The 49,405-nt window shown below is 37.7% G+C and carries 52 protein-coding genes and 2 tRNA genes; 51 read left to right on the forward strand and 3 right to left on the reverse strand.

Annotated elements, in window-relative coordinates; all coding sequences use genetic code 11:
* Nucleotides 1-177: 177 nt before the first annotated feature.
* The 10 genes from ACFX4N_RS29405 (at nucleotide 178) to rsmI (ending at nucleotide 7,166) form a co-directional block, all read left to right on the forward strand.
* Nucleotides 178-360 (forward strand): sigma factor G inhibitor Gin, encoded by a 183-nt coding sequence (locus tag ACFX4N_RS29405; protein WP_013054842.1) that lies wholly within the window; start codon nucleotides 178-180, stop codon nucleotides 358-360.
* Between the two features lie 158 nt (nucleotides 361-518).
* Complete coding sequence (locus ACFX4N_RS29410) at nucleotides 519-1,943, forward strand: aminotransferase class I/II-fold pyridoxal phosphate-dependent enzyme (RefSeq protein ID WP_025601520.1); 1,425 nt, start codon at nucleotides 519-521, stop codon at nucleotides 1,941-1,943.
* A 16-nt stretch (nucleotides 1,944-1,959) separates the two neighbouring features.
* Entirely contained in the window at nucleotides 1,960-2,586 is a 627-nt protein-coding gene (tmk, locus tag ACFX4N_RS29415; protein ID WP_013054844.1) for a dTMP kinase, read from the forward strand.
* A gap of 63 nt (nucleotides 2,587-2,649) precedes the next feature.
* Nucleotides 2,650-2,979: a cyclic-di-AMP receptor gene (locus ACFX4N_RS29420; protein ID WP_013054845.1), complete on the forward strand. Its 330-nt coding sequence runs from the start codon at nucleotides 2,650-2,652 to the stop codon at nucleotides 2,977-2,979.
* 33 nt (nucleotides 2,980-3,012) lie between these two features.
* Complete coding sequence (gene holB, locus ACFX4N_RS29425; RefSeq protein WP_013054846.1) at nucleotides 3,013-4,005, forward strand: DNA polymerase III subunit delta'; 993 nt, start codon at nucleotides 3,013-3,015, stop codon at nucleotides 4,003-4,005.
* A gap of 4 nt (nucleotides 4,006-4,009) precedes the next feature.
* The gene (locus tag ACFX4N_RS29430) at nucleotides 4,010-4,837 is read left to right on the forward strand and encodes a PSP1 domain-containing protein (protein WP_013054847.1); all 828 of its coding nucleotides are present in this window, start codon (nucleotides 4,010-4,012) and stop codon (nucleotides 4,835-4,837) included.
* A 14-nt stretch (nucleotides 4,838-4,851) separates the two neighbouring features.
* Nucleotides 4,852-5,217, forward strand: coding sequence for a DNA replication initiation control protein YabA (gene yabA, locus ACFX4N_RS29435; RefSeq protein WP_013054848.1), 366 nt, complete (start codon nucleotides 4,852-4,854; stop codon nucleotides 5,215-5,217).
* A gap of 78 nt (nucleotides 5,218-5,295) precedes the next feature.
* A complete protein-coding gene (locus tag ACFX4N_RS29440) occupies nucleotides 5,296-6,042 on the forward strand; it encodes a tRNA1(Val) (adenine(37)-N6)-methyltransferase (protein ID WP_013054849.1) in 747 nt (248 codons plus the stop codon).
* Entirely contained in the window at nucleotides 6,029-6,316 is a 288-nt protein-coding gene (locus ACFX4N_RS29445) for a GIY-YIG nuclease family protein (RefSeq protein ID WP_013054850.1), read from the forward strand. The genes ACFX4N_RS29440 and ACFX4N_RS29445 overlap by 14 nt, the downstream gene beginning before the upstream one ends.
* Nucleotides 6,294-7,166 (forward strand): 16S rRNA (cytidine(1402)-2'-O)-methyltransferase, encoded by an 873-nt coding sequence (rsmI, locus tag ACFX4N_RS29450; protein WP_029325198.1) that lies wholly within the window; start codon nucleotides 6,294-6,296, stop codon nucleotides 7,164-7,166. Before ACFX4N_RS29445 ends, rsmI begins: the two co-directional genes overlap by 23 nt.
* Before the next feature lie 33 nt (nucleotides 7,167-7,199).
* On the opposite strand, the gene ACFX4N_RS29455 is transcribed toward rsmI, so the two are convergent.
* The gene (locus ACFX4N_RS29455) at nucleotides 7,200-7,490 is read right to left on the reverse strand and encodes a transition state genes transcriptional regulator AbrB (RefSeq protein ID WP_170836841.1); all 291 of its coding nucleotides are present in this window, start codon (nucleotides 7,488-7,490) and stop codon (nucleotides 7,200-7,202) included.
* A 566-nt stretch (nucleotides 7,491-8,056) separates the two neighbouring features.
* On the opposite strand from ACFX4N_RS29455, the gene metG reads away from it, so the two are divergent.
* From metG to ACFX4N_RS29585, 26 genes are all read left to right on the forward strand, one after another.
* A complete protein-coding gene (gene metG / locus ACFX4N_RS29460; protein ID WP_025601514.1) occupies nucleotides 8,057-10,039 on the forward strand; it encodes a methionine--tRNA ligase in 1,983 nt (660 codons plus the stop codon).
* A gap of 71 nt (nucleotides 10,040-10,110) precedes the next feature.
* Nucleotides 10,111-10,881, forward strand: coding sequence for a TatD family hydrolase (locus ACFX4N_RS29465; RefSeq protein WP_013054854.1), 771 nt, complete (start codon nucleotides 10,111-10,113; stop codon nucleotides 10,879-10,881).
* A gap of 223 nt (nucleotides 10,882-11,104) precedes the next feature.
* Entirely contained in the window at nucleotides 11,105-11,668 is a 564-nt protein-coding gene (rnmV, locus tag ACFX4N_RS29470; protein ID WP_013054855.1) for a ribonuclease M5, read from the forward strand.
* Nucleotides 11,662-12,540, forward strand: coding sequence for a 16S rRNA (adenine(1518)-N(6)/adenine(1519)-N(6))-dimethyltransferase RsmA (gene rsmA / locus ACFX4N_RS29475; protein WP_013054856.1), 879 nt, complete (start codon nucleotides 11,662-11,664; stop codon nucleotides 12,538-12,540). The genes rnmV and rsmA overlap by 7 nt, the downstream gene beginning before the upstream one ends.
* A gap of 77 nt (nucleotides 12,541-12,617) precedes the next feature.
* Nucleotides 12,618-13,490 carry a sporulation peptidase YabG gene (yabG, locus tag ACFX4N_RS29480; protein WP_025601509.1) on the forward strand — a complete coding sequence of 291 codons (873 nt, stop codon included), beginning with the start codon at nucleotides 12,618-12,620 and terminating at the stop codon, nucleotides 13,488-13,490.
* Between the two features lie 273 nt (nucleotides 13,491-13,763).
* Entirely contained in the window at nucleotides 13,764-13,997 is a 234-nt protein-coding gene (gene veg, locus ACFX4N_RS29485) for a biofilm formation stimulator Veg (protein ID WP_013054859.1), read from the forward strand.
* Nucleotides 13,998-14,191: 194 nt separating this feature from the next.
* Complete coding sequence (locus tag ACFX4N_RS29490; RefSeq protein ID WP_013054860.1) at nucleotides 14,192-14,362, forward strand: small, acid-soluble spore protein, alpha/beta type; 171 nt, start codon at nucleotides 14,192-14,194, stop codon at nucleotides 14,360-14,362.
* Between the two features lie 198 nt (nucleotides 14,363-14,560).
* Nucleotides 14,561-15,430 (forward strand): 4-(cytidine 5'-diphospho)-2-C-methyl-D-erythritol kinase, encoded by an 870-nt coding sequence (gene ispE, locus ACFX4N_RS29495; protein ID WP_013054861.1) that lies wholly within the window; start codon nucleotides 14,561-14,563, stop codon nucleotides 15,428-15,430.
* A 56-nt stretch (nucleotides 15,431-15,486) separates the two neighbouring features.
* Nucleotides 15,487-16,308, forward strand: coding sequence for a pur operon repressor (gene purR, locus ACFX4N_RS29500; protein ID WP_013054862.1), 822 nt, complete (start codon nucleotides 15,487-15,489; stop codon nucleotides 16,306-16,308).
* Nucleotides 16,309-16,329: 21 nt separating this feature from the next.
* Nucleotides 16,330-16,707 (forward strand): RidA family protein, encoded by a 378-nt coding sequence (locus ACFX4N_RS29505; protein WP_013054863.1) that lies wholly within the window; start codon nucleotides 16,330-16,332, stop codon nucleotides 16,705-16,707.
* Between the two features lie 155 nt (nucleotides 16,708-16,862).
* The gene (spoVG, locus tag ACFX4N_RS29510; RefSeq protein ID WP_013054864.1) at nucleotides 16,863-17,153 is read left to right on the forward strand and encodes a septation regulator SpoVG; all 291 of its coding nucleotides are present in this window, start codon (nucleotides 16,863-16,865) and stop codon (nucleotides 17,151-17,153) included.
* Between the two features lie 194 nt (nucleotides 17,154-17,347).
* Entirely contained in the window at nucleotides 17,348-18,727 is a 1,380-nt protein-coding gene (gene glmU / locus ACFX4N_RS29515; protein ID WP_013054865.1) for a bifunctional UDP-N-acetylglucosamine diphosphorylase/glucosamine-1-phosphate N-acetyltransferase GlmU, read from the forward strand.
* Between the two features lie 18 nt (nucleotides 18,728-18,745).
* Nucleotides 18,746-19,699 (forward strand): ribose-phosphate diphosphokinase, encoded by a 954-nt coding sequence (locus tag ACFX4N_RS29520; RefSeq protein ID WP_013054866.1) that lies wholly within the window; start codon nucleotides 18,746-18,748, stop codon nucleotides 19,697-19,699.
* 187 nt (nucleotides 19,700-19,886) lie between these two features.
* Entirely contained in the window at nucleotides 19,887-20,516 is a 630-nt protein-coding gene (locus ACFX4N_RS29525; protein ID WP_057275127.1) for a 50S ribosomal protein L25/general stress protein Ctc, read from the forward strand.
* Nucleotides 20,517-20,655: 139 nt separating this feature from the next.
* On the forward strand, nucleotides 20,656-21,213 hold the full coding sequence (gene pth, locus ACFX4N_RS29530; RefSeq protein WP_013054868.1) for an aminoacyl-tRNA hydrolase: 558 nt from the start codon (nucleotides 20,656-20,658) through the stop codon (nucleotides 21,211-21,213).
* Nucleotides 21,214-21,272: 59 nt separating this feature from the next.
* On the forward strand, nucleotides 21,273-21,503 hold the full coding sequence (fin, locus tag ACFX4N_RS29535; RefSeq protein ID WP_013054869.1) for an anti-sigma-F factor Fin: 231 nt from the start codon (nucleotides 21,273-21,275) through the stop codon (nucleotides 21,501-21,503).
* 69 nt (nucleotides 21,504-21,572) lie between these two features.
* Nucleotides 21,573-25,103 carry a transcription-repair coupling factor gene (mfd, locus tag ACFX4N_RS29540; RefSeq protein ID WP_057275126.1) on the forward strand — a complete coding sequence of 1,177 codons (3,531 nt, stop codon included), beginning with the start codon at nucleotides 21,573-21,575 and terminating at the stop codon, nucleotides 25,101-25,103.
* 138 nt (nucleotides 25,104-25,241) lie between these two features.
* Nucleotides 25,242-25,427 carry a hypothetical protein gene (locus ACFX4N_RS29545; RefSeq protein WP_225519503.1) on the forward strand — a complete coding sequence of 62 codons (186 nt, stop codon included), beginning with the start codon at nucleotides 25,242-25,244 and terminating at the stop codon, nucleotides 25,425-25,427.
* Nucleotides 25,428-25,539: 112 nt separating this feature from the next.
* The gene (gene spoVT / locus ACFX4N_RS29550) at nucleotides 25,540-26,076 is read left to right on the forward strand and encodes a stage V sporulation protein T (RefSeq protein WP_013054872.1); all 537 of its coding nucleotides are present in this window, start codon (nucleotides 25,540-25,542) and stop codon (nucleotides 26,074-26,076) included.
* 229 nt (nucleotides 26,077-26,305) lie between these two features.
* The gene (locus ACFX4N_RS29555; protein WP_192101328.1) at nucleotides 26,306-27,919 is read left to right on the forward strand and encodes a putative polysaccharide biosynthesis protein; all 1,614 of its coding nucleotides are present in this window, start codon (nucleotides 26,306-26,308) and stop codon (nucleotides 27,917-27,919) included.
* Nucleotides 27,920-27,923: 4 nt separating this feature from the next.
* A complete protein-coding gene (gene yabN / locus ACFX4N_RS29560; protein ID WP_029325202.1) occupies nucleotides 27,924-29,384 on the forward strand; it encodes a bifunctional methyltransferase/pyrophosphohydrolase YabN in 1,461 nt (486 codons plus the stop codon).
* 20 nt (nucleotides 29,385-29,404) lie between these two features.
* Nucleotides 29,405-29,671, forward strand: a complete 267-nt coding sequence (locus tag ACFX4N_RS29565) for an RNA-binding S4 domain-containing protein (protein WP_013054875.1) — start codon at nucleotides 29,405-29,407, stop codon at nucleotides 29,669-29,671.
* Between the two features lie 99 nt (nucleotides 29,672-29,770).
* Nucleotides 29,771-30,076: a sporulation protein YabP gene (gene yabP, locus ACFX4N_RS29570; protein WP_013054876.1), complete on the forward strand. Its 306-nt coding sequence runs from the start codon at nucleotides 29,771-29,773 to the stop codon at nucleotides 30,074-30,076.
* On the forward strand, nucleotides 30,073-30,696 hold the full coding sequence (gene yabQ / locus ACFX4N_RS29575) for a spore cortex biosynthesis protein YabQ (RefSeq protein WP_029325203.1): 624 nt from the start codon (nucleotides 30,073-30,075) through the stop codon (nucleotides 30,694-30,696). The genes yabP and yabQ overlap by 4 nt, the downstream gene beginning before the upstream one ends.
* A gap of 4 nt (nucleotides 30,697-30,700) precedes the next feature.
* Nucleotides 30,701-31,072 carry an FtsB family cell division protein gene (locus ACFX4N_RS29580; RefSeq protein WP_013054878.1) on the forward strand — a complete coding sequence of 124 codons (372 nt, stop codon included), beginning with the start codon at nucleotides 30,701-30,703 and terminating at the stop codon, nucleotides 31,070-31,072.
* Between the two features lie 88 nt (nucleotides 31,073-31,160).
* On the forward strand, nucleotides 31,161-31,628 hold the full coding sequence (locus tag ACFX4N_RS29585; RefSeq protein ID WP_057275124.1) for a S1 domain-containing RNA-binding protein: 468 nt from the start codon (nucleotides 31,161-31,163) through the stop codon (nucleotides 31,626-31,628).
* 120 nt (nucleotides 31,629-31,748) lie between these two features.
* Here ACFX4N_RS29585 and ACFX4N_RS29590 read toward each other — a convergent pair.
* Both ACFX4N_RS29590 and ACFX4N_RS29595 read right to left on the reverse strand, forming a co-directional pair.
* A tRNA-Glu gene (locus tag ACFX4N_RS29590) sits at nucleotides 31,749-31,820 on the reverse strand.
* Nucleotides 31,821-31,830: 10 nt separating this feature from the next.
* Nucleotides 31,831-31,904 (reverse strand) — tRNA-Met (locus ACFX4N_RS29595).
* Between the two features lie 312 nt (nucleotides 31,905-32,216).
* Here ACFX4N_RS29595 and spoIIE point away from each other — a divergent pair.
* From spoIIE to lysS, 15 genes are all read left to right on the forward strand, one after another.
* Complete coding sequence (gene spoIIE / locus ACFX4N_RS29600) at nucleotides 32,217-34,694, forward strand: stage II sporulation protein E (protein ID WP_013054880.1); 2,478 nt, start codon at nucleotides 32,217-32,219, stop codon at nucleotides 34,692-34,694.
* Between the two features lie 71 nt (nucleotides 34,695-34,765).
* The gene (locus ACFX4N_RS29605) at nucleotides 34,766-35,506 is read left to right on the forward strand and encodes a VWA domain-containing protein (protein ID WP_013054881.1); all 741 of its coding nucleotides are present in this window, start codon (nucleotides 34,766-34,768) and stop codon (nucleotides 35,504-35,506) included.
* On the forward strand, nucleotides 35,475-36,440 hold the full coding sequence (locus ACFX4N_RS29610) for a protein kinase domain-containing protein (protein WP_034654932.1): 966 nt from the start codon (nucleotides 35,475-35,477) through the stop codon (nucleotides 36,438-36,440). Before ACFX4N_RS29605 ends, ACFX4N_RS29610 begins: the two co-directional genes overlap by 32 nt.
* A gap of 96 nt (nucleotides 36,441-36,536) precedes the next feature.
* A complete protein-coding gene (gene tilS / locus ACFX4N_RS29615) occupies nucleotides 36,537-37,913 on the forward strand; it encodes a tRNA lysidine(34) synthetase TilS (protein WP_057275122.1) in 1,377 nt (458 codons plus the stop codon).
* A gap of 27 nt (nucleotides 37,914-37,940) precedes the next feature.
* Nucleotides 37,941-38,480 (forward strand): hypoxanthine phosphoribosyltransferase, encoded by a 540-nt coding sequence (gene hpt, locus ACFX4N_RS29620; protein ID WP_013054884.1) that lies wholly within the window; start codon nucleotides 37,941-37,943, stop codon nucleotides 38,478-38,480.
* A 93-nt stretch (nucleotides 38,481-38,573) separates the two neighbouring features.
* Nucleotides 38,574-40,484, forward strand: a complete 1,911-nt coding sequence (ftsH, locus tag ACFX4N_RS29625; RefSeq protein ID WP_013054885.1) for an ATP-dependent zinc metalloprotease FtsH — start codon at nucleotides 38,574-38,576, stop codon at nucleotides 40,482-40,484.
* Nucleotides 40,485-40,701: 217 nt separating this feature from the next.
* Nucleotides 40,702-41,469 (forward strand): type III pantothenate kinase, encoded by a 768-nt coding sequence (locus ACFX4N_RS29630; protein WP_013054886.1) that lies wholly within the window; start codon nucleotides 40,702-40,704, stop codon nucleotides 41,467-41,469.
* Between the two features lie 12 nt (nucleotides 41,470-41,481).
* Entirely contained in the window at nucleotides 41,482-42,360 is an 879-nt protein-coding gene (hslO, locus tag ACFX4N_RS29635; protein ID WP_013054887.1) for an Hsp33 family molecular chaperone HslO, read from the forward strand.
* Between the two features lie 201 nt (nucleotides 42,361-42,561).
* Nucleotides 42,562-43,500 (forward strand): cysteine synthase A, encoded by a 939-nt coding sequence (cysK, locus tag ACFX4N_RS29640; RefSeq protein WP_013054888.1) that lies wholly within the window; start codon nucleotides 42,562-42,564, stop codon nucleotides 43,498-43,500.
* A 97-nt stretch (nucleotides 43,501-43,597) separates the two neighbouring features.
* Nucleotides 43,598-45,013, forward strand: coding sequence for an aminodeoxychorismate synthase component I (pabB, locus tag ACFX4N_RS29645; protein ID WP_057275121.1), 1,416 nt, complete (start codon nucleotides 43,598-43,600; stop codon nucleotides 45,011-45,013).
* A gap of 2 nt (nucleotides 45,014-45,015) precedes the next feature.
* On the forward strand, nucleotides 45,016-45,597 hold the full coding sequence (gene pabA / locus ACFX4N_RS29650; protein WP_013054890.1) for an aminodeoxychorismate/anthranilate synthase component II: 582 nt from the start codon (nucleotides 45,016-45,018) through the stop codon (nucleotides 45,595-45,597).
* Between the two features lie 4 nt (nucleotides 45,598-45,601).
* Complete coding sequence (gene pabC, locus ACFX4N_RS29655) at nucleotides 45,602-46,465, forward strand: aminodeoxychorismate lyase (RefSeq protein ID WP_328143121.1); 864 nt, start codon at nucleotides 45,602-45,604, stop codon at nucleotides 46,463-46,465.
* A 21-nt stretch (nucleotides 46,466-46,486) separates the two neighbouring features.
* The gene (folB, locus tag ACFX4N_RS29660; RefSeq protein WP_013054892.1) at nucleotides 46,487-46,846 is read left to right on the forward strand and encodes a dihydroneopterin aldolase; all 360 of its coding nucleotides are present in this window, start codon (nucleotides 46,487-46,489) and stop codon (nucleotides 46,844-46,846) included.
* Nucleotides 46,847-47,392: a 2-amino-4-hydroxy-6-hydroxymethyldihydropteridine diphosphokinase gene (gene folK, locus ACFX4N_RS29665; RefSeq protein WP_013054893.1), complete on the forward strand. Its 546-nt coding sequence runs from the start codon at nucleotides 46,847-46,849 to the stop codon at nucleotides 47,390-47,392.
* Between the two features lie 272 nt (nucleotides 47,393-47,664).
* Nucleotides 47,665-49,149 carry a lysine--tRNA ligase gene (lysS, locus tag ACFX4N_RS29670; RefSeq protein WP_377263596.1) on the forward strand — a complete coding sequence of 495 codons (1,485 nt, stop codon included), beginning with the start codon at nucleotides 47,665-47,667 and terminating at the stop codon, nucleotides 49,147-49,149.
* Nucleotides 49,150-49,405: the final 256 nt, after the last annotated feature.

Consider the following 49,405-nt stretch of genomic DNA (forward strand, 5'->3'; position numbering starts at 1 on the left):
TGGGACTTTGTCCCTGTGAGAGTAGGACGTTGCCAGGCACCTGAAAAAGGACTAGCTATTTTAGCTAGTCCTTTTTTTATTATTCACAGAGTATAAGCTATCTACATAAAATGGGGTAAATGAACTGCATAAAGAAGTTGCATCTTGTCGATACTTATTTAGTGGAGGTGGAGAGTAATGGAAAAACAAATTAAAACATGTTCCGTTTGTCATGAACAGCATACAAAGGGTATTGAGGTGTTTTCCAGCTTTATATGCCAACACTGCGAGGTAGAGATTGTAGAGGTGGATTCATCTCATTTTCGTTATCAATTGTTAGTAGATCAATTAAAGAGAATATCAGGAGCGTTTTCTTACTAAAAGCCCTTTTTTATAAGGGCTTCTTTATATGGTTCAAAAAAATCATCTAAGTTTGTTATAATGAAAGAAAAATGAATTTTGATAGGAAAAATACTTACATATTATATTCTTTTATCAAGTTAACAATGTTATATTTACAAAAAGTAAGGAATGGATGTATGGATACATATTTACCTTTATATAACTGTTTAGTAAGGCACAGCGAAAAGAGGTCACTCTCTTATCACGTGCCCGGCCATAAAAATGGTCAAATTCTACCTTCACATATTCAGTCTTCTTACGCAGACTTTTTGCAATACGATCTAACAGAAATTAGCGGATTAGATGATTTACATGAAGCAGAATCTGTTATTAAAGAAGCACAAGAGTTAACGGCAAAGTTGTATGGAGTAGATGAAAGCTTTTTTTTAGTTAATGGTTCTACTGTAGGCAATCTCGCAGCAATTTTATCTCTTTGTCAAGAAGGAGATAAAATTGCTGTCCAAAGAGATTCTCATAAATCTATTTTTAATGCTATTGCTTTATCAAAGGCATCACCTATTTTTTTAGCTCCTGAAATAGATTCAAAAACACATCTTAGTACAGGTGTATCCATTAAAACAATTAAGGCGGCTTTAGAGCATTCTGAGGATATAAAAGCATTTGTGTTAACAAATCCTACTTACTACGGGGTGGCGCGAGATTTAAAGGAGATCATTGACTTTATTCATGGCTACAATATTCCTATAATTATTGATGAAGCTCATGGAGCCCATTTTATTTTAGGCAATCCTTTTCCTTCTTCAGCTGTTACGTATGGAGCCGACCTTGTCGTTCAGTCAGCACATAAAACGCTGCCAGCTATGACAATGGGTTCTTATTTACATATGCAAGGAACATTAGTAAATAAGCAAGCCGTGCGGCATTATCTACAAGTACTGCAGTCAAGCAGTCCTTCATACCCTATTATGGCTTCTCTCGATTTGGCACGGTATTATCTTCAGCAGTTTACACAGCATGATATCGATAGAATGACTGACAATATTCATTCGTTTGCTGAAAAAATTAATGAGATTGATACACTTTCAACTATCGATGTGGAAACAGATCAAACTGCTACCGACCTTTTGAAAATGACGTTGACTTGTTCGGCGGCAACAGGATATCATTTGCAAAAGGAACTGGAAAAGCAAAATATTTATACAGAACTAGCTGACGTTAACTATGTATTGTTTGTTCTACCGTTAAGCAGCAGTTGGGATTTTAATGATACAATTAAGCGGGTTAGACAAGCAGTAGAGAATATACAGCGTAAGTCATATGAAAAACCACTAATCAAACCATTTCGTTTTTCAAGAGCAACCGTTCTCCTGTCTATGGAAGAAAGAAAACTAAGATCAAAGCATATGTGTTCGTTTGAAGAAGCGATTGGGTGTGTAAGCGCACAATCTGTTATTCCATATCCTCCTGGAATTCCTATTTTAATGGAGGGAGAAACGATTACGAGCAATCATATTGACTATATTTTGCATATTCAAAGGTTAAACGGTCATATTCAAGGCGGCTCTTGTATGGAAAAAGGAAAGATAGAAGTATTTAAATAGAGAAAGGAATTTATACATGTCAGGAACGTTTATTACATTCGAAGGGCCAGAGGGTGCTGGTAAGACGACCATCATCCATATGGTTCAACAAAAATTAATACAAGAGGGCTATACCATTGTATTAACAAGAGAGCCTGGAGGCATACGAATTGCTGAACAAATTCGTGAAATCATCTTAAATCCATCTAACACGGAAATGGATGCCAGAACCGAAGCACTTCTTTACGCTGCGGCTAGAAGACAACATCTTGTGGAAAAAGTGATTCCTGAGCTAAATAAAGGGAATATAGTATTATGTGACCGTTTTATTGATAGCTCACTTGCTTATCAAGGAAATGCGCGGGGTATAGGCGTAGAAGATATTTTTGCTATCAATCAATTTGCTATTGAGCAAACGATGCCACAGGCCACTTTATATTTTGATATTGAGCCTGAGGTAGGGTTAGAAAGAATTAATAATGGTCGAAAAGATGAGATTAATCGATTAGATTTAGAATCCTTAGACTTTCATTACAAAGTACGAGATGGATATTTATCTCTTTTGAGTGAATTTCCAGAGCGTATTCGACGAATTGATGCAAATCAATCCGTTGAAAAAGTCTGTGAAGAAGCTTATAAACAAATAAAATTGATTTTAAAATAAATACAGATGATCGTTATTCTTGCTATACTATTCTTAACAAAAAAGTAAAATGAGGTGTTATTCATGAAATTAGTAATGGCCGTTATTCAAGATTCAGATAGCTCAAAGCTTTTAAATGCACTTGTAGAAAGAGGGTTTCGTTCAACCAAATTATCAAGTACGGGCGGATTTTTAAAATCAGGGAATACAACAATTATGATTGGTACAGATGATCATAAAGTAGATGAAGTACTTGATATTATTAAGGGCCAATGTGAAAACCGCAGACAGATGATTTCTCCTGTGGCACCGATGGGCGGTAATGCAGATTCATACATTCCGTATCCTGTTGAAGTTGAAGTGGGCGGAGCTACAGTATTCGTACTACCAGTAGATCAATTTCATCAATTTTGAGAGAGAAGATTTTAAATAGAAAGTGATGATTGAATGGGAAATACATGGGAACAGCTTGAAGCTCTTCAGCCGAACGTATTAAAGATTTTGCAAAACAGCTTACTTAAAGAGCGAGTTGCTCATGCTTATTTATTTGAAGGAAGCAAAGGAACAGGTAAAAAACAAATTAGTTTTTTGTTTGCTAAAGCGCTGTTTTGCCAAAATCCAGTTAATCATAGGCCATGTCATGAGTGCAGTAACTGCCGGCGAATTGATTCAGGTAATCATCCAGATATTCACTTGATTGAGCCAGCTGGTCTATCGATTAAAAAAGAGCAAATTCAATTCTTGCAATCAGAATTCACAAAAACTGGTGTTGAATCTAATAAAAAGTTATATATTGTGAATCATGTTGATAAAATGACAGTAAGCGCAGCAAATAGTTTACTGAAATTTTTAGAAGAGCCTGGCAACGGAACTTATGCAATTTTATTAACAGAAAATATACAGCGCTTATTAGATACGATTATCTCACGTTGCCAAGTAATATCATTTCGATCTCTTACACCAGAACAGTTAGCTGAAAAACTAGTAGAAAATGGCCTTTCGGCAGTAGATGCGTCCATCTTGTCTAATTTAACAAACAGCATTGATGAAGCAATTGAATTAAGTAAAGATGAATGGTTTGGACTTGCAATAAAGTTAGTGATACAATTATATGAAGTGTTAACAACGAGACCTCAACAAGCTCTTCTTTTTATTCATGAAAAGTGGGTAACACATTTTAAAGAAAAAGAACAAGCTCATATTGGTTTAACTTTATTGATGCTTCTTTATCGTGATTTGTTGACGCTGCAAGTTGGACAAGAGTCTAAAATCGTCTATCGTCATAAAATAGAAGAATTAAAACAGCAAGCTCTTCAGACAACGCAGGAAAAAGCGATTTATCGCTTAGAGGTTATCTTGAAGGCCAAAAATAAATTAAATTCAAATATGAATCTACAGTTATTAATGGAACAGCTGGTGTTGGATTTGCAGGAGGGATAAAAGCTTGTATGATGTAGTAGGCGTTCGCTTTAAAAAAGCGGGAAAAATATATTATTTTGACCCTGGAGAACTTACAATTCCAGATGGTGAGTTTGTTATTGTAGAAACAGTTCGTGGTGTTGAATTTGGCAGAGTGGTTATTAATAAAAAGCAAGTAAGTGAACATGATGTCGTACTTCCTTTAAAAAAAGTAATCCGCATTGCCGAACAAAAAGACAGGCTGATTGTGGATGAAAATAAACAAGCTGCTAGAGAAGCGTATGACGTATGCGTGCAAAAAATTCAATCACACGATTTAGATATGAAGTTAGTAGATGTAGAATATACGTTTGATCGTAATAAAGTCATTTTTTATTTTACAGCAGACGGCCGTATTGATTTTAGAGAGTTAGTTAAAGATTTAGCTGCTATTTTCCGTACGCGAATTGAGCTTCGTCAAATCGGTGTACGAGATGAGGCAAAGCTGTTGGGCGGGATAGGTCCTTGTGGACGTATGCTATGTTGCTCAACGTTTTTAGGTGATTTTGAGCCGGTTTCTATTAAAATGGCCAAAGACCAAAACCTATCGCTTAATCCAACGAAAATTTCTGGTTTATGCGGACGTTTAATGTGTTGTTTAAAATATGAAAATGATGAGTATGAAACGGCAAAAGAACAGCTTCCTGATATAGGCTCAACAATTAAAACTTCAGATGGTTCAGGACGTGTAGTGGGGTTGAATATTTTGGAAAGAATTATTCAAGTGGAACTGTCAGATCACGAACAAATTTTAGAGTATACTCTGGATGAGATCAATAATGAAGGTGCTGTTTCGTTTCAAGCCACAGATTAACGAGGTGGGCAAAGGTGGATAAAAAAGAGATTTTTGATTCGGTGACAAACATGGAGGAACAAATTGGTCATTTATATAAGCAGTTAGGTGAGTTGAAAGAGCATCTTGCTGAGCTAATTGAAGAAAATCATCACCTGCAAATAGAAAATGATCATTTGCGCCGTCGCCTTGACCAGACAAACTTCGAAACGAAGCTGAAAAATAGACATTCAAAAGCAAGCGCTCAAACAAAAGAGCAAAAACAAATTGATATCGGAGAAGGATATGACAATTTGGCTCGCCTTTACCAAGAGGGTTTTCATATTTGTAACATTCATTATGGAAGTGTGCGTAAAGATGGAGACTGTTTGTTTTGCTTGTCATTTTTAAATAAAAAGTAACAACACCTCTCCCTTTTGGAGAGGTTCTTTTTATGAGTAAAAGATATAAATAATAGATGCACAAGGAGAAGAACGACTATGGTTGAGTTATATGGAGATGAACGTTTAGATTATCTATTAGCCGATGAGGAGATGCGCATCATTCAAAGTCCGTCTGTCTTTTCCTTTTCATTGGATGCTGTGCTTTTATCTCACTTTGCTTATGTCCCAATTCGTAAAGGTAACTTGGTTGATTTATGTTCAGGAAACGGTGTAATCCCACTGTTTTTATCTAAACGAACAAAGGGAAAAATCATTGGTGTAGAAATTCAAGAGCGGCTACACAGTATGGCGCAAAGAAGTATTGCGTATAATCAGCTGGACGGACAGATTAAAATGATACATGGCGATTTAAAAAATGCGCCTCAAGAACTGGGTTATGGAAAATATGATGTTGTAACATGTAATCCTCCTTATTTCACCACATCCAATAAAGAAGAGATAAATGAAAACGAACACTTTGCAATCGCTCGCCACGAAATTCATTGTTCGTTGGAAGATGTGATTAGAGCCAGCAGTCAACTAGTGAAGCAAGGCGGAAAAGTGGCATTAGTTCACCGTCCAGGAAGACTATTAGATATCGTTACGTTAATGAGGCAGTACCGTTTAGAGCCAAAGAGACTTCAGTTTGTCTATCCTAAAGATGGGAAAGAAGCAAATACACTTTTAATTGAAGGTACGAAGGATGGAAGTCCAGATTTAAAGATTCTTCCTCCGCTTGTGGTCTACCAAGATAATGATGAATACACGGACGAATTAAAAAGGATTTTATATGGAACAAAATAATCATTATTTTTATGTAGTTGAATGCAAGGACTGTACGTATTACGCTGGTTACACGAATAATTTGCAAAAACGTATTTCTGTCCATAATGAAGGAAAAGGGGCAAAATATACGAGAGCAAGAAGGCCTGTTTCATTAATTTGGCATGAGGTGTTTACTTCTAAAACAGAAGCTATGCAAAAAGAATATTGGTTCAAACAGTTAAGCAGAGTGCAAAAACAGGCTTACATTCGAAGGGAGCAAGAAAAGCAGAATGAAATCACAAAAAAGTTATGATGTATCAAATGAACGAGGCGTTTTATATTTAGTTCCCACTCCTATTGGAAACTTAGAGGATATGACATTTCGTGCGATTCGAATTTTAAAAGAAGTTGATTATATTGCCGCAGAAGATACGAGACAAACGAAAAAACTATGTAACCACTTTGAGATCGATACGCCTATTACAAGTTATCATGAACATAATAAACATACAAAAAGTGAACAGCTGTTAAGCGACTTAGACGGTGAAAAAAATATTGCTTTAGTAAGCGACGCGGGCATGCCTTGTATTTCAGATCCCGGTTATGAGTTAGTGGTAGCTGCCGTTAAAAAAGGGTATACGGTTGTTCCGCTGCCGGGGCCTAACGCAGCATTAACAGCTTTAATTGCTTCGGGACTACCTACAGGGCAGTTTTATTTTTATGGATTTTTAAACAGAAATAAAAAACAGCGTAAAGAACAGCTTCAAGAGCTTCAGTATATTAAGGAAAGCATGATATTTTATGAAGCCCCTCATCGATTAAAAGAAACACTAAAGAGTATAGAAGAAATTTTAGGGAACCGATCTATTGTGTTATGTAGAGAGTTAACAAAACGCTATGAAGAATTTTTAAGAGGAAGCGTATTAGAAGCAATTGAATGGACAAATGCCACAGATATTAGAGGCGAATTCTGCTTAATTCTTGAAGGGACAAATGAAGAAGCGCCAGATGAAAGTAATCTATGGTGGGAACAGCTCACCATTATCGAGCATGTTGATCACTATGTAGAAGAAGGACTTTCAAACAAAGAAGCTATTAAGCAAGTGGCAAAAGACCGAGATGTGTCAAAGCGAGACATTTATAGTGAATATCACGTACATTAAAAAAAAGCTGTCTATCATAGACAGCTTTTCGTTTTATTTAGAAGCTTGTAAAGAATCTTGAAGTTCTTTCATGATTTGTTCTGCACCTTCACGGCTTAGAATTAATTTGCCGCTAGCAAGTTGAATGTTATCATCAGATACTTCACCTGTTACTTGGCAAGTCATGTTTGGTTTGTATTTTTTTAAGATGATGCGCTCTTCATCTACATAGATTTCTAGAGCATCTTTCTCTGCAATTCCTAATGTACGACGTAATTCAATTGGAATTACTACGCGTCCTAATTCATCAACTTTACGAACAATACCTGTAGATTTCATGTTAATCGTTCTCCTCTCAGTAATCATTTTTCTATGTTATTACTTTCGTCATTATTCGACAATTTCAACGTACTTTCATAATACCAGCGTTTCCAAAACTAGTCAATCATTTTATATGTAAAAAAATGTAGCTGGTAAAAAATTTTTTTCTCGACTTGTTTACAAGCTAATTGTGACCGTCAGTCAAGGAATGACAAGGGGTTTCATTGGAAAAAAGATTAATCGTCTAAATAGCTTGATATTAACTATTTTGAAGATAGGGTAAATATAATTCGACATAAAACGACAAAATTAGACCTATTTGTCGTTTTCATCAAAGTGACTTTTTGAATGAGGGTATATTTTATATAAAAATAGGGCGAAGCTGATACAATTAACAGGATTATTTTTTGGAAAAATAACGATTATTTAAAAATGAAGTGAATCAGTCATATTCCCGTGTATATAGGAAGAGAATGTTTTGAAATTATCATGTAAAATAGTATGATAGATAGTAGAATAAGAAGACAGGGTTTATATGATTACATACATATAAATCAAAATGTTGAAATGGAATGTTGGAGGTTATGAACATGGCAGATGGAAATAATACATTTTATATTACTACGCCGATTTATTATCCGAGTGGTAAATTACATATAGGGCATGCATACACGACGGTAGCGGGAGATGCAATGGCTCGTTATAAACGTTTGAGAGGGTTTGACGTACGTTATTTAACAGGTACAGATGAACATGGTCAAAAAATTCAGCGAAAAGCAGAAGAGAAAAACGTGACACCTCAGCAATACGTAGATGATATTGTATCTGGAATCAAAGAGCTGTGGGATAAGATGGATATTTCGTATGATGATTTTATCCGTACAACGGAACCAAGACATAAAGAAATCGTGGAAAAGATTTTCGCACGCCTTTTAGAACAAGGTGATATTTATCTTGATGAATATGAAGGTTGGTATTCAGTTCCCGATGAGACGTACTATACAGAGCATCAGCTAGTAGATCCAATCGTTGAAAATGGAAAAGTTGTAGGCGGAAAAAGCCCGGATAGCGGACACCCTGTAGAGCTCGTTCGAGAAGAGTCCTATTTCTTTAAAATGGGGAAATACGTAGATCGTTTACTAGCTTTTTATGAAGAAAACCCTTCATTTATTCAACCAGAGTCCCGTAAAAACGAAATGATCAATAATTTTATTAAGCCTGGCCTTGAAGACTTAGCTGTTTCTCGCACGACGTTTGATTGGGGGGTAAAAGTTCCAGGTAACCCAAAACACGTTATTTACGTATGGATTGATGCGCTTTCTAACTATATCACCTCTCTTGGGTATGATACAGAGAACGATGAGAACTATCGAAAATATTGGCCGGCTAACGTACATTTAGTAGGAAAAGAAATCGTACGTTTCCATACTATTTATTGGCCAATCATGTTGATGGCACTTGATTTGCCACTTCCTAAGAAAGTATTTGCTCACGGCTGGTTATTAATGAAAGATGGAAAAATGTCGAAGTCAAAAGGGAATGTAGTAGACCCAGTGACATTGATTGACCGCTATGGATTAGATGCCCTTCGTTACTACTTACTTCGTGAAGTTCCATTCGGTTCAGACGGTGTATTCACACCAGAAGCGTTTGTTGAACGTATTAACTTTGACTTAGCAAATGATCTTGGCAACCTAGTTAATCGTACAGTGGCGATGATTAATAAGTATTTTGATGGTGTTATTCCGACTTATGAAGGCAATGTAACAGAGTTTGATGCACTTATCGTCCAAGCTCAAAAAGATACAGTGAATAAATATGAAGAAGCGATGGAAGATATGGAGTTTTCAGTGGCTCTTGCTTCTATCTGGCAATATGTAAGCCGCACGAATAAATACATTGATGAAACGCAGCCTTGGGCGTTAGCAAAAGATGAGAATAAGCGTGCAGAACTTGCTTCCGTTATGACACATCTAGCTGAATCAATTCGTCATATTGCGGTATTACTGCAGCCATTCTTAACGCGTACGCCTGAGAAAATTTTTGCTCAGATTGGTGTAAAAGAAGATGTATTAAAAACGTGGGAAAGCACGACGCGTTTTAATATGCTTAAAGAAGGCACAAAAGTAGAAAAAGGTGAGCCAATGTTCCCTCGTCTAGATCGAGAAGAAGAGGTAGCGTTTATTAAAGAGCAGATGCAAGGGAGTGCTCCAAAGGAAGAAAAACCTGTTGTGAAGGAAGAGCCTTCTGAAGAGATTATGATTGATGATTTCATGAAAGTAGAGCTTCGTGTAGCGCAAGTTACGCAAGTAGAACCAGTTAAAAAGGCAGATAAACTATTAAAGCTGCAGCTTGATCTTGGCTATGAAAAACGCCAGGTTGTATCAGGTATTGCCAAGTTTTATAAGCCTGAAGAATTAGTAGGTCGAAAAGTAATTTGTGTAACCAACTTAAAACCTGTGAAACTGCGCGGTGAACTATCACAAGGAATGATTTTAGCGGGGGAAGATGAGAATGGTCTTTCACTAGCAAGCGTAGATCAAAATTTAGCAAACGGCACGAAGATAAAATAAGTATAGGTAAAAGGGGTGTTTCACGTGTAACATGCGAGGACCCCCTTTTATTCATGGAAAGGATCGATTAGATGTTATTTGATACACATGTTCATTTAAACGCAGAACAGTATGAAGATGATTTGCAAGAAGTAATTAATCGTGCGTTAGAAAAAGGTGTTCAAAACATGGTAGTTGTTGGATTCGATGAACCTACCATCAAAAAGGCTATTCAAATAGCTGAAACGTATGACTTTATCTATGCTAGTGTAGGATGGCATCCAGTAGATGCAGTTGATATGACGGATGAGCACTTAGCTTGGATTGAAGAGTTAGCTCAGCATCCGAAAGTTGTTGCTTTAGGAGAAATGGGATTAGACTACCATTGGGATAAATCACCTAAAGAAGTTCAAAAAGACGTATTTCGCCGTCAAATTCGCTTAGCTCGCAAAGTGAATTTACCTATCATTATTCATAATCGTGATGCAACGGAAGACGTGGTAACCATTTTAAAAGAAGAGCACGTAGAAGAAGTAGGCGGGATTATGCATTGCTTCACGGGCAGTATTGAAGTAGCGAAGCAGTGTATGGATATGAATATGTATATTTCTTTTGGCGGACCTGTTACTTTTAAAAATGCGAAAAAGCCAAAAGAAGTTGCTACAGAGCTTCCTTTAGATAAACTATTAATTGAAACAGACTGTCCTTATCTAACTCCTCATCCATTCCGCGGCAAGCGCAATGAACCTGGTTATGTTTCATACGTAGCAGAGCAAATTGCAGAGTTAAAAGGTATAACGTATGAAGAATTAGCTGCTATTACAACAGCTAACGCCAAAAAGCTATTTGGCATTAATGATTAAAACTTTTTCTCATATAACAATCATTTTCGTGTTAAAGTAAAGATAGGCGCAGAGGAGAATGTTATCCTCTGCCTTTTTCAGTTAAAATAACAGGTAGATGTTTTTTAATTTAGTTGATAATAAGATAAAACGTTGATTTCATAGAAGAAAAATGATGTGCGTAACGAGCATTTCATTTTTACTGAAAAGCAAATGAACAAAACTGAATGTTTTGGAGGAAGCAATGAAGATTAAAGAAATTATTGTAGTAGAAGGCCGAGATGACACTGTAGCGATTAAACGTGCAGTGGATGCGGATACCATCGAGACAAATGGATCAGCTGTAAATGAAGAAACCATTGAGAAAGTAAAATTAGCTCAAAAAACAAGAGGCGTGATTATTTTTACAGATCCAGATTATCCAGGACAGCGAATTCGAAATATTGTTTCAGAACGTGTTCCCGGATGTAAACATGCATTCTTAGATAAAGAAGAGGCTCGCCCTAAAAATGGCAAAGGTATTGGAGTTGAACATGCTTCTATTGCATCTATTCAAAAAGCACTAGAAGATGTGAAGCAAGAGTGGATGGGGGCAGCTATGGAGATTTCTCAAGAGGATTTAATCGTAGCTCGTTTGATAGGAGATAGTAAAGCCAAGTCTCGACGTGAAAGAATAGGGAAGTTATTAAAAATTGGTTATGCCAACGGAAAGCAGCTCCATAAACGATTACAGATGTTCCAAATTTCAAAAGAGGACTTTATCAGAGCTGTTGAGCAGATAAATAAGGAGGAAAAGGGATCGTGTTAAAAGATATTGCAACGCCTAATCGAACCAAGGAAATTTTAAAGAAATACGGTTTTACATTTAAAAAGAGTTTGGGACAAAATTTTTTAATTGATACGAACATTTTACATCGTATTGTTGATCATGCGGAAATAACAGAAGAAACGGGAGCTATTGAAATTGGACCTGGTATCGGTGCCTTAACTGAACAGCTAGCAAAGCGCGCAAAAAAAGTGCTGGCATTTGAAATCGATCAGCGTTTGCTTCCGATTTTAGCTGATACTCTTTCTCCTTACTCAAATGCAAAAGTTATTCATCAAGATGTGTTAAAAGCGGATTTAAAAGGGACGCTCGAACAAGAATTTGAAAACATAGAAGATTTAATGGTCGTTGCGAATTTACCGTATTACGTGACGACACCCATTTTGATGAAATTATTAGAAGAGCAAATTCCGGTACGTGGAATCGTCGTTATGCTTCAAAAAGAAGTTGCTGACCGTATAGCAGCTAAACCGGGAACAAAAGAGTACGGTTCACTTTCTATTGCGATTCAATACTATACAGAGGCTGAGACGGTTATGATCGTGCCTAAAACAGTGTTTAATCCGCAGCCTAATGTAGATTCAGCTGTTATTCGATTGTTGAGAAGACCAAAGCCCGCGGTAGAAGTACAAGATGAAGCATTCTTCTTCCAAGTTGTACGAGCAAGTTTTGGACAGCGTCGAAAAACAATTTTAAACAATCTAGTGAACAACTTGCCAAATGGTAAGCAGAAAAAAGCGGACATTGAGCAAGCACTTTCAACTGCTGAAATTGATCCGAAACGAAGAGGCGAAACTTTATCTATTCAAGAATTTGGAAAGCTAAGTGATCAACTTTTAAAATCATTTCGCTAAATCATCACATTTTTATCATGAAGTCATAGGCTATGAAGAGAATTTATTTTTGAAGTAGCAAAGACGGAGTGAAGCATATGAACATCAAAATTGGTGATATAGTTACACGACCTTCTTATCAAAGAGATTTGCTTTTTCGTGTTATAGCTATTAATGACAGCGAAGCGGGGAAATATGCGACTTTAATAGGGGAAGACGTTCGGTTGATCGCCGACGCTCCTTGTACAGATCTAGAGGTTGTGGATGCTAAAGAACAGGATCAAAGAAAAAAACAAGAAGAAGAACTTTTAGAAAGATCTTTGGAGCTTATTCAACAGGATTATCGGCTCGTTCGAGAGAAAACTGAATATAGCATGACAAATGGATACAGCCATTCACATCGCTTATTTCAAATTCCAGGAAAGGTCCTGCACGTAGACGGAGACCCTAATTATTTACGTAAATGTTTGTTGGTTTACGAAAAAATTGGTGTTCCTGTTTATGGTGTTCATTGCGTCGAGTCAGAAATGCCGGAGAAAGTTGGAAAGCTAATTGAGGATGTAAGACCCGATATTCTGGTGCTGACAGGCCATGATGCCTATTCCAAAGGAAAAGGAAATAAAGATGATCTCCTTGCTTATAGACATTCCAAGCACTATATTCAAACAGTCCAAGAAGCAAGAAAAAGAGTTGGTAATTTAGATCAGCTGGTGATTTTTGCAGGTGCCTGTCAATCGCATTTTGAATTATTGATTCAAGCTGGAGCAAACTTTGCTAGTTCACCTTCACGTGTAAATATTCATGCGCTTGACCCTGTGTATGTAGTAGCAAAACTAAGTTTTACTCCTTTCACGGATCGTATTAATGTATGGGACGTCTTACGTAATACATTAACGGGTGCTAAAGGTTTAGGAGGAGTAGAAACAAAAGGGCTGCTTCGCACGGGCATGCCTTATGAAAGCGATGAGTAGAAATAAAAACAACTGGTTACAGCATGTACACGCATGATGTGCAACCAGTTGTTTTTTCGTATGAAGCCAAAGTATACGCTTAATTATACAAAATCATTTTCAATATTTGCTAAAGATATACATATTTCGTTGAAAAACGAGCATACTAACAGCGAAATGTAGATTCATGTTGAAAATTATTTATTGACACAATTAGAGATAGATTGTTATAATTTTATGTTTTTGACTATTTTTCTAACATGTGTTACACTATACATAGTGAGGTGGACCAATATGGCGAAAACTTTGTCTGATATTAAGCAAGCGCTGGATTTGCACCTAGGCCAACGATTAACTTTAAAAGCAAACGGTGGTCGTAGAAAAACAGTAGAACGTTCAGGTGTATTAACAGAAACGTACCCATCTGTTTTTATCGTTGAATTAGATCAAGAGGAAAACTCTTTGGAGCGCGTTTCGTATAGTTACGCAGATGTGTTAACGGAAACAGTGCAACTAAAATTTTTCTAAGAATGACATAGGCAATATAGCAAGTGGTGATGAGCAGTGGACATTGGTTTACTGCTTTTTTATTGGTCTTTTTTTCAAATTATATATGCATTATTTTTTATACATACTATACATATCGTCCTCGCGTTTCTTATGTAAAAGAGCGAGGAGATTCATGTTGAAATTTCATTTTATACGTAAAGGAGCCATGTGTAATGTCAAGGCGTAGAGGGATTATGTCATCGAAGCTGAAAGAAGAACTGGCTAAAGAACTTGGTTTTTACGATACTGTACAAGCAGAAGGCTGGGGCGCTATTCGGGCAAAAGACGCAGGCAATATGGTGAAGCGAGCTGTAGAGCTTGCACAGCAGCAGCTAAAGCAATAGCATAGTGAAAATCAATGCTTATACGACTATTTAAAGTGAAATGAGGAAAACCGAAGTGTATAACCGCTTCGGTTTTTTTGTCCCAAAATGAAAGATAAAACAGAGGATTAAACAAAGATGTTTAAATGAACGGCTATATCTTGTTCATTTTATGATAAAATAGCGTTAAACTCGATAAGATGAAGTAGGTGAAGTAAGTTGAAATTAATGGTGAAAGCACCGGCTAAAATAAATTTGTCACTTGATGTGTTACATAAACGTCCAGATGGTTACCATGAAGTTAAGATGATTATGACAACAATTGATTTAGCGGACAGAATTGAACTTTCTGACCGTGAAGATGGACGAATTGTTATCTATTCTCATAATCGCTTTGTTCCAGATGACCAGCGAAATCTCGCTTATCAGGCAGCGCAGATTTTGAAGCGACGTTATAACATTTCAAAAGGTGTAAATATATTAATTGATAAACATATTCCAGTAGCTGCTGGATTAGCTGGAGGCAGCAGTGACGCGGCTGCTACATTACGCGGTTTAAATACGTTATGGGAATTAGGGTTATCATTAGACACACTTGCAGAAATAGGGGCTGAGATTGGCTCTGACGTATCTTTTTGCGTGTACGGAGGGACAGCTCTTGCTACAGGGCGCGGAGAGATTGTAGAGCATATTGAGGCACCTCCAAGCTGCTGGGTAATTTTGGCTAAGCCTGAAATAGGTGTTTCTACAGCAGATGTATATCGAAACTTAAAAATTGAAGAGATGGATCATCCTAAAGTAGATGAGATGGTTCACGCCATACAATCAGGAAATTATGATCAAATGTGTAGCCTTGTAGGAAATGTATTGGAAGCAGTAACGCTGAAAATGCATCCGGAAGTAGCTCTCATTAAAGAACAAATAAAGCGTTTTGGCGCCGATGCTGTGCTCATGAGCGGCAGTGGGCCAACTGTATTTGGACTTGTACAGCATGATTCACGTATGCATCGCATTTATAATGGATTACGTGGCTTTTGTGATAAAGTTTATGCAGTTAGGCTACTAGGTGAACGAATAACGCTTGAATAAATCCGTATGTTAATGTTATATTTACATTACAATATTCGGATTTTCAGGAGGATGTTATGAAGTTTCGACGTAGTGGACGATTAATTGATATGACCAACTATTTCATTCAAAACCCTCAGCGCCTTATCCCTCTTACGTATTTTGCAGATAAATATGATTCCGCAAAATCATCTATTAGCGAAGATATGGCGATTATTAAACAAACTTTTGAACAGCAGGGTATCGGAACTTTGGTTACGCTACCAGGGGCTGCCGGCGGAGTTAAATTCATTCCAAAGATGACGAATGAAGAAGCCGGTCAGCTTGTTCAAGAATTATGTGGGTTGATTGAAAAACCTGAGCGTTTACTGCCAGGTGGATATTTATATTTAACTGATATTTTAGGGAACCCCCGCGTTGTGAATAAAATCGGTCGCTTGTATGCATCGCTTTTTGCTAACCGCAAAATCGATGTGGTGATGACTGTAGCAACAAAAGGTATTCCTATTGCGTATGCGGTTGCTCAGTATTTAGACGTGCCCGTTGTTATTGTGCGCAGAGACAGTAAAGTAACTGAAGGATCGACCGTTAGTATTAACTACGTGTCGGGTTCATCTAAGCGCATTCAAACGATGCTGTTAGCTAAAAGAAGTTTAGCGGTGGGGTCAAATGTACTCATCATTGATGATTTCATGAAAGCTGGCGGTACTGTAAATGGAATGGTTAGCTTGCTTGAAGAGTTCGATGCAACTGTTGCTGGTATTGGAGTTTTAGTAGAATCAGAAGATATTGAAGAACGTTTAGTGGATGAGTATGTGTCCCTTGTACAATTAACAGATGTAAATATCAAAGATAAACAAATTCGTGTACAAGAAGGCAATTACTTAAAATATATTTGATCAAGTAAGGGAGAGGAACATATGTTACAGGTTCAAACAAAAAATGCACCGCAAGCTATTGGTCCATATTCACAGGGAATTGTTGTGAATAACTTGTTTTACAGTTCAGGTCAAATTCCACTTCGTCCAGATGGTACGTTGGTCGAAGGAGATGTTCAAGTACAAGCTACTCAAGTATTTGAAAATCTAAAAGCAGTTCTTGAAGAAGCTGGAGCTTCTCTAAATACAGTTGTAAAGGCAACCGTGTTCATTAAAGATATGAACGACTTCGCAGCGTTAAATGAAGTCTATGGCGACTACTTTGGCGACCATAAGCCGGCACGTTCATGTGTAGAGGTAGCGAGACTACCTAAAGATGTACTTGTTGAAATCGAAGTTATTGCGCTCGTTAAAGGGTAATTAAATTAACAAATTTCTAACAAAAAGCAAGTAACTTCCAATTGTTCACTTTTTTTGCGAAAATTTTCTAAAAATTTTTTCTGAATAGCAGGAAAACACAAAATTCTGTGGAATTAAGTATGTAAAGCTTCGCATAGAAAAAGGTGGTGAACAAGATGGAAGTAACTGACGTAAGATTACGCCGCGTGAACACTGAAGGACGTATGAGAGCGATTGCTTCAATCACATTAGATGGTGAATTTGTTGTTCATGATATTCGTGTGATTGATGGTAATAATGGCTTATTTGTAGCCATGCCAAGTAAACGTACACCGGATGGTGAGTTCCGTGATATTGCACATCCAATCAATTCAAATACTCGCGGAAAGATTCAAGATGCTGTTTTAGCAGAATATCATCGTTTAGGTGAGGTAGAAGTTGAATTTGAAGAAGCGGGTGCTTCGTAAACATATGATACATTAAGAGTCTACTGAAAAGTAGGCTCTTTTCTTTTTGATTACCACTTATATAATTTCACACCTTTGTAAAACTTTAGCATTACCAAAAAATAAAATTCATGACTTATAAATGATTCCTTGAAATGCTGTCATTTTTGATATAATATTCTTAATGGATAAAAAGGTAAAATTGGAGGCCTGTTATGTCAAAAAGATATGCAGTCATATTGGCAGCTGGTCAGGGTACACGTATGAAGTCATCTTTATATAAAGTGTTACACCCTGTGTGTGGCAAACCGATGGTGCAACACGTAATTGATCAGTTATCACGTTTGGATTTAACAAATTTAATTACAGTTGTAGGTCACGGTGCCGAAAAAGTGAAATCACATGTTGGAGATAAAAGCTTATTTGCTTTACAAGAAGAGCAGTTAGGAACAGCTCATGCAGTAATGCAAGCAGAATCTTTACTTGCACATGAAAAAGGTACGACAATTGTTGTATGTGGAGATACTCCGCTTATTACAGCTGAAACAATTGAATCTTTATTAAAGCATCATGAAGCAACAAATGCAATGGCAACTATTTTAACAGCTCATGCAGAAGATCCAACAGGATATGGACGCATCATTCGAAATGAACAAGGGTCTGTTGAAAAGATTGTTGAGCATAAAGATGCCACGGAACAAGAGCGTCTTGTACAGGAAATTAATACTGGCACGTATTGTTTTGATAATGAGAAATTATTTGAGACACTTTCAAAAGTTTCAAATGATAATGTACAGGGAGAGTATTATTTACCTGATGTTATCGAAATTCTAAAAAATGAAGGTCAAATTATTTCTGCATATCAAACATCCGATTTTGCTGAAACATTGGGCGTTAATGATCGATTTGCTCTGTCTCAAGCAGAAGAAACAATGAAAAAGCGCATCAACAAGCAGCATATGTTAAATGGAGTGACGATTGTGGATCCTTCTAACACGTACATTTCAGCAGATGCTGTCATTGGCAGAGATACGTTTATTTATCCTGGTACGGTTATTCAAGGAACAGTTGTAATTGGAGAGAATTGTGAAGTAGGACCTAACAGTGAAATTAAAGACTGCAAAATAGGTAATAATACTTCTATTCGCCATTCTGTTGCTCACGATAGTGAAATTGGTCACGAAGTCACAATTGGCCCATTTGCACATATTCGTCCTCAATCATTAATTGGAGATGAAGTGCGCGTAGGAAACTTTGTGGAAATTAAAAAAGCATCTTTTGGCAAAGGTAGCAAAGCTTCTCATTTAAGTTATATTGGAGACGCAGAGGTCGGAAAAGGTGTAAACTTAGGGTGCGGATCTATTACAGTTAACTACGATGGGAAAAATAAATTTTTAACAAAGATTGAAGATGGGGCATTCGTAGGATGTAACTCAAACTTAATTGCACCTGTAACAATTGGTGAAGGCGCCTATGTTGCAGCTGGTTCAACCGTAACGGATGATGTGCCAGGAAAAGCATTATCAATTGCTCGTGCGAAACAAGTAAATAAAGAAAACTATGCTGAAAAGCTTGATATTAATAAAAAATCCTGACGGAGGTTTCACAATAAAATGTCAAATGTATATGCTGATGAAAATTTAAAGTTATTTACGCTAAATTCAAACAAGGCTTTAGCTGAAGAGATCGCAAAAGTAATTGGTGTGGAATTAGGTAAATGTTCGGTTGATCGTTTCAGTGACGGTGAAATTCAAATTAACATTGAAGAAAGTATCCGTGGTTGTGATGTATTTATCATTCAATCAACAAGTGCTCCAGTTAACGAACACTTAATGGAATTATTAATTATGATTGATGCATTAAAACGTGCATCAGCTAAAACAATTAACATCGTTATGCCTTACTATGGCTATGCTCGTCAGGATCGTAAAGCTCGTGCACGTGAACCAATCACTGCCAAATTAGCAGCAAATATCATTGAAAAAGCGGGAGCTACTCGTATTATCACATTAGATTTACATGCTCCTCAAATTCAAGGTTTCTTCGATATTCCAATTGACCATTTAGTAGGTGTTCCAATTTTAGGTGAATACTTCAAGAGTAAAAACCTTGATGACGTTGTTGTTGTATCTCCGGACCACGGTGGCGTAACGCGTGCTCGCCGTTTAGCGGAACGTCTAAAAGCGCCGATCGCTATCATTGACAAACGTCGCCCACGTCCAAACGTAGCAGAAGTTATGAACATTGTTGGACAAGTGGAAGGAAAAACAGCAATCTTGATTGATGACATGATTGATACAGCTGGTACAATTACAATTGGTGCAAGTGCATTAATTGAAGCAGGTGCAAAAGAAGTATATGCTTGTTGTACACACCCAGTGCTTTCAGGCCCTGCGATTGAGCGTATTCAAAACTCTACAATCAAAGAGCTAGCTGTAACAAACTCTATTGCTTTAACAGAAGATAAGAAAATTGATAAAGTAACAGAACTTTCAGTAGCTCCGTTAATCGGTGAAGCGATTATTCGTGTTCACGAAGAGCAATCAGTTAGTACATTATTTGATTGATAAATAGAACCTCTTTCCATTTGGAAAGAGGTTTTTTTGAAAAAAATTTAAATGTGCTAACCCTTGATTTTAAAGCGCTTTGGACGGAATGACCAAAGATATATTACTGTTCAAACTGGGTTTCATGTTTAGCAACCTTCTAAAAAGGGTACATTTTAAGTAGAAAACATACTGGAAGGTGAATAAAATGAGTATTTCAATTCAAGCAAATAAAAGAACGGATTTCAAAAATTCTACAAATAGAAAGATTCGCGACGAAGGAAACTTCCCAGCGGTTGTTTACGGAAATAAAACAGAATCCACACCTATTTACTTAAACAGTGCTGATTTTATTAAGACTATTCGTGAAGCAGGACGCAATGGAGTGTTAACATTACAAGTGGATAAGCAAAAATATTCCGTAATGTTACATGATATTCAAACTGATCCATTAAAAAACGAAATTGTCCACGCCGATTTCCAAGTGGTCGACATGAAGAAAGAAATTGATACTGAAGTTTCTTTATCTCTAGTAGGAGAAGCAAAAGGAACAAAAGAAGGCGGCGTATTACAGCAGTCTCTATATGAAATTTCATTAAAAGGCTTGCCGCAAGATATCCCATCATCTATTGATGTAGATGTATCAGATTTAGGAATTAATGATACAATCACAGTAGCGGATATTAAGGTAGATAAAAAGCTAGAAATTACGCATGGTGCAGAAGATACAGTTGCTTCTGTACTACCTCCTCAACAGGAAGAAGAGCCGGACAGCGGCGAAGTTCAGGATGCTGAAGGCGATGTTGAAGCAACAAAAGAAAAAGATAACGAAGAATAATATAAAAAGACGTAACCAAAAGGTTACGTCTTTTTGTGTGAATTGATTATAATAAAAGTGATACTATATAGTAATGTAAAACATTAAAGACATTTACCTATTATGTACAACTTACATAGAGTGGAAAGGAGTATCTATTTTGAAATTAATCGTTGGTTTAGGAAATCCTGGAAAAGAATATGACCGTACTCGTCATAACATAGGATTTATGGCAATTGATAAAATTGCTGAACAGTTTATGATTTCATTAGATAAAACAAAGTTTAACGGAATATATGGAACAGGTATAATAAAAGGAGAAAAAGTCATATTATTAAAGCCTCTAACATATATGAATTTATCAGGAGAAAGTATTCGCCCGTTAATGGACTATTTTGATATAGACGTCGAAGACTTGCTTGTTATTTACGATGACTTAGATTTACCGTGCGGAAAAGTAAGATTGCGTACAAAAGGAAGTCCGGGCGGCCATAACGGAATAAAATCAATTATTCAGCATTTAAAAACCCAAGAGTTTAACCGAATTCGTATTGGAATTGATCGTCCGAAAAACGGTATGAAAGTAGTTGATTACGTACTAGGGCGCTTTACAGAAGATGAAATGGTTCATATGGAAGAAGCGATGAAAACGTCTGTACACGCGAGTGAAGATTTTTTAGGTAAAACGTTCTTAGAAGTAATGAATCGCTATAATTAAGTAGAATAAAATTTCTCTCAATCGTCCATACTAACACTAAAAGATTTGGGAGGATTTGTATGTCTATTCATTATTTCTGTAGACATTGTGGCGCAAAAGTCGGTATGATAGAAAAGACAGCTCACAATACAGAAGCACTCGGTTTTAATCACCTAACCGCAGATGAACGAAAAGACTTTATTCACTACCATAATAGTGGAGATATCGTGGTTAAAATTATTTGTGAAGACTGTCAAGAAGCGCTAGAACGAAATCCAGACTATCATCAGTACGAAACATTTATACAATAAAAAGCTTTGGTCTCAAACCAAAGCGTTTTTCTGTTTAGTTTAGACATATCATGGGAGGAGGGAATTCCTTTGCGAGGGATTAGACAGCAATTTGAAGAAAATAAAGAAATTGGAGCTGTTGTCAGCAGTTTAGAAGAAGGTTTGAAAGAACAGTTAGTAACGGGAATTTCCGGTTCAGCTCGATCTGTATTAATGGCACTCTTAAATGAGGATAAAAAATACCCCTTATTAGTAGTGACTCATAATTTATATCAAGCTCAAAAAGTGTATGAAGACCTTTTGCATCTTTTACCGGAAAAAGACGTTTTCTTATACCCTGTTAACGATTTAGTTGCTACAGAAGTGGGGATTGCAAGTCCAGAATTAAAGGCTCAGCGAATTGAAGTACTCAATTATTGGAGTCAACATACAGGTGGAGTAGTTGTAACACCGCTTGCAGGAATTCGAAAGCTGCTGCCTCCTAAAGCAAGATGGGAGCAAACGCAGCTGCCGTTTCAAATGGGAATTGACATCGACGTTGATCATTATTTAAAAAGGTTAGTTGAGTTGGGTTATGAGCGGGCATCGATGGTTTCAGCTCCGGGTGAGTTTAGTGTGCGCGGAGGAATCATTGACATTTATCCGTTAACAGAAGAGCTACCTGTCCGAATTGAACTATTTGATACGGAGATTGATTCCATTCGTACTTTTACAATCGAGGATCAACGCTCTCAAGAGCAGTTAAAAGAAATTTCAATCGGCCCTGCTACGGAAATCATTGTGAACCCAAATGAAGTGGCCCAAGGAATTGAAGAACTAGAAGCACAGCTGGCTTCGACGCTGCAACAAGTGAAAAACGCAGCGCTAAAAGCTACCTTAACAGAAAATATTAAAGGTGAAATCGAACAGCTGCGTCAAGGTCAACTTCTTGAAAATATGTTCAAGTATTTATCATTCTTCTACGAATCGCCTGCTAGTTTACTAGATTATTTACCAGAAGGCGGCCTTGTCATCTTTGATGAGACAACTCGAATTCAAGAAACGTCTGATCAGCTTGAAACAGAGGAAGCTGAATGGATAACAGAATTATTAGGACAGGGGCAAATTGTTCGAGACGTTCAATTATCTCATAAGCTCCCATCGCTTATTCAGCGAGCAAAACATCAGTTTTTATACTTATCGTTATTTTTGAAGCACGTATCGTATACGAGTCCGCAAAATATTATTAATATTTCATGTAAGCAGATGCAGCAGTTTTACGGCCAAATGAACTTATTAAAAAGTGAAATTGAACGTTGGAAAAATGCTAATTATACGGTAGTCCTCTTAGGAGCAGATAAAGAGCGCGTGAAAAAACTCGAAGGTGTGCTAGCAGATTATGATATTGATTCATCTATTTTAGATGGAAATGGTCAGCTTGTGCCAGGTCTTGTTCAAATTATTGAAGGCGATTTACAAATGGGCTTTGAACTGCCGATGCAAAAATTAGCTGTTTTAACCGAGGAAGAATTGTTTAAAAAACGGGTAAAGAAATCAAAGCGTCGTCAAAAGCTTTCCAATGCAGAGCGTATTAAAAGCTATTCAGAGTTAAACGTAGGTGACTATGTCGTTCACGTGAACCACGGTATTGGCCGTTATTTAGGAATGGAAACGTTAGAGATTAACGGTAATCATAAAGATTATATCCATATCAAATATGAAGGCTCTGACAAGCTGTACGTTCCTGTTGAACAGATTGATCAAGTACAAAAATATGTAGGCTCTGAAGGGAAAGAGCCAAAAGTATATAAACTTGGCGGAAATGATTGGAAGAAAGTGAAACGAAAAGTTGAGTCTTCTGTTCAAGACATCGCTGATGACTTAATTAAACTTTATGCAGAGCGTGAAGCAAGTAAAGGTTATGCATTTTCCCCAGATGGCGATTTACAGAGAGAATTTGAAACAGCTTTCCCTTATCAAGAAACCGAAGATCAGCTTCGTTCTGTACAAGAAATTAAAAAGGATATGGAACATGAAAGACCAATGGATCGTCTGCTTTGTGGAGACGTTGGATATGGAAAAACAGAAGTAGCCATTCGTGCTGCCTTTAAAGCTGTGACAGATGGAAAACAAGTGGCTATTTTAGTGCCAACCACTATTTTAGCTCAGCAGCACTATGAAACCATCCGTGAGCGTTTTCAAGACTATCCAATCAACATTGGGCTATTGAGCCGCTTTCGCAGCCGTAAACAGCAGCAAGAAACAATTAAAGGGCTAAAAAACGGGACCGTAGATGTAGTGATTGGTACACATCGTTTACTATCTAAAGACGTGGTTTATAAAGATTTAGGATTGTTAGTTATCGATGAAGAGCAGCGTTTTGGTGTAACGCACAAGGAAAAAATCAAGCAAATGAAAGCAAACGTTGATGTCCTTACACTCACAGCAACACCTATTCCACGAACATTACATATGTCTATGTTGGGCGTAAGGGATTTGTCTGTTATTGAAACGCCGCCTGAAAATCGTTTTCCGGTTCAAACATATGTAGTGGAGTATAATCCGGTTTTAGTTCGTGAAGCGATTGAGCGTGAGTTAGCGCGTGATGGCCAAGTTTACTTTTTATATAATCGCGTAGAAGATATTGAACGAAAAGCAGAAGAAATTTCGATGCTCGTGCCTGATGCTAGGGTAACGTATGCCCACGGAAAAATGAATGAAACCGAACTCGAAGCGGTTATCTTAAGCTTTTTAGAAGGCGAATATGACGTGATTGTGAGTACAACCATTATCGAAACAGGAGTAGATATTCCCAATGTAAATACGCTTATTGTTAATAATGCTGATAAGATGGGATTATCACAACTGTATCAATTAAGAGGGCGTGTAGGTCGTTCAAATCGCGTGGCATATGCGTACTTTACGTATCACAAAGACAAAGTACTGACAGAAGTAGCTGAAAAGCGTCTGCAAGCTATTAAAGAATTCACCGAATTAGGTTCTGGTTTTAAAATTGCTATGCGTGATCTTTCAATACGTGGTGCCGGAAACTTACTGGGTGCTCAGCAGCATGGATTTATCGATTCTGTCGGTTTCGATCTCTACTCACAAATGCTTAAAGAAGCGATAGAGGAAAGACGCGGGTCTGACGGAGAAAGTGTAAAATTTAATGTGGAAATGAATCTGGATTTAGACGCGTATATTCCTGATCAGTACATTACAGACGGCCGCTTGAAAATTGAGATGTATAAGCGCTTTAGAGGAATTGAAGGACTAGAGGATATTCAAGAATTGCAGGATGAAATGATTGATCGTTTTGGAGAGTATCCGGCTGAGGTTGAGTATTTGTTTAAAGTAGCTGAAACAAAAGTATATGCAACGCAGAACTTAGTAGAATCTATTCTTCAGTCAAAACAAGAAATTTCTATTCTGCTGTCTGAAGAAGCAAGCTCAACGGTAGACGGCCAAAAATTATTCATGCTAGGTGATCAATTTGGCAGAATGGTCAGCTTAGGTATGGAAGGCAAGAAAGTAAAATTAGTGGTTAATGTAAAAGGACTTGCTCAAAAAGAATGGCTCAATATTGTGTATCAGTTAGTAAAAGGAGTAGCCACTGTTAAAAAAGAACAAGTTACGAATTAAAACAGGCAAGACAAAAGTATTTTAGTTAAAGGAAAATCCGAACGATGAATTGAGGTTCTTGATAAAGAATCCAACTCGTTCGGATTTTTTTATTGATATGGTGAACGCAGGTTTCATGTATGTGGCTGCTTCTAGCTGGTGTCTCAAGCGGTTCACCTCATTTCTCCTATTTGTTCGTCTTTAGGCGAGATAGGTTTAGTTATGTCTCAGCCTCTTTTGTATAGTCAAATAAAAATATCCAAATCCCCATGTTTTGGCGGTTTTTTGGACATTTTTTTAATAAAAGCACACTTTTTAACAAAAAAAGAGATGGTTGGTGAATAGAAGTTGTAGAGTGAAGAATACTAACCTCAACAAAGGTGAACCTTTTATCATATAGCCATCAGTGATATTCACCAACTATTTTAATCATCATATGAAAGAGAGGCTTCAATGAATGAAAGCAACAGGTATTGTTCGTCGTATTGATGATTTGGGTCGCGTTGTGATTCCAAAAGAAATTAGAAGAACGCTTCGCATCCGAGAGGGAGATCCGCTAGAGATTTTCGTCGATCGCGATGGAGAAGTTATTTTAAAGAAATATTCGCCAATTAGTGAATTAGGAGACTTTGCAAAAGAGTATGGCGAAGCGCTATACGATAGCTTAGGTCATCCTGTACTTATTTGTGACCGCGATGTATTTATTGCGGTAGCAGGAAGTTCTAAAAAAGAATACTTAAATAAAAACATTAGTTCGTTAGTGGAATCTGTTATGGAAAGCCGCAGTTCTTCTTTAGTAACTGATGGGAAAAACCTGGAATTTGTCGATGGATACGAAGAAAATATTTCTTCTTACACAATCGGTCCGATTATTGCAAATGGAGATCCGATTGGAGCTGTTGTCATTTTCTCAAAAGATAAGTCTCTTGGTGAAGTAGAGCATAAAGCAGCCGAAACAGCAGCTAGCTTCTTATCTCGTCAAATGGAGCAGTAAGCGTAATTATCTTTATTTTACATTATTTACTGAAAAGGTAGCAGTTTCTGCTGCCTTTTTTCATGCTGTCTTACCTTAGAAATAAAGAGAACATGATATAATGGTACGGTATTTTATTTATTGGAAAGTGCAGGATGTTTTATAAGAACAAAGCTCTATTCTATTGCGGTTAGAGGCTAATAAAAAGAGTTGTTCATATCATTACAAGCTGCAGGTGAAAGGTGTAGGAATGCAGAAACAATCAAAGCTCTATTCTATTTTTAACGGCGCCGTTATTTTAACGCTCGCAGGTTTATTTACGAAAATCTTAAGTGCCACTTATCGTATTCCATATCACCATATCGCGGGAGATATAGGGTTTTATATCTATCAGCAAGTTTATCCGCTATATGGAATTGCGCTACAGCTAGGTACATATGGTTTCCCTGTAATTATTTCAAAGTTAGTAGCTGAGTATGCGGTAACAAATCGGAGAAAGGAAATCCGAGGAATACTTCAAGTTTCGTTTGCTTTTTTATTTGTAGTAGGCTGCACGATATTTGCGTTCGAATATATTTTCGCAGAAACGATTGCCGAATGGATGGGAGATCGTAAGTTAACAGTTCTCATTCAAATTATTTCATTTTCCTTTTTACTTATTCCGTTTATTGCTGTTATTCGTGGTTATTATCAAGGGTTACATAATATGTTTCCTACAGCGTTGTCTCAAATTGCAGAACAAGTTGTACGGGTAGGGACTATTTTGTATCTGTCTATTTTCTTGATCCAACATGGTTATGATTTATATACTGCAGGGGCGGGAGCTATTTTTGGTTCTATAACAGGCGGTATAACATCCCTTGTTATTTTATTTTTATTTGTTTTTAGAACAAAGACAAATTCTAAGGGAGTATTTCAACGCATAAAAAAAGCAGACATCAAGAGAATATTTAAAATCCTTGTTATTCAAGGCTTATTAATTTGTATTAGCGGTATGGGTCTGCTGTTTATCCAGCTTATTGACTCCTTTACTTTATATTCTAGTCTAACGGCGCACGGCATGGCTGAAGAAGCAGCACAAATTTTAAAAGGTATTTACGACCGTGGTCTTCCGTTGATTCAATTAGGTACAGTAGTAGGTACAGCTTTTTCGCTTTCGCTTGTACCTGTTATTTCTTCAGCCATTGCGAAAAAGAACCTGTCATTTGTGGTTGAAAAAGTTCAGCTGTCTCTCCGTCTATCGCTTGTAGTCGGAGTTGGAGCAGCTTTTGGCTTGATTGCGCTGATGAAACCCATTAATATGCTTTTATACGGTGACTCCCACGGAACGGACGTTTTACAAATTTTGAGCTTGTTAGTTATATTTACAACAGTAGCAGCAACTGCTGGAGCTGTGCTGCAGGGGATGGGCGCTGTTTTCGCGCCTGTAATAGCCGTCATCGCTGGCATGGCAGTCAAACTGATATTGAATCTTTGGCTAATACCAGATTTTCAAACCATAGGAGCAGCCATTGCTTCCTCAACTGGATTCGCTATCGTTGCAGCAATCAATCTATTTTGTCTGTATAAAAAGCTAGCTGTACTTCTTGTTCCGAAAAAGGCGAGTGGAGGTATTTTTATAACGGGCATAGCAATGGTCGTTCTTTTGCAAAGCTATTTATTTTGTTTACATCACTTTGCATGGTCTAATGGTTTAGATACAAGCAAACAAGTGGTTGAAACAGGAGCTGGTGTTTTAATAGGCAGTTTGTTTTATTTGTTTATCATTATGAAACAACATATTTTTACCGAAGAAGAATTACGTTTACTTCCAATGGGAAGTGTTTTAGCTAAATACGTATTAAAAAATAAATTAAGAAGGTGAAGCAATGACAGGTAAAGTAACAGTTATTGGTTTAGGAGCAGGCGATTTAGAACAGCTACCTGTAGGCATTTATCGCTTGCTACAGCAGGAAAAGCATATTTATATGCGCACAAAAGAACATCCTGTAATCAAAGAATTAGAAAGTGAAGGCTTGACGTATGTATCCTATGATGACGTATACGAATCTTATGATGCATTTGAACAGGTATATGAACATATATCAAATGATTTAATCGATAAAGCTTCAATAGAAGAAGTGGTGTATGCCGTTCCCGGGCACCCTTTAGTGGCAGAACGTACGGTTCAATTACTTTTACAAAAAGGAAAAGAACGAGGCATTCCTGTTGAAATTAAAGGAGGACAAAGCTTCTTAGACCCAATTTTTGGTGCGCTAAAGATCGATCCTATCGAAGGGTTTCAGCTGCTAGACGGAACAGATTTAAAGCGAAGCGAAATAGAGTTAACCGGTCATGTTCTAATTGCTCAAGTGTACGATCAGTTCGTTGCCTCAGAGGTAAAGCTAACGCTGATGGAACATGTTCCTGATGATTACCTCGTTTACATTGTAACAGCAGCGGGAAGCAGCGAAGAAAAAATCCAGCCGGTCAAGCTGTATGAATTGGATAGAGAAATGTCGCTCAATAACTTAACGACTATTTATGTCCCTCCAGTAGCAGATGAAACAATTTTATACCATCAATTTGACGCATTCAGAAGGATTATTGCCACGCTCAGAGGACCAAACGGATGTCCTTGGGATCAAAAACAAACGCATGAATCGCTCAAGCGCTATTTGTTAGAAGAGTCTTATGAGTTATTAGATGCAATTGACCGTCAAGATGACGATAATATGATTGAAGAGCTTGGTGATGTATTGCTACAGGTATTGCTTCATGCACAAATCGGTGAAGATGAAGGAATGTTTTCAATTGATGATGTCATTCGCAGTGTTGCAGAGAAAATGGTAAGACGCCATCCGCATGTATTTGGTGAAGTAAGCGTAAATGATGCAGACGAGGTCTTAAAAAATTGGGATGAAATCAAAAAAGAAGAAAAAGGAGAGGAACCTTCTTCTCTGTTAGCTTCTGTACCTGGGGCTATGCCTTCTTTAATGAAAGCGCATGGATACCAAAAACAAGCTGCAAAAGTTGGTTTCGATTGGTCAGAAGTTGAACCAATGTGGGAAAAAGTACAGGAAGAACTTGCTGAATTCCAAGAGGAAGTACAGCATGCTGATAAAGAAAAAATGAGCGATGAATTTGGAGATATTTTATTTGCTTTAGTGAATATTGCAAGATTCTATAAAATCGACTCTGAAGCTGCATTAGCCAAAACGAATACAAAATTTTTAAATCGATTTCAATATATTGAAGAAAAAGTGAGAGCTTCTGAAAAACCATTTGAATCTTTTTCGTTAGAAGAGTTAGACGAATTTTGGGAAGAAGCAAAAAAAACAGGTTTGTAAAACAGAAAGGTGAGGGAATTATGAGGTTAGATAAATTTTTAAAAGTATCACGTTTAATTAAGCGCCGTACATTAGCAAAAGAAGTATCAGACAAGGGCCGTATTACCATTAATGGAATCGTTGCAAAAGCAAGCACAAATGTGAAAGTAGGAGATGAATTAGCGATCACATTTGGCACGAAGAAAATTACCGTTAAAATAGAGGCTCTTCAAGAAGCAGCTAAAAAAGAAGAAGCAGCTAATTTGTACTCAATTGTCAAAGAAGAGCGTATTTCATCTGAAGTATAACTGATGAAGGCTTGTTCTAAATCACCTTTCTCATTCATATGTTTTAAACAACAGATAACAAGAGCGAATGCTCTTAATGAATGAGGTGGGGATGAAGATATGAGCCAATTTTACGAAACAAGCAATTCAAACAAAGACCATACTCCAAATCATGATTTAGTGATGAAGGGTCGGCGTCTCTTAGATATCACGGGTGTGAAGCAGGTAGAGAGCTTTGACAATGAGGAATTTTTACTTGAAACAGTGATGGGTTTCTTGTCAGTTAGAGGGCAAAATCTGCAAATGAAAAATTTAGACGTTGATCAAGGAATTGTATCGATAAAAGGAAAAATCTTTGATATAGTTTACTTAGATGAGAACCAATCGGAGAAGGCTAAAGGATTCTTTAGTAAGTTGTTTCGATGAGTTTAAACATTCAGCTCTATACAATGCTTGCGATGGTATCGATGGGAAGCGGTTTAGGTGCTTCTCTCGATACTTATCGTTACTTTGTTAATCGCTCTAAATCACGCCCATGGTTTGTATTTGTGAATGACGTATTGTTTTGGATGGTGCAAGCTCTTCTCATTTTTTATGTGTTGTTTTTAGTGAATGAAGGAGAACTGCGTTTGTATGCGTTTCTTGCTTTGTTTTGCGGCTTTGCCGCGTATCAAAGCTTATTTCAATCACTGTATTTAAAAGTATTAACATTTACTGTCTCGAGCGTATTAAGTTTATATCGAGGTGTTTTAACGCTTAGTAATATTTTTTTGGTCAAGCCTATCCGCTTCTTTATTCATATTTTAGTTGTAGTCGCTTTAGGGATCTACCGAGCTGTTCATAAGCTGCTCGTATTCTGTCTAAAGCTTATTTACGTACCGACCAGGTGGGTTCTTTTCGTATTTTGGAGAATGATGCCTAAACCTGTAAAACGATTTTTACATATGGGTTTTCGGTATATAGAAGGAATTTACAATCGTGCAAAGAATATGATAATGAGAATCGTTGCATGGGTGAACACTTTAAAAAACAAGGGGGACGACTAATTCAATGAGTGCGGTACGAAAAAAAAAGGTCGCGAAGTTAAATACTGATTATAGCCATAAACAAGAGCAAATTAAACAAAATACAGATCGAAAGCGTATCGGTTTAATTAGGCGTTTGACTGTTTTCGGAGTGTTGGCCTTAATCATTGGTGGATTGATGGTATCAGCTTTAATTACGCAAACCTCAGCTATTGAGAACAAAAAAGCTGAGAAGGTGAAATTAGAACAGCAGCTGACAAAATTACAAAGCAAGCAAAAACAGTTAAAAGGTGAAATCGTCAAGTTAAATGACGATGATTATATTAAAAAGATTGCCCGCAGAGATTATTTTTTATCAGAAGACGGGGAAATTATCTTTAATGTAAAAAAAGACTAAACGTATGGTTCGTTGACAGTGTATTTTTGCTTTTTGTATAATATAATAAATTGATTTCTTTTATCATTTAAGGAGGAGCATTTTTTTTATGTCAATCGAAGTAGGCAGCAAGTTACAGGGAAAGGTAACAGGTATTACGAACTTTGGAGCTTTTGTTGAGTTACCAGGAGGTTCAACAGGCTTGGTTCATATCAGTGAAGTAGCTGATAATTACGTAAAGGACATTAACGACCATTTAAAAGTGGGCGACGAAGTTGAAGTCAAAGTAATTAACGTTGAGAAAGATGGTAAAATTGGTCTTTCAATTAAGAAAGCGGTAGACAAACCAGAACGTCCAGAAAGACCAGAGCGTCCTGCAAGAGCGCCACGCCCAGACCGTCCACGTGATTCACGCCCACAACGTAATAATAATCGTGGTGGCGGTAATGATTTCCGTACAAAAGAAACATTCGAACAAAAAATGAATCGTTTCTTAAAAGACAGTGAAGAACGTTTATCTTCCCTAAAACGCCATACCGAATCAAAACGCGGTGGACGCGGTGCAAAACGCGGTTAACTTGCTGCTTATATCAAATAGATAGCGAGTTTTTGGAAAGTACCTTTTATTTAAAAGGTGCTTTTTTTATATGTAAAAAAGAGTAGAAAAAAAGCATGTACTGTTGTACATGCTTTTTGATGACCCGTACGGGATTCGAACCCGTGTTACCGCCGTGAAAGGGCGGTGTCTTAACCGCTTGACCAACGGGCCGTTATTCGAGTAGCGGCGGAGGGGATCGAACCCCCGACCTCACGGGTATGAACCGTACGCTCTAGCCAGCTGAGCTACACCGCCATTATACGTTCTCTAAAAGACATTTATAATAATATAAAAAAGCAGGGTTATTGTCAATAACTTTTTTGTTATTTTTATAGACTTTTATTTGCTTTTAAAAAAGAATGATGAGCATAGGCTTTCTCTGAGGCAAACAGTATCTCTGATATTTTTTAAATTGCCATGTAAGATTGTACATCTTTTTGTATAGTTTTCAATATAATACTAGAAAATAGTCGAACGATTATAGGTATTTTGCTAGTCCGTTTGACAAAATTTCACCTTTCGCCGCGATATAATAATGAATAATTATAATTAGCGGGTGGTGGGAGAATGCAAAAGACGGAAAGAGATTTTGCAAGTCCAACAACAGAGGCGGTATTTAACCGAACTAGATTAGAAATGTCCCGTGTGTTTACAAAGGCGGGTATGAAAACGGAAAAGGTGTTATTTCAATGGGGATTGTTGCTGCTAGTCGTAGGTTTTTTATTAGGACGAGCGTTAATTTTAATGAAAATCATGCCATTTGCTTTGCCATTCTTTGCAGCTGTAATGGCTATAAAGAAAGAAAAAGCACCGCTAGCAAGTTTAGCCGTATTGGCAGGGGCATTTAGTGTTTCCATTCAAAATGGAGGTACCGTATTTGCTACACTATTTGTTTTCTTACTAATTCATCGATTTAGCGGCATACTGACAATGGATCCGTTAAAGAAGCTGCCGTTCACTGTATTTAGCGCGATGTTACTTACAAAACTAACTATTTTTTATGTGTTTACCAAGGAATTCACCATGTATGATTTTACATTTGTGGCAGTAGAAGCAGGGTTGAGCTTTATCTTAACAATGATTTTCTTACAAAGCGTGCCTTTAATTTCATACCGAAAGCGAAAACAATCATTAAAAACAGAAGAAGTGATTTCTCTAATTATTTTGTTGGCATCTGTTATGACGGGGACAATAGGGTGGATGATTTACGGGCTTTCGGCCGAACATATATTATCTCGTTACTTAGTATTAGTTTTTGCGTTTGTATCTGGCCCCACGATAGGAGCTACGGTAGGGGTCGTAACCGGTTTAATTTTAAGTTTCGCGAATGTTTCTAGTTTGTACGAAATGAGTTTACTCGCTTTTTCAGGCTTGCTTGGAGGACTTTTAAAAGACGGTAAAAAGCTAGGCGCAGCTCTTGGGCTGGTTGTTGGTTCATTGCTAATTGGCCTATATGCTCAGGCAGATCAAGGATTGACGACTAATTTGTATGAATCACTGACGGCCGTTGTCCTATTTTTATTAACCCCATCTTTTGTTTTGAAAAACTTAAGTAAACTCGTACCAGGGACATCTGAAAACATGCTTGAACAACAGCAGTACGTGCGCAAGATCCGAGATGTAACAGCGAATCGCGTAGAACAGTTCTCAAATGTTTTTCAAGCACTTTCCAAAAGCTTCACGCAAAATGGATTTTATGATGAAAAACCAAGCGCGGATAAAGAAGTCGATTATTTCTTAAGCAGCGTTACCGAAAGGACGTGCCAATTTTGTTTTAAAAAAGAACAATGTTGGGCACAGCAGTTTGATACAACCTATGAATATATGAAGGAAATTATGCTTGAAGTTGATAATGGCACTCTTGAACAAAACCCAAGACTAATCCGAGAAATGGACAAACATTGTGTGAAATCGAAAAAAGTCATCGATGTGATTGAGCATGAACTTACGTATTTTAAAGCCAATCAGCACTTAAAAGCCCAAATTCAAGAAAGTAGAAGGATTGTAGCAGAACAGCTTCACGGTGTTTCTGAAGTCATGGGGAATTTTGCAAAAGAAATTAAGCGAGAGCGCGAAAATTTAAATGTACAAGAAGAACAGATTTTAGAAGCTCTTCGTAACTTTGGGATGGAAATCAATCAAATTGAAATTTATAGCTTAGAACCTGGAAATGTAGATATTGAAATGTGGGTGCCATATTGTCACGGAAGAGGAGAATGCGAGAAGATTATTGCGCCAATGCTTACAGATATTTTAGGTGAAAGTATTGTAGTAAAGAACGAAGAATGTGCTAAATATCCTCAAGGCTATTGCCACGTTTCGTTTGGCTGTACAAAAGCGTACGTTGTTGATACAGGCGTAGCACATGCTGCTAAAGGCGGAGGGTTTGTATCCGGTGACAGCTACTCCATGATTGAGCTAAACGCCGGTAAGTATGCACTAGCTATTAGCGATGGTATGGGGAATGGAGAGCGTGCCCACTATGAAAGCAGCGAAACGCTTCAGCTGTTAAAACAAATTTTACAAACAGGAATAGAAGAGACAATTGCAATTAAATCGATTAACTCTATTTTATCGCTGCGTACAAACGATGAGATCTTTTCTACGTTAGATTTAGCGATGATCGACTTACAAGATGCCAATGTAAACTTCTTGAAAATCGGTTCTACGCCAAGCTTCATCAAACGCGGAGATAAGGTGATTAAAATACAGGCAAGCAATTTGCCAATGGGCATTATTGAAGAATTTGAAGTGGATGTTGTGAATGAACAAATGAAGGCGGAAGATTTATTAATTATGATGAGTGACGGCGTATTTGAAGGACCGAAACACGTTGAGAACTACGAAATGTGGATGAAGCGAAAAATTGGCGAGCTTCAAACAAACGATCCACAAGAAATTGCAGACTTAATTATGGAAGAAGTTATTCGAACAAAATCAGGTTTAATTGAAGATGATATGACGGTAGTTGTGGCAAAACTTCAGCACAATACCCCGAAATGGTCATCGATTCCTTCTTACGCTTATCGTAAAAAAGCACAATAGTTAGATAGAAGTATATTTTATCTCCTCCTCGTCTATCATGTTAATACTGATAATGAGGAGGGGATTTTTTTATGAAAAAAGGTACATTGAAACAGATGTTGGTCATTACGGACGGTGGTTCGAATACAGGTGAAGATCCGGTAGCAATGGCAGCACTGGCTAAAGAACAAGGGATTAGTGTAAACGTTATTGGTGTGATGGAAGAGGACACAATTGATGAGCAAAGCACGAATGAAATAGAAGGCATTGCCATGTCAGGCGGTGGCGTGAGTCAAATTGTTTACGTAAAACAGCTGTCTCAAACTGTTCAAATGGTTACAAGGCAGGCAATGACGCAAACACTTCAAGGCGTTGTAAATAAAGAACTTCAGCAAATTCTAGGTTCCTCTAATTCAAGATTAGAAGAGTTATCTCCTGAGAAGCGAGGAGAAATCATGGAAGTTGTTGATGAACTTGGGGAAACGGTTGACTTAGAGATTCTTATTTTAGTTGACATGAGCGGAAGTATGAAAAATAAGCTTCCTACTGTAAAGGAGTCGCTGTTAGATTTATCGTTAAGCTTGAATGCTCGCATGGGGCATAATCAATTTTCAATCTTTTTATTTCCTGGGAAAAAGAAAGACGTAGAGAAGCTAATGGACTGGAATCCAAGGTTAGAGTCGCTTTCAACGATTTTTCCGAAACTAACAGCAGGAGGTATTACGCCTACTGGACCGGCTATCAAAGAGGCTACTCATTATTTCACCAAAAAGCGCTCATTGAGAGGGTTGTTAAAAAATAATGAACAATACATTGAAGAATCAGGTATGTAACCTATCTCCGGGAACAGAAATTCAAGGAAAATGGCATCACGTCCATTATAAAATTCTTGAGAAATTAGGCGTGGGGGCAACTGGAGTTGTCTATTTAGTTCAATTAGTAAACGGAACGCTAGCGGCGTTAAAAATAAGCTTTTCCAACATGTCCGTTACAGCAGAAGTGAATGTATTAAAAAAGCTCTCTCAAGTCAAAGACAAAGTGCTAGGACCGCGCTTACTTGATGTAGATGATTGGAGCTATGGTTCTCACGCTCTTTCTTTTTATGTAATGGAATATGTGAAAGGGCAGCCTCTCCTTTCCTTTATCTCAACAAGAGGGACAGAATGGCTGCAAGTATTTGCAAGTCAGCTCTTAACAGACTTAGAAAACCTTCATGAAGAAGGGTGGGTATTTGGCGATTTAAAACCAGAAAACCTGGTCGTAACATCTAACCCCGTAAAAGTTCGGTGGATTGACGTCGGGGGAACAACTCTACAAGGGCGGTCAATAAAAGAATTTACCGACTTTTATGATCGAGCGCACTGGGGGCTTGGCTCCCGAAAAGCAGAACCAACCTATGATTTGTTTGCTGTATCTATGGTTTTGATTCACGCAGCTTATGGCAAGCGAATTAATAAAACAGACAAACCAGCTGAACAATTAAAACAATTTATATTAACAACAAAGCAGTTAGAACCTTTCGGAGACGTTTTGTATCAAGCGGTTACGGGAAAGTATAAGTCAGCTAAAGAAATGAAAACAGAGGTGTTATCGGTCGAAAAAAGAAGAGGGGCAAAAAGTAAGGGAACAAAGCCTCAAAACGTTCGTCAACCGTCTGCCCCTCGTGTTAAAGTAAAGAAGAAGCGTTCTCACGTGTTAGAGACGCTACTACTTTGTACGTCTGTAATGTTGATTTATATTTTGTATCTATTTATTCAAGTGCTATAAAGTTTGGAGAAATTGTGAAACTTTCCTTATAGTCATTCGTATAAAGTAAATTAATGATACATTATTGCGTGTACATTATAAGGATGAGTCATTCCTATGGAAAAGCAAGTGAACAATTTTATGACAAAACATCAGTTATTATCCGCAGGCTCTACAGTGGTTGTAGGTATTTCTGGTGGTCCTGATTCTTTAGCACTGCTGCATTTCTTATGGAGTCTGAAAGAGCAAAAATCTCTCACGATTATTGCTGCTCATGTTGATCATATGTTCCGGGGCAAAGAGTCAAAGCAAGATATGGAATATGTGCAGAACTACTGCAAACAATTGAATATTAAATGTGAGGCGAAGCAGATTGATGTTACTGCCTATCAGAAGGAAAGAAAGTTATCTTCTCAAGTAGCAGCCAGAGAATGCCGCTATACATTCTTTACTCATGTTATGAAGAAGCACAAAGCAAATCTTCTTGCATTAGGACATCACGGAGATGATCAGATTGAAACGATGTTAATGCGAATGGTCCGAGGCAGTACGATGAATGGATACGCAGGGATGCAGCCCAAGCGGCCATATGCGGATGGATTTATTATTAGGCCGTTCCTAGCCGTAACGAAAGAAGAAATCAATCGCTACTGTAAGCTACATGGCCTTACCCCTCGGATTGATCCGAGTAATGAGAAAGACTCGTACACAAGAAATCGGTTTCGTCATTACGTTTTGCCATTTTTAAAGCAAGAAAACGCAGCTGTACATGAAAAATTTCAACAATTTAGCGAGAACTTGCATGAAGATCAAGCATACTTAGAGGAATTAACGACCGGTGTGATGAATAAAGTAATGAGAAAGAAATTGCAAAATGAAATTCTCATTGATAGAGATTGTTTTCTAAGGATACGCAAGCCTTTACAAAGGCGTGGTATTCAACTAATATTAAACTATCTCTATAAAGAAATTCCTCCAACCCTTTCCTCAGCGCATATTGACATGTTAGTAGGATTTTGTGAAAGTGAAAAACCGTCTGGTACGCTTGACTTTCCAAATGGTTTGCGCATTATCCGATCTTACAACGACTGTCTTTTCACCTTTAATGAGGGGAACATCGAGCCATATGAATTTATTGTTCCGATTCCAGGGGTCGTCGAGCTTCCAAATGGTCACCAGCTTATTTGTGAAATACATAATAAAGTCGAAGATATAAAAGGAAACGATGTTTTTCTTTTAGATGAAGCTCACGATTTACAATCATTAAAGGTAAGGACACGAAAAAATGGCGATAAAATGCGAGTAAAGGGCATGAAGGGACATAAAAAAGTAAAGGATATTTTTATCGATGAAAAAATCCCTTTACAATTCAGAGATCATTGGCCGGTAGTGGAAGATAGCCAAGGAACTATTTTGTGGCTACCTGGTTTGAAAAAATCTGCTTATGAACTGCATACACATAAGTCCAGATATGTTATTTTATACTATAAGTAGCGAAAACTTCTAGGAGGCAAGTAAGGAATGAAGCAGGATATTCAAGAAATTTTGATTTCAGAAGAAGAAATACAACAGAAAGTAAAAGAATTGGGTAAGCTATTATCTGAGGAATACGCTGACCGTTTTCCCTTGGTAATCGGTGTATTAAAAGGCGCTATGCCTTTTATGTCTGATCTAATTAAGCGTGTTGATACATATTTAGAAATGGATTTTATGGATGTATCAAGTTATGGCAATGCGATGGTTTCTTCTGGTGAAGTAAAAATCCTAAAAGATTTAGATACATCAGTTGAAGGTCGAGACATTCTTATCTTAGAGGATATTATCGACAGCGGCTTAACGCTTAGCTATCTTGTAGAGTTATTCAAGTACCGTAAAGCTAAGTCAATTAAGATTGTCACACTCTTAGACAAACCAACAGGTCGTAAAGCATCTATTAAAGCAGATTACGTTGGATTTGAAGTACCTGATGCATTCGTAGTAGGGTATGGATTAGATTATCAAGAAAAATATCGTAACCTGCCGTATATTGGGGTTCTTAAACCGCAAGTATACAGCAATTAATAAGCACATATCCAAGTGCAATTTATTGGATAGGATAAATGTTCTATGTTAGTATTGAATACAGTATTTGTTTATCGTGGGAGGAGGTAAGAAATGAATCGGATCTTCCGTAATACCATCTTTTATTTACTTATATTTTTAGTCATTATTGGCGTGGTAAGCTTCTTTAGTGGCTCTAATCAAAAAGCAGAACCAATGAGATACGATACATTTGTTCAACACTTAGACAAAGGTGATGTAAAATCACTCTCTATGAAGCCTGAAAGAGGCGTGTATGTTGTGCAAGGGAAGTTAGATTCTTATAAAAAGGATCAAACGTTCCAAACTTACATCGTAGATGGTGACAAAGCACTTGATCGTATTGACGCTGCTTCAGAAAATAATCAAGTAGAAGTTGATTTTAAACCTGCTGATGAAACAAGCGGCTGGGTAACGTTCTTTACGTCAATCATTCCGTTTGTTATTATTTTCATCCTATTCTTCTTCTTACTGAACCAAGCTCAAGGTGGCGGAAGCCGCGTTATGAACTTCGGTAAAAGTAAGGCTAAGCTTTACAGTGAAGAAAAGAAAAAGGTTAAATTTAAAGACGTAGCTGGTGCAGACGAAGAAAAGCAAGAACTTGTGGAAGTTGTTGAGTTCTTAAAAGATCCTCGTAAATTCGCAGAGCTAGGTGCAAGAATTCCGAAGGGTGTCTTACTTGTGGGACCTCCTGGTACTGGTAAAACATTATTAGCAAGAGCTGTTGCTGGTGAAGCAGGCGTTCCTTTCTTCTCTATCAGTGGTTCAGACTTTGTTGAAATGTTTGTTGGGGTCGGTGCTTCTCGTGTTCGTGATCTATTCGAAAATGCGAAGAAGAATGCTCCATGTATTATCTTTATTGATGAAATCGATGCTGTAGGTCGTCAACGTGGCGCAGGTCTTGGTGGCGGACACGATGAGCGTGAACAAACATTGAACCAATTGCTTGTTGAGATGGATGGTTTTGGTGCTAACGAAGGTATCATTATCATTGCAGCAACAAACCGCCCGGATATCTTAGATCCAGCGTTATTACGTCCAGGCCGCTTCGACCGTCAAATTACGGTAGATCGTCCAGATGTAAATGGCCGTGAAGCAGTGCTTAAAGTACATGCTCGCAATAAGCCTTTAGATGAATCAGTAAACTTAAAAGCAATTGCTATGCGTACGCCAGGTTTCTCAGGTGCAGATCTCGAAAACTTGTTAAACGAAGCTGCCTTAGTAGCTGCTAGACAGGACAAAAAGAAAATTGAAATGGTTGACATTGACGAAGCAACAGACCGCGTAATTGCAGGTCCAGCTAAGAAAAGTCGAGTTATTTCTAAAAAAGAACGCAATATTGTTGCTTATCATGAAGCAGGACATACAATTATCGGTGTCGTATTAGACGAAGCTGATATGGTACATAAAGTAACCATTGTTCCACGTGGGCAAGCTGGTGGATATGCTGTTATGTTACCAAAAGAAGATCGCTACTTTATGACGAAGCCAGAGCTGCTGGATAAAATTGTTGGATTGCTTGGTGGTCGCGTAGCTGAGGAAATTATTTTCGGCGAAGTGAGTACAGGTGCTCACAATGACTTCCAGCGTGCAACAAGCATCGCTCGTAAAATGGTAACAGAATACGGTATGAGTGAAAAGTTAGGACCAATGCAATTCGGTCAATCACAACAAGGCCAAGTATTCTTAGGTCGTGATTTACACAGTGAACAAAACTACAGTGATGCGATTGCTCATGAAATTGATAATGAAATCCAACGTTTCATTAAAGAAAGCTATGAGCGTGCGAAGCAGATCTTAACGGAAAACCGTGACAAGTTAGAGCTTGTAGCTCAAACATTGTTAGAAGTAGAAACGTTAGACGCTGAGCAAATCAACCACTTAGTAGATCATGGAACTCTTCCAGACCGTTCTAGTCACGTAACAGATGAAGATGTTAAAGTAAACATCCAAACAAAGACAGACGATGAAGAGCCAAAAGCATAAGACAATAAAAATCAGTGGAGATATTCTCCACTGATTTTTTTATGAGCAAAAGTTAGATTTGATAAAAGGTTTTCGTATATATGGTGGATAAGTAGGATATCCACTAGAGAATCGTGTCATTATATTCCTATTTTATCTAGAATATACACGTCTATTTACCAGTTATGGTATGATGGTTTCAGTGTGAATACTGAATTTATATAAAGTGGTGATTGAAATGATTTTTGTATTAGATGTTGGAAATACGAATACGGTATTAGGTGTATACGATGGAGATGAATTAAAGTATCATTGGCGTGTAGAAACAAGCCGTAATAAAACAGAAGACGAGTATGGCATGACAATCAAAGCCTTGCTTGAGCACGTTAGTTTATCTTTTAAAGATATTCATGGTATTATTATTTCCTCTGTTGTTCCTCCTATTATGTTTGCATTGGAGAGAATGTGTCAAAAGTATTTTCATTTAAAGCCGCTTGTTGTTGGTCCTGGAATTAAGACGGGTTTAAATATTAAATATGAAAATCCGCGTGAAGTGGGAGCAGACCGTATTGTAAATGCTGTTGCTGGAATTCAGCTATACGGAAGCCCTTTAATTATCGTTGATTTTGGTACCGCAACCACGTATTGCTATATTGATGAAAATAAGCAATATATGGGTGGTGCGATTGCCCCTGGTATTAATATTTCGACAGAAGCTCTTTATTCAAGAGCATCTAAGCTTCCGCGAATTGAAATTGCGCGACCAAATAGCATTGTGGGAAAAAATACAGTATCTGCGATGCAAGCAGGTATTTTATATGGATACGTTGGACAAGTAGAAGGAATTGTAGCAAGAATGAAAGAGCAAGCAACAGTAAATCCTAAAGTTATTGCTACTGGAGGACTCGCAACATTGATTGCTAAAGAGTCGGATATTATTGATATTGTGGATCCATTTTTGACTTTAAAAGGATTGCAAATAATTTATACAAAAAATATGGAGTAAGAGGTGTATATTATGGGTGACTATTTAGTAAAAGCACTAGCTTACAATAGTCAAGTTCGCGCTTATGCAGTAAAAACAACGGATACAGTTGGAGAAGCGCAGCGCCGTCACTATACATGGCCTACAGCCTCTGCAGCATTGGGACGTTCAATGACTGCGGGAGTCATGATGGGGGCTATGCTAAAGGGTGAGCAAAAGCTAACAATTAAAATTGAAGGTCGCGGCCCAATTGGCGTTATTTTAGTAGACAGCAATGCTAAAGGGGAAGTGCGCGGATATGTAACGAATCCACAAACGCACTTCGATTTAAATCAGCATGGAAAATTAGATGTAGCACGTGCTGTAGGTACAGATGGCACGCTAAGTGTCGTAAAAGATATCGGAATGCGTGATCAATTTAACGGACAAGTACCTATTGTATCGGGAGAATTAGGAGAGGATTTCACGTATTATTTTGTGACATCTGAACAAGTCCCATCTTCAGTAGGTGTAGGTGTACTTGTTAACCCTGATAACACGATCTTAGCTGCGGGCGGATTTATCATTCAGCTTCTGCCAGGAACAGATGATAAAACGATTACAGCTATTGAACAACGATTACAGACGATTGAACCAATTTCAAAACTGATTCAAAAAGGTCTTTCTCCTGAAGAAATCTTAGAAGAAGTTCTTGGAAAAGAAAATGTAAAGTTTCTGGAGACAATGCCTGTAGAGTTCAAATGTCAGTGCTCAGAAGAAAGAATTGCCAATGCTATTATCAGCTTAGGACAAGAAGAGATTCAATCGATGATTGAGGAAGACGGCCAAGCTGAAGCCCAGTGTCATTTCTGTAATGAGACCTATCGTTTTGATAAAAAGCAGCTTGAAGAAATGAAAGAACAAGCGATTTAAATGAAATAAAAGATTCTTAAAAGGCGTCATTTTATAAATGAGCGCCTTTTTTTATAGATATTAAGTTCTATTTCTGTATATATTGATCTAAAAATATAACAAAATTAGGTAAATGGAAAGACAAAATGATTGACAATTTAGAAAACATCTGATAAATTGTATACAAAATCAATAAAATTAGTTGGTATTAGGAGTGGTCATATGGCACGTATTGCAAATTCAATTACAGAGTTAATTGGTCAAACACCAATCGTAAAACTAAACCGTCTAGTTGAAGAAGATATGGCGGATGTATATTTAAAATTAGAATTTATGAACCCGGGGAGCAGCGTAAAAGATCGTATAGCATTAGCGATGATCGAAGATGCGGAAGCAAAAGGTGTGTTAAAACCTGGCGACACAATCATTGAACCAACAAGTGGTAACACAGGAATTGGCTTAGCAATGGTAGCTGCCGCAAAAGGATACCGTGCTATTTTAACAATGCCTGAAACGATGAGTATTGAGCGTCGTAATCTGCTTCGTGCGTACGGTGCAGAGTTAGTGTTAACACCAGGTCCAGAAGGAATGAAAGGGGCGGTTAATAAAGCAACTGAGCTTGCAAAAGAGCACGGCTACTTTATTCCTCAGCAGTTCCAAAACGAGGCGAACCCAGAAGTGCACCGTCAAACAACGGCTAAAGAAATTATCGAGCAGTTTGGCGATCAGCTAGATGGATTTGTGGCAGGTATCGGTACTGGCGGTACTATTACAGGTGCTGGTGAAGTGTTAAAAGAAAAGTACCCAAATATCAAAATTTATGCGGTAGAGCCAGCTGATTCTCCGATTTTAAGCGGTGGTCAACCAGGACCTCATAAAATTCAAGGAATTGGTGCAAACTTTGTTCCGGATACGCTTAACACGGAAGTATATGACGAAGTTGTCGCTGTTCAAAACGACCAAGCTTTTGAATATGCCCGTAAAGTAGCAAAAACAGAAGGTGTACTAGTAGGTATCTCTTCTGGGGCTGCGATTTATGCTGCGTTAAAAGCTGCAAAACAGCTTGGAAAAGGTAAAAAAGTGTTAGCGATTATTCCAAGTAACGGTGAGCGTTACCTAAGTACTCCATTGTTCCAATTCGAGGAACAAACACAAGCATAAAAACGATAAAAAAACAGCTTCTATATGAAGCTGTTTTTTTTCATCTAAGAATCATGTAAAATGAAAGCAGGTGATTTATTTTTAGGAGAGTGAACAAATGCAGCAAAGAATGACTTGGGGCGAATCTATTTCTATCTCTAAAAACCAATGGTTCAAAAAACATCAAGAGTTGTCAAAAGAGGAACCGAATCATATCCTGCTTGAAAGCGGTCGAGGCGGAAAGTTTCAAATGATGGGATTAAAACCTGTAGCCATTTTGCGAGGCGAACAAAACGAGCTTCATATCAAAACGGATGACCAAGCTACTGTTCAAAAAGGTAATCCGCTTCATCTTATGCGAGACTGGATGAAGAAGTTTGAATCAGAGGTGAATCCAGATCTTCCTCCTTTTCAAGGTGGAGCAATTGGCTTTATTAGCTATGATTATATCCGCTATGTAGAAACCATACCTGACCTTGCTGAAGATTCATTGAAAACGCCGGACGTTTATTTCCTTATTTTCGATGACGTATTTGTATACGATCAAGAAAAGGAAAAGCTCTGGATTATCGTTAATGACGAAGCAGATTGTAAAGAGCAGGCACATAAGCGTATTGATCAATACAAAAAGGACTGGATGGAGGCAAGTGCTGAAGGACTCTCATATGAGCGGATTCATCGTGTTGCCGAAAAGAGTGAGGTTTCGATGTCTGAAGCTGCTTTTTCAGATGCCACAACTCGCGTACATGAGTACATTGGGCAAGGCGATGTGTTTCAAGTGAACTTATCTGTTCGACAGTCTCAACAGCTTCAAACTCATCCTATGCATATCTACGAACAGGTACGAAAAATCAACCCGTCTCCTTACATGTCTTATATGCAGACAGAAGAATTTCACATTGTGAGCTGTTCACCAGAACTATTAGTGAAAAAAGCCGGTGATGAAATCAGTACGAGACCGATTGCGGGAACGCGCTCTCGCGGTAAGGATGATCAAGAAGACCAACAGTTAGCGGATGAGCTTATTCATAACGAAAAAGAGCGTGCAGAGCATGTGATGCTTGTTGACTTGGAGCGTAATGATCTTGGTAGAGTAAGCGAATATGGTACCGTACATGTTGACGAGTTTATGGTTATTGAAAAATATTCACATGTCATGCATATTGTGTCTAATGTAAAAGGCAAGCTCGCGCGCAGCAAAGATTTTGTAGATATCGTAGATGCGGTTTTTCCTGGAGGGACGATTACTGGAGCACCTAAAGTTCGTACAATGGAAATCATTGAAGAACTTGAACCAGTTCGACGAGGAATTTATACAGGATCGATTGGTTGGATTGGGTTTAATGGAGATATGGAATTAAATATTGCGATTCGCACTATGATTATTCAAGACGGCCAAGCTTATGTGCAGGCTGGTGCGGGTGTTGTGATTGATTCAAATCCGAAACACGAATACAAAGAATCACTGAAAAAAGCAATTGCACTATGGAAAGCAAAAGAGCAGAGCGAAAATGAGCTGAGTGAGGGTGAGTAAAGATGATATTAATGATTGATAATTATGATTCTTTTACGTTTAATTTAGTACAGTATTTAGGTGAGCTAGGGCATGAGCTTCTTGTAAAAAGAAATGATGAAATTACACTTTCTGAAATTGAAGTGCTAAATCCAGATTTCTTGATGATCTCCCCGGGACCATGCAGTCCTAACGAAGCGGGAATCAGTCTAGAAGCCATCGAGTATTTTGCAGGTAAGATTCCAATATTCGGCGTATGCTTAGGGCATCAGTCGATTGGGCAAGCTTTTGGAGGGAATGTGATTCGTGCGGATAAATTAATGCACGGTAAAACATCTGAAATGCATCATGATGGCCGTACTATCTTTAAAGGTCTTGATAATCCATTCACGGCAACGCGATATCATTCTTTGATTGTAGAAAAAAGTTCACTGCCGGATTGCTTTGAGATTTCAGCGTGGACAGCAGAAGATGAAATTATGGCGATTCGCCATAAATCATTACCTATTGAAGGAGTACAGTTCCATCCTGAATCTATCATGACTTCTTACGGTAAAGAAATGCTGAAGAATTTTATTGAAACTTACGAAAAAAAGCGAGTGTAATGATATGTATATATACGTAAATGGCGAAGTAAAGTCTGCGTCTGAAGCCACTATTTCTCCGTTTGATCACGGATATATGTATGGCCTAGGGCTGTTTGAAACGTTACGAGTTTATGAAGGTCATCCATTTTTAGTGGAAGACCATCTGGATCGACTGTGTAGCAGCTTACGTGAATTAAATATTGTATGGGACTACTCTACACAGGACGTGTTGGGAATCATTAATAGTCTGTTAATGAAAAACAATGAGAGAAATGCGTATGTTCGATTAAATGTCTCAGCAGGAAATGGCGGAATTGGCTTGCAGGTGGAAGAATACGACAAGCCATCTACAATCGTATATATGAAATCAATGCCTCATCCATCGAGCCCCCTTGTAAAAGAGGGGCTTATTCTTGAGACGAAGCGAAATACGCCCGAAGGAACCATGAGGTTAAAGTCTCATCATTATTTAAACAATGTACTAGCTAAGCGAGAAGTTGGTTCAGACTTAAATAAAGAGGGTATCTTTTTAACAAAAGAAGGGTTCTTAGCCGAAGGTATTGTGTCAAATTTATTTTTTGTAAAAGGTGATTGTGTATATACGCCGTCTCTTGAAACAGGTATCTTAAATGGAATTACGAGACAGTTTATCTTTACGCTTTTACAAAAGAAAAACATAGAGGTTGTAGAAGGCTTATTTACGGTGGAACAGCTCTTGGAGGGTGATGAAGCTTTCGTTACAAATTCCATTCAAGAAATCGTACCTCTTCGAAGTATAAAGGATAAGCAGTTTTCAGTAGGAGACCATACGCTGACAGCTCAGTTGCAAAAAGAGTATCGCTCTTACACTATGTCGCTAATGAGTCGACACGAGCTACATGTATAAAAGCGAAAGGAGAGGCTAAAGATGGATAAAATTTATGTGAACGATATGCGTTTCTATGGATATCATGGCGTATTTCCAGAAGAAAATAAATTAGGGCAGCGTTTTCACGTGGATTTAGCTGTAGAACTGGATTTAAAGCAAGCCGGTACTACGGATAATTTAGAATACTCGGTGAGCTATGCAGATTTATACCAAACATGCCAGGAAGTCGTAGAGAAGCGCACGTTCAAGTTAGTTGAAACGGTGGCCGAAACGATTGCATCTGAATTGCTTGCTAATTACGAACTCGTGCAGGCTTGTACAGTAAAGGTATATAAGCCCGATCCGCCAATTCCCGGTTATTATCAATCGGTAGCAATTGAAATTAAAAGGAGCCGTTGAATGACAACAGAAGCATATATTGCATTAGGATCAAATATTGAAAATCGAATGGAACATTTGAAGTCAGGAGTTACTGGCTTGATGAAACACTCTGAGGTTAAGGTAGTGGCTGTTTCATCTGTTTATGAAACGGCCCCGGTCGGGTATACGAATCAAGCAAGCTTTTTAAACATGGTAGTAAAAATACAAACAACGTATTCGTCAGAGCAACTTTTAGATTGTTTGCAAGCCATTGAACAAGCGGCAGGTCGAAAAAGAGAGATTGTGTGGGGGCCTAGAACCCTTGATTTAGATATCTTACTTTATAGTAATGAAATCATTCATACGGATAGATTGAGCGTCCCTCATCCCCGAATGTTTGAACGGGCGTTTGTGATGGTTCCTCTAAACGAGCTAGCTCCATCTCTTATTCTCCCTGTAGCAGAAGAAAAAGTTGAAACCATCACAACACGTTTATCGGATTTAAAAGATGTAAAATTATTTCGAGAGCAAACAACTGGTATAATAGATATGTTCGAAAATAATAGTAATGATTTACATAAGTAAAAACGAATCTTATTAGTTGATTCATTTTTATATTGGCGTAAAGTAGAGTTCAGAGTAAAAAGTTTAAGGTTTGGGTTCGCAGGTTGTTGGTTTATTCGGTAGCTTGTTAGAGAAATCGAAGAAAAAGAGAAGCGAAGCAAGAATAAAGCGATTTGACATAGAGAAACGACTGAACCTATAATAATTTTAAAGAAACGTAGTAGTTGCCAGTAAACATGCTGGCCTTTTTTCTGTTTCGGAAAACTTAATTATACGATGGAGATGAGTAAACGATGAGTCATGAAGAATTAAATGATCAATTTCTCGTTCGTCGCGAAAAAATGAGCAACCTACGAGATCAGGGTATTGATCCGTTTGGTCAACGTTTTGAACGTACACATACATCACAGCAATTAATTAGTGAGTATGACGAGTTAACAAAAGAACAGTTAGAAGAAAATGAAGTGCCTGTGTCACTAGCTGGTCGTATTATGACAAAGCGTGGAAAAGGAAAAGCAGGTTTCGCTCACGTTCAAGATTTAACAGGACAAATTCAGCTTTATGTACGTAAAGATGCAATTGGCGAAGAACAGTACGAAATCTTCAGCAGCGTAGATATCGGTGACTTGGTAGGGGTTGAAGGTGTTTTATTCAAAACAAAAGTTGGCGAACTTTCTATTAAAGTAAAAGATTTTACGTTACTAACAAAAGCGCTTCGTCCACTTCCAGATAAATATCATGGTTTAAAAGATATTGAACAGCGCTACCGTCAACGTTACTTAGATTTAATTACAAACCCAGAAAGTAAACAAACATTTATCTCAAGAAGCCGCATTATTCAATCGATGCGCCGTTACTTAGATAATCATGGATACTTAGAAGTTGAAACACCGATGATGCATTCAATCGCAGGTGGAGCAGCAGCTCGTCCGTTTGTGACACACCACAATGCGCTTGATATGGAACTTTATATGCGTATTGCGATTGAACTTCATTTAAAACGTTTAATCGTAGGTGGATTAGAAAAAGTATATGAAATTGGCCGTGTATTCCGTAATGAAGGTGTATCTACACGTCACAACCCTGAATTTACAATGATCGAATTGTACGAAGCGTATGCGGACTACAAAGATATCATGGCTTTAACAGAGAACTTAATTGCACACATTGCGCAAGAAGTGCTTGGTACAACAAAGATTCAGTACGGCGACCAAGAGGTGGATTTAACTCCAGAGTGGACAAGACTTCATATGGTCGATGCTATTAAACAATATACGGGCGTAGACTTCTGGGGAGAAACATCTGTTGAAGAAGCTCGTGCTTTAGCGGAAGAACACGGGGTAGAAATCACTGAACATATGCAATATGGACATATTGTAAATGAATTCTTTGAACAAAAAGTAGAAGAGCAGTTAATTCAACCAACGTTCATTTACGGACATCCTGTAGAAATCTCTCCATTGGCTAAGAAAAATGCGGAAGATCCGCGTTTTACTGACCGTTTTGAGCTGTTTATCGTTGCGCGTGAACACGCGAACGCATTTACAGAGCTAAATGATCCAATTGACCAACGTGAGCGCTTTGAAGCTCAGTTGAAAGAGAAAGAACAAGGAAATGATGAAGCGCATGAGATGGATGATGACTTCATTGAGGCATTAGAATATGGTATGCCACCTACAGGTGGTCTAGGAATCGGTATTGACCGCCTTGTTATGTTACTAACAAATGCACCGTCAATCCGTGATGTACTATTATTCCCACACATGCGTCAGCGCTAAAAAAGAGATGGCTACGGCCATCTTTTTTTAGTTGATAATATTAGAAAATTTAAACTTTTAATTTACCTCTTGTTTTTATGAAATTGATTTGGTATATTTATATCTGTTGCTAACGCAGACAAGCGAAAACAACAAAAAGAAATAAAAAAGTTGTTGACATTACGTTAATAACTTGATAAGATAGTAAAGTCGCTTAAGAGCGGCGGTTGAACTTTGAAAACTGAACAAAGCGACAAACGTCAACGTTAATTTTTAT

Origin of the sequence: Priestia sp. YIM B13551, from assembly GCF_042787905.1 — a bacterium.
Taxonomy (GTDB): Bacteria; Bacillota; Bacilli; order Bacillales; family Bacillaceae_H; genus Priestia.

What these genes read in the sequence shown, in the direction of transcription:
- holB (WP_013054846.1), top strand. Translation starts at nt 3,013, where the DNA reads ATGGGAAATACATGGGAACAGCTTGAAGCTCTTCAGCCGAACGTATTA.
- rnmV (WP_013054855.1), top strand. Translation starts at nt 11,105, where the DNA reads ATGAAGATTAAAGAAATTATTGTAGTAGAAGGCCGAGATGACACTGTA.
- ACFX4N_RS29525 (WP_057275127.1), top strand. Translation starts at nt 19,887, where the DNA reads ATGAGTATTTCAATTCAAGCAAATAAAAGAACGGATTTCAAAAATTCT.
- cysK (WP_013054888.1), top strand. Translation starts at nt 42,562, where the DNA reads ATGGCACGTATTGCAAATTCAATTACAGAGTTAATTGGTCAAACACCA.
- yabP (WP_013054876.1), top strand. Translation starts at nt 29,771, where the DNA reads ATGAGCCAATTTTACGAAACAAGCAATTCAAACAAAGACCATACTCCA.
- spoVT (WP_013054872.1), top strand. Translation starts at nt 25,540, where the DNA reads ATGAAAGCAACAGGTATTGTTCGTCGTATTGATGATTTGGGTCGCGTT.
- tmk (WP_013054844.1), top strand. Translation starts at nt 1,960, where the DNA reads ATGTCAGGAACGTTTATTACATTCGAAGGGCCAGAGGGTGCTGGTAAG.
- lysS (WP_377263596.1), top strand. Translation starts at nt 47,665, where the DNA reads ATGAGTCATGAAGAATTAAATGATCAATTTCTCGTTCGTCGCGAAAAA.
- spoIIE (WP_013054880.1), top strand. Translation starts at nt 32,217, where the DNA reads ATGCAAAAGACGGAAAGAGATTTTGCAAGTCCAACAACAGAGGCGGTA.
- yabN (WP_029325202.1), top strand. Translation starts at nt 27,924, where the DNA reads ATGACAGGTAAAGTAACAGTTATTGGTTTAGGAGCAGGCGATTTAGAA.
- rsmI (WP_029325198.1), top strand. Translation starts at nt 6,294, where the DNA reads ATGAAATCACAAAAAAGTTATGATGTATCAAATGAACGAGGCGTTTTA.
- purR (WP_013054862.1), top strand. Translation starts at nt 15,487, where the DNA reads ATGAAGTTTCGACGTAGTGGACGATTAATTGATATGACCAACTATTTC.
- pabB (WP_057275121.1), top strand. Translation starts at nt 43,598, where the DNA reads ATGCAGCAAAGAATGACTTGGGGCGAATCTATTTCTATCTCTAAAAAC.
- ACFX4N_RS29445 (WP_013054850.1), top strand. Translation starts at nt 6,029, where the DNA reads ATGGAACAAAATAATCATTATTTTTATGTAGTTGAATGCAAGGACTGT.
- ACFX4N_RS29505 (WP_013054863.1), top strand. Translation starts at nt 16,330, where the DNA reads ATGTTACAGGTTCAAACAAAAAATGCACCGCAAGCTATTGGTCCATAT.
- ACFX4N_RS29520 (WP_013054866.1), top strand. Translation starts at nt 18,746, where the DNA reads ATGTCAAATGTATATGCTGATGAAAATTTAAAGTTATTTACGCTAAAT.
- ACFX4N_RS29580 (WP_013054878.1), top strand. Translation starts at nt 30,701, where the DNA reads ATGAGTGCGGTACGAAAAAAAAAGGTCGCGAAGTTAAATACTGATTAT.
- ACFX4N_RS29630 (WP_013054886.1), top strand. Translation starts at nt 40,702, where the DNA reads ATGATTTTTGTATTAGATGTTGGAAATACGAATACGGTATTAGGTGTA.
- ACFX4N_RS29555 (WP_192101328.1), top strand. Translation starts at nt 26,306, where the DNA reads ATGCAGAAACAATCAAAGCTCTATTCTATTTTTAACGGCGCCGTTATT.
- ACFX4N_RS29610 (WP_034654932.1), top strand. Translation starts at nt 35,475, where the DNA reads ATGAACAATACATTGAAGAATCAGGTATGTAACCTATCTCCGGGAACA.
- pabA (WP_013054890.1), top strand. Translation starts at nt 45,016, where the DNA reads ATGATATTAATGATTGATAATTATGATTCTTTTACGTTTAATTTAGTA.
- ACFX4N_RS29605 (WP_013054881.1), top strand. Translation starts at nt 34,766, where the DNA reads ATGAAAAAAGGTACATTGAAACAGATGTTGGTCATTACGGACGGTGGT.
- ACFX4N_RS29585 (WP_057275124.1), top strand. Translation starts at nt 31,161, where the DNA reads ATGTCAATCGAAGTAGGCAGCAAGTTACAGGGAAAGGTAACAGGTATT.
- metG (WP_025601514.1), top strand. Translation starts at nt 8,057, where the DNA reads ATGGCAGATGGAAATAATACATTTTATATTACTACGCCGATTTATTAT.
- yabQ (WP_029325203.1), top strand. Translation starts at nt 30,073, where the DNA reads ATGAGTTTAAACATTCAGCTCTATACAATGCTTGCGATGGTATCGATG.
- folK (WP_013054893.1), top strand. Translation starts at nt 46,847, where the DNA reads ATGACAACAGAAGCATATATTGCATTAGGATCAAATATTGAAAATCGA.
- folB (WP_013054892.1), top strand. Translation starts at nt 46,487, where the DNA reads ATGGATAAAATTTATGTGAACGATATGCGTTTCTATGGATATCATGGC.
- pabC (WP_328143121.1), top strand. Translation starts at nt 45,602, where the DNA reads ATGTATATATACGTAAATGGCGAAGTAAAGTCTGCGTCTGAAGCCACT.
- hpt (WP_013054884.1), top strand. Translation starts at nt 37,941, where the DNA reads ATGAAGCAGGATATTCAAGAAATTTTGATTTCAGAAGAAGAAATACAA.
- ACFX4N_RS29565 (WP_013054875.1), top strand. Translation starts at nt 29,405, where the DNA reads ATGAGGTTAGATAAATTTTTAAAAGTATCACGTTTAATTAAGCGCCGT.
- ACFX4N_RS29490 (WP_013054860.1), top strand. Translation starts at nt 14,192, where the DNA reads ATGTCAAGGCGTAGAGGGATTATGTCATCGAAGCTGAAAGAAGAACTG.
- yabG (WP_025601509.1), top strand. Translation starts at nt 12,618, where the DNA reads ATGAACATCAAAATTGGTGATATAGTTACACGACCTTCTTATCAAAGA.
- ACFX4N_RS29420 (WP_013054845.1), top strand. Translation starts at nt 2,650, where the DNA reads ATGAAATTAGTAATGGCCGTTATTCAAGATTCAGATAGCTCAAAGCTT.
- hslO (WP_013054887.1), top strand. Translation starts at nt 41,482, where the DNA reads ATGGGTGACTATTTAGTAAAAGCACTAGCTTACAATAGTCAAGTTCGC.
- tilS (WP_057275122.1), top strand. Translation starts at nt 36,537, where the DNA reads ATGGAAAAGCAAGTGAACAATTTTATGACAAAACATCAGTTATTATCC.
- ACFX4N_RS29440 (WP_013054849.1), top strand. Translation starts at nt 5,296, where the DNA reads ATGGTTGAGTTATATGGAGATGAACGTTTAGATTATCTATTAGCCGAT.
- ACFX4N_RS29405 (WP_013054842.1), top strand. Translation starts at nt 178, where the DNA reads ATGGAAAAACAAATTAAAACATGTTCCGTTTGTCATGAACAGCATACA.
- ACFX4N_RS29410 (WP_025601520.1), top strand. Translation starts at nt 519, where the DNA reads ATGGATACATATTTACCTTTATATAACTGTTTAGTAAGGCACAGCGAA.
- glmU (WP_013054865.1), top strand. Translation starts at nt 17,348, where the DNA reads ATGTCAAAAAGATATGCAGTCATATTGGCAGCTGGTCAGGGTACACGT.
- spoVG (WP_013054864.1), top strand. Translation starts at nt 16,863, where the DNA reads ATGGAAGTAACTGACGTAAGATTACGCCGCGTGAACACTGAAGGACGT.
- ACFX4N_RS29465 (WP_013054854.1), top strand. Translation starts at nt 10,111, where the DNA reads ATGTTATTTGATACACATGTTCATTTAAACGCAGAACAGTATGAAGAT.
- ftsH (WP_013054885.1), top strand. Translation starts at nt 38,574, where the DNA reads ATGAATCGGATCTTCCGTAATACCATCTTTTATTTACTTATATTTTTA.
- veg (WP_013054859.1), top strand. Translation starts at nt 13,764, where the DNA reads ATGGCGAAAACTTTGTCTGATATTAAGCAAGCGCTGGATTTGCACCTA.
- fin (WP_013054869.1), top strand. Translation starts at nt 21,273, where the DNA reads ATGTCTATTCATTATTTCTGTAGACATTGTGGCGCAAAAGTCGGTATG.